The 43,120-nt window shown below is 68.3% G+C and carries 48 protein-coding genes and 3 pseudogenes; 38 read left to right on the top strand and 13 right to left on the bottom strand.

What is annotated here, in order from left to right; translation table 11 throughout:
* The 6 genes and pseudogenes from LE548_RS31660 to LE548_RS31635 all read right to left on the bottom strand — a co-directional run.
* Window positions 1–338: pseudogene (locus LE548_RS31660) on the bottom strand (peptidase); the annotation flags it as partial.
* 51 nt (window positions 339–389) lie between these two features.
* Window positions 390–917, bottom strand: a complete 528-nt coding sequence (locus tag LE548_RS31655) for a Pycsar system effector family protein (RefSeq protein ID WP_225100430.1) — start codon at window positions 915–917, stop codon at window positions 390–392.
* Window positions 914–2,725: a hypothetical protein gene (locus LE548_RS31650; protein ID WP_225100428.1), complete on the bottom strand. Its 1,812-nt coding sequence runs from the start codon at window positions 2,723–2,725 to the stop codon at window positions 914–916. The genes LE548_RS31655 and LE548_RS31650 overlap by 4 nt, the downstream gene beginning before the upstream one ends.
* A gap of 29 nt (window positions 2,726–2,754) precedes the next feature.
* Window positions 2,755–4,953, bottom strand: coding sequence for a hypothetical protein (locus LE548_RS31645; protein ID WP_225100427.1), 2,199 nt, complete (start codon window positions 4,951–4,953; stop codon window positions 2,755–2,757).
* The gene (locus LE548_RS31640) at window positions 4,950–5,783 is read right to left on the bottom strand and encodes a hypothetical protein (RefSeq protein ID WP_225100426.1); all 834 of its coding nucleotides are present in this window, start codon (window positions 5,781–5,783) and stop codon (window positions 4,950–4,952) included. Before LE548_RS31640 ends, LE548_RS31645 begins: the two co-directional genes overlap by 4 nt.
* A gap of 748 nt (window positions 5,784–6,531) precedes the next feature.
* Window positions 6,532–7,308 carry a Crp/Fnr family transcriptional regulator gene (locus LE548_RS31635; protein WP_225100425.1) on the bottom strand — a complete coding sequence of 259 codons (777 nt, stop codon included), beginning with the start codon at window positions 7,306–7,308 and terminating at the stop codon, window positions 6,532–6,534.
* A 456-nt stretch (window positions 7,309–7,764) separates the two neighbouring features.
* Between LE548_RS31635 and rpsL the strand changes: the two genes are divergently transcribed.
* From rpsL to LE548_RS31610, 5 genes are all read left to right on the top strand, one after another.
* The gene (rpsL, locus tag LE548_RS31630; protein ID WP_003948652.1) at window positions 7,765–8,136 is read left to right on the top strand and encodes a 30S ribosomal protein S12; all 372 of its coding nucleotides are present in this window, start codon (window positions 7,765–7,767) and stop codon (window positions 8,134–8,136) included.
* A gap of 2 nt (window positions 8,137–8,138) precedes the next feature.
* Complete coding sequence (rpsG, locus tag LE548_RS31625) at window positions 8,139–8,609, top strand: 30S ribosomal protein S7 (protein ID WP_003998848.1); 471 nt, start codon at window positions 8,139–8,141, stop codon at window positions 8,607–8,609.
* Between the two features lie 39 nt (window positions 8,610–8,648).
* The gene (gene fusA, locus LE548_RS31620; protein ID WP_225100424.1) at window positions 8,649–10,775 is read left to right on the top strand and encodes an elongation factor G; all 2,127 of its coding nucleotides are present in this window, start codon (window positions 8,649–8,651) and stop codon (window positions 10,773–10,775) included.
* A 156-nt stretch (window positions 10,776–10,931) separates the two neighbouring features.
* Window positions 10,932–12,125: an elongation factor Tu gene (tuf, locus tag LE548_RS31615; protein WP_225100422.1), complete on the top strand. Its 1,194-nt coding sequence runs from the start codon at window positions 10,932–10,934 to the stop codon at window positions 12,123–12,125.
* 177 nt (window positions 12,126–12,302) lie between these two features.
* Window positions 12,303–15,341 carry a glycosyl hydrolase 115 family protein gene (locus LE548_RS31610; RefSeq protein WP_225100421.1) on the top strand — a complete coding sequence of 1,013 codons (3,039 nt, stop codon included), beginning with the start codon at window positions 12,303–12,305 and terminating at the stop codon, window positions 15,339–15,341.
* A gap of 30 nt (window positions 15,342–15,371) precedes the next feature.
* Here the strand turns inward: LE548_RS31610 and LE548_RS31605 are convergent, their stop codons facing one another.
* A complete protein-coding gene (locus LE548_RS31605) occupies window positions 15,372–16,256 on the bottom strand; it encodes a hypothetical protein (RefSeq protein WP_225100419.1) in 885 nt (294 codons plus the stop codon).
* 491 nt (window positions 16,257–16,747) lie between these two features.
* On the opposite strand from LE548_RS31605, the pseudogene LE548_RS31595 reads away from it, so the two are divergent.
* The 4 genes and pseudogenes from LE548_RS31595 to LE548_RS31580 all read left to right on the top strand — a co-directional run.
* A pseudogene (locus LE548_RS31595) lies at window positions 16,748–16,948 on the top strand (Scr1 family TA system antitoxin-like transcriptional regulator); the annotation flags it as partial.
* A complete protein-coding gene (locus LE548_RS31590) occupies window positions 16,945–17,139 on the top strand; it encodes a DUF397 domain-containing protein (protein WP_225100418.1) in 195 nt (64 codons plus the stop codon). The pseudogene LE548_RS31595 and the gene LE548_RS31590, both read left to right, overlap by 4 nt.
* 4 nt (window positions 17,140–17,143) lie before the next feature.
* The gene (locus tag LE548_RS31585) at window positions 17,144–18,316 is read left to right on the top strand and encodes a hypothetical protein (RefSeq protein WP_225100417.1); all 1,173 of its coding nucleotides are present in this window, start codon (window positions 17,144–17,146) and stop codon (window positions 18,314–18,316) included.
* 38 nt (window positions 18,317–18,354) lie between these two features.
* Window positions 18,355–19,017, top strand: a complete 663-nt coding sequence (locus tag LE548_RS31580) for a serine/arginine repetitive matrix protein 2 (RefSeq protein WP_225100416.1) — start codon at window positions 18,355–18,357, stop codon at window positions 19,015–19,017.
* 19 nt (window positions 19,018–19,036) lie between these two features.
* Here the strand turns inward: LE548_RS31580 and LE548_RS31575 are convergent, their stop codons facing one another.
* The 6 genes from LE548_RS31575 to LE548_RS31550 form a co-directional block, all read right to left on the bottom strand.
* Window positions 19,037–20,275: an MFS transporter gene (locus LE548_RS31575; RefSeq protein WP_225100415.1), complete on the bottom strand. Its 1,239-nt coding sequence runs from the start codon at window positions 20,273–20,275 to the stop codon at window positions 19,037–19,039.
* A gap of 739 nt (window positions 20,276–21,014) precedes the next feature.
* The gene (locus LE548_RS31570) at window positions 21,015–21,158 is read right to left on the bottom strand and encodes a hypothetical protein (protein ID WP_225100414.1); all 144 of its coding nucleotides are present in this window, start codon (window positions 21,156–21,158) and stop codon (window positions 21,015–21,017) included.
* 35 nt (window positions 21,159–21,193) lie between these two features.
* Window positions 21,194–21,613 (bottom strand): hypothetical protein, encoded by a 420-nt coding sequence (locus LE548_RS31565; RefSeq protein WP_225100413.1) that lies wholly within the window; start codon window positions 21,611–21,613, stop codon window positions 21,194–21,196.
* A 10-nt stretch (window positions 21,614–21,623) separates the two neighbouring features.
* On the bottom strand, window positions 21,624–26,402 hold the full coding sequence (locus LE548_RS31560) for a putative T7SS-secreted protein (protein WP_225100411.1): 4,779 nt from the start codon (window positions 26,400–26,402) through the stop codon (window positions 21,624–21,626).
* Window positions 26,402–27,064: a hypothetical protein gene (locus tag LE548_RS31555; protein WP_225100409.1), complete on the bottom strand. Its 663-nt coding sequence runs from the start codon at window positions 27,062–27,064 to the stop codon at window positions 26,402–26,404. The genes LE548_RS31560 and LE548_RS31555 overlap by 1 nt, the downstream gene beginning before the upstream one ends.
* Complete coding sequence (locus LE548_RS31550; protein WP_225100407.1) at window positions 27,061–27,666, bottom strand: hypothetical protein; 606 nt, start codon at window positions 27,664–27,666, stop codon at window positions 27,061–27,063. Before LE548_RS31550 ends, LE548_RS31555 begins: the two co-directional genes overlap by 4 nt.
* Window positions 27,667–28,155: 489 nt before the next feature.
* Here LE548_RS31550 and rpsJ point away from each other — a divergent pair, with 489 nt between their 5' ends.
* The 29 genes and pseudogenes from rpsJ to LE548_RS31405 form a co-directional block, all read left to right on the top strand.
* On the top strand, window positions 28,156–28,464 hold the full coding sequence (gene rpsJ, locus LE548_RS31545) for a 30S ribosomal protein S10 (RefSeq protein WP_003948644.1): 309 nt from the start codon (window positions 28,156–28,158) through the stop codon (window positions 28,462–28,464).
* Between the two features lie 16 nt (window positions 28,465–28,480).
* Window positions 28,481–29,125, top strand: coding sequence for a 50S ribosomal protein L3 (rplC, locus tag LE548_RS31540; RefSeq protein WP_014674369.1), 645 nt, complete (start codon window positions 28,481–28,483; stop codon window positions 29,123–29,125).
* Window positions 29,126–29,133: 8 nt separating this feature from the next.
* The gene (rplD, locus tag LE548_RS31535; protein WP_225100405.1) at window positions 29,134–29,787 is read left to right on the top strand and encodes a 50S ribosomal protein L4; all 654 of its coding nucleotides are present in this window, start codon (window positions 29,134–29,136) and stop codon (window positions 29,785–29,787) included.
* Window positions 29,787–30,206, top strand: a complete 420-nt coding sequence (rplW, locus tag LE548_RS31530; protein WP_071373347.1) for a 50S ribosomal protein L23 — start codon at window positions 29,787–29,789, stop codon at window positions 30,204–30,206. The genes rplD and rplW overlap by 1 nt, the downstream gene beginning before the upstream one ends.
* A gap of 38 nt (window positions 30,207–30,244) precedes the next feature.
* The gene (rplB, locus tag LE548_RS31525; RefSeq protein ID WP_030601203.1) at window positions 30,245–31,081 is read left to right on the top strand and encodes a 50S ribosomal protein L2; all 837 of its coding nucleotides are present in this window, start codon (window positions 30,245–30,247) and stop codon (window positions 31,079–31,081) included.
* A 12-nt stretch (window positions 31,082–31,093) separates the two neighbouring features.
* Window positions 31,094–31,375, top strand: a complete 282-nt coding sequence (gene rpsS / locus LE548_RS31520; protein ID WP_030601199.1) for a 30S ribosomal protein S19 — start codon at window positions 31,094–31,096, stop codon at window positions 31,373–31,375.
* A gap of 43 nt (window positions 31,376–31,418) precedes the next feature.
* Complete coding sequence (rplV, locus tag LE548_RS31515) at window positions 31,419–31,766, top strand: 50S ribosomal protein L22 (RefSeq protein WP_019329637.1); 348 nt, start codon at window positions 31,419–31,421, stop codon at window positions 31,764–31,766.
* Window positions 31,766–32,584, top strand: coding sequence for a 30S ribosomal protein S3 (rpsC, locus tag LE548_RS31510; protein WP_055706471.1), 819 nt, complete (start codon window positions 31,766–31,768; stop codon window positions 32,582–32,584). Before rplV ends, rpsC begins: the two co-directional genes overlap by 1 nt.
* Window positions 32,585–32,589: 5 nt before the next feature.
* The gene (rplP, locus tag LE548_RS31505; protein ID WP_103837549.1) at window positions 32,590–33,009 is read left to right on the top strand and encodes a 50S ribosomal protein L16; all 420 of its coding nucleotides are present in this window, start codon (window positions 32,590–32,592) and stop codon (window positions 33,007–33,009) included.
* Complete coding sequence (rpmC, locus tag LE548_RS31500; RefSeq protein ID WP_018564811.1) at window positions 33,009–33,233, top strand: 50S ribosomal protein L29; 225 nt, start codon at window positions 33,009–33,011, stop codon at window positions 33,231–33,233. Before rplP ends, rpmC begins: the two co-directional genes overlap by 1 nt.
* Complete coding sequence (gene rpsQ, locus LE548_RS31495; RefSeq protein ID WP_018543912.1) at window positions 33,233–33,517, top strand: 30S ribosomal protein S17; 285 nt, start codon at window positions 33,233–33,235, stop codon at window positions 33,515–33,517. The genes rpmC and rpsQ overlap by 1 nt, the downstream gene beginning before the upstream one ends.
* 101 nt (window positions 33,518–33,618) lie before the next feature.
* Window positions 33,619–33,987: a 50S ribosomal protein L14 gene (gene rplN, locus LE548_RS31490; protein ID WP_003998823.1), complete on the top strand. Its 369-nt coding sequence runs from the start codon at window positions 33,619–33,621 to the stop codon at window positions 33,985–33,987.
* A 2-nt stretch (window positions 33,988–33,989) separates the two neighbouring features.
* Window positions 33,990–34,313, top strand: a complete 324-nt coding sequence (gene rplX, locus LE548_RS31485) for a 50S ribosomal protein L24 (RefSeq protein WP_225100404.1) — start codon at window positions 33,990–33,992, stop codon at window positions 34,311–34,313.
* Entirely contained in the window at window positions 34,313–34,870 is a 558-nt protein-coding gene (gene rplE, locus LE548_RS31480) for a 50S ribosomal protein L5 (RefSeq protein WP_023547375.1), read from the top strand. The genes rplX and rplE overlap by 1 nt, the downstream gene beginning before the upstream one ends.
* Window positions 34,871–34,875: 5 nt before the next feature.
* Entirely contained in the window at window positions 34,876–35,061 is a 186-nt protein-coding gene (locus tag LE548_RS31475) for a type Z 30S ribosomal protein S14 (protein ID WP_003948630.1), read from the top strand.
* Window positions 35,062–35,273: 212 nt separating this feature from the next.
* The gene (gene rpsH / locus LE548_RS31470; protein WP_225100403.1) at window positions 35,274–35,672 is read left to right on the top strand and encodes a 30S ribosomal protein S8; all 399 of its coding nucleotides are present in this window, start codon (window positions 35,274–35,276) and stop codon (window positions 35,670–35,672) included.
* Between the two features lie 24 nt (window positions 35,673–35,696).
* Window positions 35,697–36,236, top strand: coding sequence for a 50S ribosomal protein L6 (gene rplF, locus LE548_RS31465; RefSeq protein WP_225100402.1), 540 nt, complete (start codon window positions 35,697–35,699; stop codon window positions 36,234–36,236).
* A gap of 3 nt (window positions 36,237–36,239) precedes the next feature.
* Window positions 36,240–36,623 (top strand): 50S ribosomal protein L18, encoded by a 384-nt coding sequence (gene rplR, locus LE548_RS31460; RefSeq protein WP_030860987.1) that lies wholly within the window; start codon window positions 36,240–36,242, stop codon window positions 36,621–36,623.
* A 39-nt stretch (window positions 36,624–36,662) separates the two neighbouring features.
* Window positions 36,663–37,268, top strand: coding sequence for a 30S ribosomal protein S5 (gene rpsE, locus LE548_RS31455; RefSeq protein ID WP_009190144.1), 606 nt, complete (start codon window positions 36,663–36,665; stop codon window positions 37,266–37,268).
* Window positions 37,269–37,270: 2 nt separating this feature from the next.
* A complete protein-coding gene (gene rpmD, locus LE548_RS31450; RefSeq protein WP_003998814.1) occupies window positions 37,271–37,453 on the top strand; it encodes a 50S ribosomal protein L30 in 183 nt (60 codons plus the stop codon).
* A 2-nt stretch (window positions 37,454–37,455) separates the two neighbouring features.
* Entirely contained in the window at window positions 37,456–37,911 is a 456-nt protein-coding gene (rplO, locus tag LE548_RS31445; RefSeq protein WP_030745257.1) for a 50S ribosomal protein L15, read from the top strand.
* Window positions 37,912–38,155: 244 nt separating this feature from the next.
* Window positions 38,156–39,469, top strand: coding sequence for a preprotein translocase subunit SecY (gene secY / locus LE548_RS31440; protein ID WP_225100401.1), 1,314 nt, complete (start codon window positions 38,156–38,158; stop codon window positions 39,467–39,469).
* Window positions 39,469–40,131 (top strand): adenylate kinase, encoded by a 663-nt coding sequence (locus LE548_RS31435; RefSeq protein ID WP_225100400.1) that lies wholly within the window; start codon window positions 39,469–39,471, stop codon window positions 40,129–40,131. Before secY ends, LE548_RS31435 begins: the two co-directional genes overlap by 1 nt.
* A 104-nt stretch (window positions 40,132–40,235) precedes the next feature.
* Entirely contained in the window at window positions 40,236–41,072 is an 837-nt protein-coding gene (map, locus tag LE548_RS31430) for a type I methionyl aminopeptidase (RefSeq protein ID WP_225100399.1), read from the top strand.
* Between the two features lie 210 nt (window positions 41,073–41,282).
* On the top strand, window positions 41,283–41,504 hold the full coding sequence (gene infA / locus LE548_RS31425; RefSeq protein ID WP_003948620.1) for a translation initiation factor IF-1: 222 nt from the start codon (window positions 41,283–41,285) through the stop codon (window positions 41,502–41,504).
* A gap of 59 nt (window positions 41,505–41,563) precedes the next feature.
* A complete protein-coding gene (rpmJ, locus tag LE548_RS31420; protein WP_003998809.1) occupies window positions 41,564–41,677 on the top strand; it encodes a 50S ribosomal protein L36 in 114 nt (37 codons plus the stop codon).
* Between the two features lie 196 nt (window positions 41,678–41,873).
* Window positions 41,874–42,254: a 30S ribosomal protein S13 gene (rpsM, locus tag LE548_RS31415; protein WP_023547369.1), complete on the top strand. Its 381-nt coding sequence runs from the start codon at window positions 41,874–41,876 to the stop codon at window positions 42,252–42,254.
* A 65-nt stretch (window positions 42,255–42,319) separates the two neighbouring features.
* A complete protein-coding gene (rpsK, locus tag LE548_RS31410; RefSeq protein WP_003956432.1) occupies window positions 42,320–42,724 on the top strand; it encodes a 30S ribosomal protein S11 in 405 nt (134 codons plus the stop codon).
* A 152-nt stretch (window positions 42,725–42,876) separates the two neighbouring features.
* Window positions 42,877–43,120 (top strand): annotated as a pseudogene (locus LE548_RS31405) (DNA-directed RNA polymerase subunit alpha); the annotation flags it as partial.

Raw genomic sequence — 43,120 nt, 5'->3', positions numbered from 1 at the left:
GGCGCGGAGGAGGTGGTTTGCGGGTGCGAGGGCGTCGCCTGCGGGTACTGGGGAGCCGCCGTCGGGTGCTGGGGTGCCGTCGTCGGGTGCTGCGGTGGTGCGGAGGCGGTGGCCTGGGGGTGCTGGGGTGTGGTGCCGGGGTACTGCGGGGCGGGTCCCGGGGACTGGGGCGGTGCGGAGGCGGTGGCCTGCGGGTACGGCGGTGTGGCCTGGGAGTGCTGCGGTGGCGTCTCGGGATACTGCGGTGGCGTCTCGGGATGCGCCGGTGGGGGAGGCTCGGAGTGGGGGCGGGTGGATGGCTCGGGGTGGTCCGGGGGTGGCGGCGGAGGCTGGGTCATGGCGGTCGTTCGTTCCTTCACGTGCGGTGGGGACGGTTGTCGACGGGCGGTTCAGCCGATCAGCAGGGAGGCCGGCAACAGGACCGTGCCGGCGCAGAAGGCGAGGAGTCCGGTGCGGATCCACTGGTGTTTGCGCGCGGCGATACGGCTGTTCTCGGAGAGGGCGCGGGCCAGGCCGACGGCGGGCCGGAGCACGGTGTCGGCGAGGGCGTCGTCCAACCGGCCCTGCGCGACGGCCTGTTGGATGTCGCCGAAGTACGACAGCGGCTCCCCGGGCGCCCAGGTGCCCAGCTGATAGCGGGGCAGTACGGCGAGCAGCAGGGCGAACAGCGAGACCAGCAGCGACAGGGCCCCGGCCCACCACAGGGCGGTGCCCACGGCGGACAGCTCCGAGGGGCCCCACCTCCGCCCGGCGAGCAGCGCGCTGAACACCCCGGCGGTCATGCCGAGCGCGGCGACCAGGACCGAGGCCTTGTTGTCGGCGTGCGCGATCTCGCTCCGCGTCTCGGCGAGCAGCCGCTCACAGAGCTGGGCGGCGGTGGTGGGGGTGCCGGGAGGAGGCGGGTCCGTGGTGGTCATGGAGCGCTCCCGTCACCGTCGTCGTCGGGCGCCTGCGCACCGTCCGTCTCGGCCGCCGTTCGCGGATCGGGCACCGTCGGCGTCGTGCCGTACCCGGGAGGCGGCTGCCAGGCCGGGGGCGGTGGGGCGTAGGCGGGCGGGGGCGGGAAGCCGGGGACGGCGGTGTAGGGCCCGGGCATCCCCGGTGGGCTGTAGGGCGTGGCCGGGGGAGCGGGGGGTGGCGGTGGGGTGTTCGGCGCAGGTGAGGCAGCCGGGGTGACGGGTGCGGCAGGAGGGGCCGGCGGCACCGGTGGGCTCGCGGACATCGGAGGTGCCGGGGGGGCCGCGGGCCCGAGGGGCTGCGGCGCCGGGGCCGTCTCCGGGGGGATCGCGTCCGCCGGCCCCTTGCCCACCGCTACCGACTGCCCCGCTACCGACTGCCCCGCTACCGACTGTCCGGCTACCGACTGCCCGGCCGGCGGCGCGTCCGACGGCCCCGCCGGCGGTGTCGTGGGCGACGGCTGTGCGGCCGGTACGGCAGCGGCGGGCGACGTGCCGTAGCCGGGTACTGCACCCGTCGGTGTGCCGTAGCCGGGCACCGCACCCGTCGGCGTGGCGTAGCCGGGCACCGCACCCGTCGGCGTGCCGTAGCCAGGCACCGCACCCGTCGGCGTGGCGTAGCCGGGGCTCATGGGCACCTGCGGGGCGTACCCCGGAGCGCCGCCCGCTCCCTCCGGCAGCAGCGGCGGGTGCTGTGGGACGCCCGGGAGGCGCTGGTTGAGGATGTCGCTGACCGTGCGCAGGGCCAGCTGCTTGGGGCCCTCCAGCTCGTAGTTCTCGGCCGTGTCGCCGCTCAGCAGCTGCTTCACCAGGTCCATCTGGGCCTGGATCATGCGGAGTTGGTCCTCGCGCATGCTGGACATCACCAGGTGGGAGTCCTCCGGATGCTGGGCGAGATGCAGGGCCCAGGAGTGCACGCCGCCCTGCTGGAGGTGATGCTGGTAGAACGCGATCTTCTGGGCCTCGATCTGCTGCAGCTCGATCTGCTGACGCCCCTGCTGGAGGGCCAGTTCGTGCTGCTGGCGCTGCTGCTGGAGGAGCAGCTCGTGCTGCTGGGTGCCGTAGGCGACGGCCCGTTCGATCTGCAAGGCGTCCTGCTGGCGCAGCCGACGATCCACCTCGACGTCGACCTCCATGCCGCGCTGGGCCGCGTAGGCCTGCTCGGTGGCGGAGTGGCCGATGGCGCGCAGCCGTTGCTGGTGCTCGATGTCGGCCTGGTCGCGGCGCAGCCGCAGGGTCCAGGTGACCTGGAGGCCGGCCGTCGCCCCGAGCGGGCCCAGCACGGTCACCGCCTGCAGCAGCTCCTGCTCGGCCGACGCGCTCTGCGCGACCGGGAAGCGCCGGGTCACCGGCCGGGCCGCCTGCTGGAGTTCGCCGAGCACCAGCGCGGGCACGTCCCGGTGGCCGCTCGCCACGAACCGGGCCGGGTCCAGCACCTGCCAGGACAGGTCGACCTCGGCGGTGAACTCGAAGGCGTCGTTGTCGCTGGGCAGGTTGAGGGCCGCGGTGTGCGGGTGGACGCCCATGTCCACCTCGTAGACGGCGGAATAGCGCTTGGCCGTGATCTCGGAGCGGGTCGGCCGGTGCGGCGGCAGATAGGCCTCGTAGGAGCCCTTGGGCGTGGAGAAGACGAGGGCGTGGTCGATGCGGACCAGGGAGCGGAAGTTGAACTCGAAGCGTGCCAGCTGCCGCACGGTGAGCACCGGGTCGACCAGCTGGGTGTGCCGGTCGGCGGGCTGCTGCCACTCGGGTTGCCGGAAAGAGGGCATGGTGTCGTGTCCAGGGTTTCAGGGGGCGGTCAGCGGTCGGACAGTACGGTCAGGAGGCGGGCGGCGACCCCGGGCGGGGTCGGGCCGTCCTCGCCGGGCATGGTGCGCAGCAGATGGCTCAGCCGCTGGTGGTCGGCGGTCGTGCTGACGAGCAGGGGCAGCAGAGCGGCCAGGGCCCACTCGACGGACGGTGACCGGTCGGCGATCAGCACCCAGGTGCGCAGGACGTCCAGCGCCTCCCGGGTGGTGCCGAGGTCGGCCAGCGCGGCCCGCCACAGGAACGGCACACCCTCCGCGGCGGGTCCGCCGTCTCCGGCCGCGCGGGCGAACCAGGCGAGGACGAGCGGAGTGCCGTACCGCTCGTCGCCCTCGATACGCCGGCATGCCCCGACGAAACCGCCCAGGGTCAGGTCGCATACGGCCCGGTCGTCGTCGAGGTGGGCGCGCAGCTCGGCCAGGACGCGGTCGCTCGCCGCGGACAGCAGCAACAGCTCGACGGCCTCGGTGAGTTCCGCGCCGAGTTCGCCGTCGATGTCGTCGGGCGCGTCCTCGTACAGCCGTCGTACGGCGCGGCGCAGTGCGGCCATGGCCTGTTCCGGGCGCTCGGCCCCGATCAGTCCGTACGCCCGCACGGCCACCCAGCGCAGCGACGGGGGGCCGTCCTCGCACCAGTTGTCGAGGATGCGCGGGATGTTGGGCGTGCCGACCAGGTGGGCCAGGGCGAGCGCGTTGACCGCGACGAGCCGGTGCCGGTACCGCTTGGAGGTGCCCCACGGCTCGATGACCAGCGCCATCGCGGACGGCAGGTCGGTACGGGCGAGGACGGCGACCGTGGAGGCGGCCCGGGTGCGCACCAACGGCCGCCCGTCGTCGGCGAGTTGACGCAGCCAGCGGATCAGCGCCGGGCGGGCGGAGGGGTGGCCGGTCCACACCTCGCGCAGCAGCACCAGCGAGGCGCGCTCGTCGCGGAACGCGGCCTTCTGCTGGTCGACCGGGCCCCACTCGGTGTGTTCGGGCTCCCAGTAGGTGTGCGCCCGCGCCAGTTGCAGCCGCTTGCCGACGTGTGTGCCGAACACGGGGACCTCGGGGACCTGGGCCGGGTTCTCGGTCTCCTGCAGGAAACGGTAGAGCAGGTCGCTGAGTTCGGCGGTGAGGGCGTACGGTCCCCCGTCGAAGGCGGCGAGGGCGACGAGGAACGCCTTGTCCCGCAGGTGCAGCGCGGCCTCCTCCGCCTCGAACCACTCCTGGACCTGGCTCTCCAGGGACACCAGCGAGAACTGTCCTACGGCGGCCTCGGCGGCGTCTCCGGTCGCGTACCGGGCGAGCAGGCGGGCGAACGCGGCGGCCTCGCGCGGCTGGTGGCTGTGCCTGAGGAACTCGGTGACCTGCGGCAGGCCGAGCAGCTTTCCGGCGGTCTCCTCGTCGGTGCGGGCACGCAGGTGGGCGGCGAGTACGTCGGTGGCGGCCGGCGGGTGCCACTCCTCGGCCGTCACGTCGTCCAGCGCGGCGCCGGGGTCCAGGGTGACGACGAGGTAGGCGTCGCGTTCGGCGAGGCGCTCGCGGACGGCGAGCAGATGGGTCCAGCGCAGTGGTTCGCCGCGGCGCGGGGCGAGGTCGCAGAGCACATGCCCGCGGGCCTTGTCCTTGCCCTGCTCTCCGCTGAACTGGTCGGCGAGGCTGCCGGCGGTGGTGTCGCGGACGAGGGTGCGCACGGGCAGGGCGCCGAGGCGGTGCAGCAGCATCAGCGCGGCCGTGCGCCGGCCGGTGAAGCGGCCGCCGGACAGCACCAGGACCCGGTCCTCGCGCAGCCGGTGCAGCAGGCGCTGCATCAGCGGCTCGTCGGCCGCGAAGTCGTGGGCCAGCTCCTGGAGGGTGGCCTCGGGCACCTCGCCGGAGGCCGGGGCGGCGCCGCCCGGTACGGAGACCTGGTAGACCTCGGTCTTGCTGCCGAGGAAGACGTCGCCGGTGAAGTGGCCGCCGCTGATGCCGCCGTGCTGGTCGCCGCCGAGCAGGCCGCCGCTGAAGCGGGCGCGGGCGCCGACGTTCATGGTGCGCGGGCTGTGGTCGACCAGGTCGCGCCGCGCCGACCAGGAGTCCTGCGGCTGGTCCCGCTCCTCGGCCTCGCCCTGGTCCGCGGTGCCGTCACCGGGCCTGGGCTCGTCCGCGGCCGGCTCGGGCGGGGGCGTGGTGGCGGGGCGGGGCGGGGCCGGCGCCTCCGGCGTGCTCACGCGCCCTCACCCCGCCCGCTGTCCCCGTCACGCTCGCCGAAGGAGACGTTGCCGCTGAAGTGGCCGCCGCTGATGCCGCCGTACTGGTTGCCGCCGATCACTCCGCCGCTGAAGGTGCCGCCGTGGATGGTGACGGAGGGGCCTGCGGACCGGCCGGGGCCGTCCTGGAGGGGGACGGCCGGTGCCGGGCGGTCCCCCGACCCGCCCGGCACCTCCCCCGTCTCACCGTGGCCGTGCTCCCCCTGCCGGTCCCGGCCGACGGGCAGCGGCCCGTGCAGCCAGGCCCGCAGCGGGCCGTTCTTGCTGTCCACCGTCACCGGGCGGAAGTCGGCGGCGGGGACGCCGGGGTGGTCGTGGCGGACCACGCCGGTGTACAGGGCGTCCGAGACGCACAGGGCGAAGTCGTCGGGGCGCTCGCGCAGGGCCTGGCGCAGCAGGCCGGCGTCCAGCAGCCGACAGGCGTGGTTCAGGTCGGAGCCGACCCAGCCGTCGTGCTCGTCCACGGCGACATAGCCGGTGGCGACGACACCGCGCAGCCGCATCTGCGCGGAGCGGGAGGCCATGCGGTTGACGGTGCGCAGCTCGGCCGGGACCTCCGTGAGCAGGACCCGCAGCAGCGCGGTGACCGAGGCGTTCGCGTCGATCAGCTCCATCACCGCGTCCCCGCGGTCGGCCCGCAGCCGCCGCGTCTCGTCGATGCCGGCGCGCTCCAGGGCGCGGTCGGTGAGGTCGTAGAGCATCCGCCGCAGATAGGCCTGCTCCACGTCGTCGCGGTCGCTGAACCGCTCGATGTCCAGCAACAGGATCGTCCGGCTCACGGGGTCGGTCATGGTCGCCTCTCGGGGGGTTCCGCCGTGCAGACCAGCAGAGTGACGGCCCGGTGGCGTCCGGTGTGAGGGCGGATGACGCAGTCGGAGTGTGACCGTGTGCACAGAGTGAACCCGGGGACCGAAGTCACCCTGCGGGCGGCAGGGCCGGGTGGCTGGTCGCGTACGTCGGCCGGTCAGGTTCTCGGCCACCTGAAATCCGGCGACCGCCGCGCCCGGAGGACTGGGTGCGCGGCGGTGGTCGGCCATCGGGCAGGCCCCGATCGGCGGCGGTCGGCGTGTGTGAGGCGGCCGGGCCGGCGGCTGCCGGGCACAGAGTGGCGCCGGTCGTCGGCGGTCCCCTCGGCGTGACGCGTGACGCCGGTTCAGCGGCTTCGCTCGGCCTGGTCGGCACGCCTGGCGGCGGTCGGCGTGTGTGAGGCGGCCGGGCCGGCGGCTGCCGGGCACAGAGTGGCGCCGGTCGTCGGCGGTCCCCTCGGCGTGACGCGTGACGCTGTTCAGCGGCTTCGCTCGGCCGCCGGCACGCCTCGGGCGGGGTGTGGTGGCGGGCGGAGGAACCCCGGAATTCCCGGTGTGCCCGGTGTGCCCGGTGCACCGGGGGCTGCTGTCAGGCTGCGGGCGACCGGGTACGGCGGTGGTTGCCCCTCTGGTCGGCCCTGGCCGGCGGCAGCCCCTGCGCACACCCTCCGCTCGGCGGCTTCGCCTGGCTCCGGCCCGCCCCTGCCACCCCAGCCACGCCTTCCCCCCGCCCTCACCCCTCCGTCGGCCCTGCCGGTGAAGGGATCCCCGGTATCCCCTGGACCTCTGGTGCCGCGGCCGTGGAGGCTATGCGGCGCAGGATGTCGGGGCGGTGGATCAGGAGGGCTCGGCGGCCTGTGGTGACCGCTTGTCTGTCGCGGAGTTCCTTCAGGAGGCGCTGGACCATTTCGCGGGAGGCGCCGACCGAGCCGGCCAGTTCCTGTTTGCTCAGGGGGATCGAGACCTCGATGCCGTCCTCGGTACGGCGGCCGTGGGTGCGGGCCAGGTCCAGGAGGAGGACGGCGAGGCGCTCGCGCACGTTCATGGAGGCGAACTCCAGGCGGCGGCGGTCGGCCGCACGAGTGCGGTCGGCGGTCAGGCCCAGCAGGGCGAAGGACGCGGCGGGGGAGCCCTGCAGGAAGTCGCGGAACTTCTCGTGCTCCACGGCCAGCGACCGCACCGGCTCCAGCGCGGTCACCGTCGCCGAGCGCGGCCGTCCGGTGAGCGCGGCCGACTCGCCGACGATGTCCCCGGGGCCGCGCAGCGCGAGCAGCGCCTCGTAGCCGTTGGCGGCCGCCGCCGTCACCTTGGTCCAGCCCGTGAGCAGGAAGAGCACGTGTGAGGACGGCTCGTGCTGGTGGATGAGGACCGTCCGGGCGGTGTAGGCCAGCTCCCGGCCGAGCGCCAGCAGCGCGGCCCGGTCCTCTGTCTCCAGCCTCGCCAGGAAGGGCACCCGGTCGTCCAGGCCACCGTCGTCCCGTGCATAGGCGCTCGTCCACGTGCTCGTCATGCCGGCCCCCGAATTGTTCACCCGCAGCGGACGGATCAACGTACTGAAAGCGCACCCCGCCCCCGACCCGCAAGAGCGTAAACCGGCCAGCGTCTGTCCCAAGGGCGCCGAAGACCCCTCCGACCTGCTGTGACGCCGTACCGGGGCGGCCGGGGAGAGGTCATCGGACAACTGGGGCGAAAGCTGGCTTACGAGGTGAGAAGTCCGGCGTGTCGGGGGCCGCGCCATTTGTTTTGACCGAAGTCCGTGAGGTAGGTACGCTCAGACCTTGTGCCTGGGGTGTGCCCTGGCTCTCGTGCGTGCCTTCAACCGCATGGCGAGCCGTGATATGGCCACCGTGATCTGCGTCCTTTTCGCCTGGCGGCAAGGGTCCGCGGGATTCGACACACCCGACCGCGTGGGTCGGTGACGTCCCAGGTTAGCTGTACCCATCGGCACACAGAAACCGGAGAAGTAGTGCCTACGATCCAGCAGCTGGTCCGCAAGGGCCGGCAGGACAAGGTCGAGAAGAACAAGACGCCCGCACTTGAGGGTTCCCCTCAGCGTCGCGGCGTCTGCACGCGTGTGTTCACGACCACCCCGAAGAAGCCGAACTCGGCCCTGCGTAAGGTCGCGCGTGTGCGTCTGACCAGCGGCATCGAGGTCACCGCTTACATTCCGGGTGAGGGACACAACCTGCAGGAGCACTCCATCGTGCTCGTGCGCGGCGGCCGTGTGAAGGACCTGCCGGGTGTTCGCTACAAGATCATCCGTGGCTCCCTCGACACCCAGGGTGTCAAGAACCGCAAGCAGGCCCGTTCCCGCTACGGCGCCAAGAAGGAGAAGTAAGAATGCCTCGTAAGGGCCCCGCCCCGAAGCGCCCGGTCATCATCGACCCGGTCTACGGTTCTCCTCTGGTCACGTCGCTCATCAACAAGGTGCTGCTGAACGGCAAGCGCTCCACCGCCGAGCGCATCGTCTACGGCGCCATGGAGGGCCTGCGCGAGAAGACCGGCAACGACCCGGTCATCACGCTGAAGCGCGCTCTGGAGAACATCAAGCCGACCCTTGAGGTCAAGTCCCGCCGTGTCGGTGGCGCCACCTACCAGGTCCCGGTCGAGGTCAAGCCCGGCCGTGCCAACACCCTGGCGCTGCGCTGGCTGGTCGGTTACTCCCGCGCCCGTCGCGAGAAGACCATGACCGAGCGTCTGCTCAACGAGCTTCTCGACGCTTCGAACGGCCTCGGTGCGGCCGTCAAGAAGCGCGAGGACACGCACAAGATGGCCGAGTCCAACAAGGCCTTCGCGCACTACCGCTGGTAGTCGCTACCCACATCGAGACCGAGAGAAGACTGAAGCCTTATGGCTACCACTTCACTTGACCTGGCCAAGGTCCGCAACATCGGGATCATGGCCCACATCGACGCGGGCAAGACGACCACCACCGAGCGGATCCTGTTCTACACCGGTGTGTCTTACAAGATCGGTGAGGTCCACGACGGCGCTGCCACCATGGACTGGATGGAGCAGGAGCAGGAGCGTGGCATCACGATCACCTCTGCTGCCACCACCTGCCACTGGCCGCTGGAAGACGTCGACCACACCATCAACATCATCGACACGCCGGGCCACGTCGACTTCACCGTCGAGGTGGAGCGTTCCCTGCGTGTGCTCGACGGTGCCGTGACGGTGTTCGACGGCGTCGCCGGCGTCGAGCCCCAGTCCGAGACGGTGTGGCGTCAGGCGGACCGCTACGGCGTGCCGCGCATCTGCTTCGTGAACAAGCTCGACCGCACCGGTGCCGAGTTCCACCGCTGCGTCGACATGATCTCGGACCGCCTGGGTGCGCAGCCGCTGGTCATGCAGCTGCCGATCGGTGCTGAGGCCGACTTCAAGGGCGTCGTGGACCTGGTCCGCATGAAGGCGCTCGTGTGGTCCGCCGAGGCGACCAAGGGCGAGATGTACGACGTCGTCGACATCCCGGACACCCACACCGAGGCTGCCGAGGAGTGGCGCGGCAAGCTCGTCGAGGCCGTGGCCGAGAACGACGAAGAGATCATGGAGCTGTACCTGGAGGGCCAGGAGCCCACCGAGGAGCAGCTGTACGCCGCGATCCGTCGCATCACCATCGCGTCCGGCAAGTCCAAGGACACCACGGTGACCCCGGTGTTCTGTGGCACCGCGTTCAAGAACAAGGGTGTCCAGCCCCTGCTCGACGCGGTCGTGCGCTACCTGCCGTCCCCGGTCGACATCGAGGCCATCGAGGGCCACGACGTCAAGGACGCCGAGGTCGTCATCAAGCGCAAGCCGTCCGACGACGAGCCGCTGTCCGCGCTGGCGTTCAAGATCATGAGCGACCCGCACCTCGGCAAGCTCACCTTCGTCCGGGTTTACTCGGGCCGCCTGGAGTCCGGCTCTTCGGTGCTGAACTCCGTCAAGGGCAAGAAGGAGCGCATCGGCAAGATCTACCGCATGCACGCCAACAAGCGTGAGGAGATCGAGTCGGTGGGCGCCGGCGACATCGTCGCCGTCATGGGCCTGAAGCAGACCACCACCGGTGAGACGCTGTCCGACGACAAGAACCCGGTCATCCTGGAGTCCATGGACTTCCCGGCGCCGGTCATCCAGGTCGCCATCGAGCCCAAGTCGAAGGGCGACCAGGAGAAGCTGGGCGTCGCGATCCAGCGCCTGGCCGAGGAGGACCCGTCCTTCCAGGTCCACTCGGACGAGGAGACCGGCCAGACCATCATCGGTGGTATGGGCGAGCTGCACCTTGAGGTGCTGGTCGACCGTATGCGCCGTGAGTTCAAGGTCGAGGCCAACGTCGGCAAGCCGCAGGTGGCGTACCGCGAGACGATCCGCAAGGCCGTCGAGCGCGTCGACTTCACCCACAAGAAGCAGACCGGTGGTACCGGTCAGTTCGCGAAGGTGCAGATCGGCATCGAGCCGCTTGAGGGTGGCGACACCTCGTACGAGTTCGTGAACAAGGTGACCGGTGGTCGTATCCCGAAGGAGTACATCCCTTCGGTCGACGCCGGTGCGCAGGAGGCCATGCAGTTCGGCATCCTCGCCGGTTACGAGATGACCGGTGTCCGCGTGATCCTGCACGACGGTGCCTACCACGAGGTCGACTCCTCCGAGCTCGCCTTCAAGATCGCCGGTTCGCAGGCCTTCAAGGAGGCCGCGCGCAAGGCTTCGCCCGTGCTCCTTGAGCCGATGATGGCCGTCGAGGTCACCACGCCCGAGGACTACATGGGTGAGGTCATCGGCGACATCAACTCCCGCCGTGGCCAGATCCAGGCCATGGAGGAGCGGGCCGGTGCCCGCGTCGTGAAGGGTCTCGTGCCCCTCTCGGAGATGTTCGGTTACGTCGGCGACCTGCGCAGCAAGACGTCCGGCCGCGCCAGCTACTCCATGCAGTTCGACTCCTACGCCGAGGTTCCGCGGAACGTCGCCGAGGAGATCATCGCGAAGGCCAAGGGCGAGTAACGCACCGCGTTCACACGCCGTAGGCTTGACTCCGGAGCCTCAAGGGGCAAACAGCCGTAAACCCGGATGTTTGCCCCCGGTTCCGGGCCTTTACAGCAAAGATCACCTGGCGCCGATGAAGTAAGGCGTACAGAACCACTCCACAGGAGGACCCCAGTGGCGAAGGCGAAGTTCGAGCGGACTAAGCCGCACGTCAACATCGGCACCATCGGTCACATCGACCACGGTAAGACGACCCTCACGGCCGCCATTACCAAGGTGCTGCACGACGCGTACCCGGACCTGAACGAGGCCACCCCGTTCGACAACATCGACAAGGCGCCCGAGGAGCGCCAGCGCGGTATCACCATCTCCATCGCGCACGTCGAGTACCAGACCGAGGCGCGTCACTACGCCCACGTCGACTGCCCGGGTCACGCGGACTACATCAAGAACATGATCACCGGTGCCGCCCAGATGGACGGCGCGATCCTGGTGGTCGCCGCCACCGACGGCCCGATGCCGCAGACCAAGGAGCACGTGCTCCTGGCCCGCCAGGTCGGCGTTCCGTACATCGTTGTCGCCCTGAACAAGGCCGACATGGTGGACGACGAGGAGATCCTGGAGCTCGTCGAGCTTGAGGTCCGTGAGCTCCTCTCCGAGTACGAGTTCCCGGGCGACGACGTCCCGGTCGTCAAGGTCTCCGCTCTGAAGGCCCTTGAGGGCGACTCGGAGTGGGTCGGCTCGGTCCTCAACCTGATGAAGGCTGTCGACGAGTCCATCCCGCAGCCCGAGCGTGACGTCGACAAGCCGTTCCTGATGCCGATCGAGGACGTCTTCACGATCACCGGTCGCGGTACGGTCGTCACCGGCCGTATCGAGCGTGGTGTCCTGAAGGTCAACGAGACCGTCGACATCATCGGCATCAAGACCGAGAAGACCACCACCACGGTCACCGGCATCGAGATGTTCCGCAAGCTGCTCGACGAGGGCCAGGCCGGTGAGAACGTCGGTCTGCTGCTCCGTGGCATCAAGCGCGAGGACGTCGAGCGCGGCCAGGTCATCATCAAGCCGGGCTCGGTCACCCCGCACACGGAGTTCGAGGCCACGGCGTACATCCTGTCCAAGGACGAGGGTGGCCGCCACACGCCGTTCTTCAACAACTACCGCCCGCAGTTCTACTTCCGTACGACGGACGTGACCGGCGTGGTGACCCTCCCCGAGGGCACCGAGATGGTCATGCCGGGTGACAACACCGACATGAAGGTGGAGCTCATCCAGCCCGTCGCCATGGAGGAGGGCCTGAAGTTCGCCATCCGTGAGGGTGGCCGCACCGTGGGCGCCGGCCAGGTCACCAAGATCGTCAAGTAAGTTCCGCTTGCTTGAGGGTCACTGACTGACCAAGGCAAGAGGCCCGTACGACTTCGGTCGTACGGGCCTCTTCCGCGTTGTCGAAAGTATTCGTCGCGTACGACCCGTTCCCCCTACGGGTCACTCCCCTCACTATTTGTCATGCCGCTGAGCAAATAGGGAGCCGGAGGGGGACGTATGTCCGTGGCGCGCAGAACTGTGCTGGGAGCGGGGCTGGCCGCTGTGCCGGTGGTGGCCTCGGGGGTCTCGGGGTCTGCGTTCGCAGCGGGTGACGGGGGCCCTGGTCCTCGGGTCACGCACCCGGGCTCGTACATCTCCTTCACGGGCGGGGACTTCTCGCTCGTCGGTGCGCCCGTGGTGGTCAGCCCGGAGGATCACCCCGGGGTCGTACGGGTGGCAGGGGACCTGCGGGACGACATCGCGCGCGTGACGGGTGTCCGTCCGGGGACGACGACGGGGCGCTTTCCCGTGCTGCTGGGCACGATCGGCCGCAGCCCGCTGATCGACGGCCTGGTGCGGTCCGGGAAGCTGGACGTGACGGGTGTGCGCGGCCGGTGGGAGACCTCGTTGCAGACGGTCGTGGATCACCCGATGCCCGGTGTGGAACGGGCGTTCGTCATCGCGGGCAGCGATCCACGCGGCACGATCTTCGGCGCGTACGACGTCTCGTACGGCATCGGCGTCTCGCCGTGGCACTGGTGGGACGACGTGCCGCCGGTGCGCCGGTCCCGGGTGTGGGTGCGGGCCGGCCGCTACACGCAGGGCACTCCGGTGGTGAAGTACCGGGGTTTCTTCATCAACGACGAGAATCCGGCACTCGGCACGTGGGCACCGGCGTACTTCGGCCCGGGGAAGGCTCCTGGCTATCCCGGCGGCTTCAACTCGGCCTTCTACGAGAAGGTCTTCGAGGTCCTGCTCCGCCTGAAGGGGAACTACCTGTGGCCGGCGGTGTGGGGCAGGGCCTTCGCGGAGGACGACCTGGAGAACCATCGGCGGGCGGCGGAGTATGGGATTGTCATGGGCACATCCCATGAGGCGCCGATGATGCGGGGCATCGAGGAGTGGAACCGTCACGCGAGCCCCGGTCACGACCCCTACGGGGGCACGGGCGAGTGGTCGTACCGGCGCAATGCTCCCGCGATCAGGTCGTACTGGCGAGCCGGCATCCAGCGCATGGTGGACCAGGGCTTCGAGGGCGTCGTCACGCTCGGCATGCGCGGCAACGGCGACACGGGCCTGCCCGACGGCGACGGCGTCGAGCTGATGGAGCAGATCATCGCCGACCAGCGGAAGATCATCGAGGAGGTGACGGGGAAGCCGGCGGCCGAGACCCCCCAGGTGTGGACGTTGTACAAGGAGGTGCAGCGCTACTGGGACCGCGGCCTGCGTGCCCCGGACGACGTCACGGTGGTCCTCACGGACGACAACTGGGGCAACATCCGCAAACACCCGGACGGCGTACGCGGCGGCGGCTTCGGGCTCTACTACCACTTCGACTACGTGGGCGCGGGCCGCAACTACAAGTGGGTCGACACGGCCAACCTCCGCAATGTCTGGGAGCAGCTCCACCAGGCCCACGCCTACGGCAACCACGGGCTGTGGGTGGCGAACGTGGGCGACCTGAAGGGCAACGAACTGCCGACGGAGTTCTTCCTGTCGTACGCCTGGAACCCCGAGGCGTGGCCGCTGGAGCGTGTGGGTGAGTGGGAGGAGCGCTATGCCCGGCAGAACTTCGGGGAGACCTCGGCGCGCGAGATCGCGTCGGTACTGGCGACGTACGGCCGCCTCCAGGCCCGGCGCAAGCCGGAACTCCTGAACCGCCGGATCACGATGGTGGACGGCAAGGTCGTGTACGACGACCAGCAGACCCCGTACTACTTCGCGCACCGGGAGCTGGAGCGGGTGACGGAGGAGTGGCGGGTGCTGGGTGACCGGGCGGAACGTATCGCCCGCCGGCTGCCGGGTGAACTTCAGGACGCGTGGTACGAGCTGGTCGGCTACGAGGTGACGGCGACGGCGAATCTGTACGGCCTGCGGGCGGCGGAGTTCACGAACCTGCTGTACGCCGGCCAGGGCCGGGCGGCGACGAACGACCGCGCGGCGCAGGCGGAAGCGGCCCTGGCGCGGGACTTCGCGCTGGCGGACCGCTTCAATTCGCAGGTGGCGGGCGGCAAATGGAAGGGCTTCCAGACCCAGCCGCACATCGACTACGGCGACGTGGACCGCTATGGCCCGAACGCGGGCTGGCAGCAGCCGGAGAAGGACAACGTGGCGCTGCCGGACGTCCTCTTCCCGGCGGTACGGCGGATCGAGGTGCCGGGCGGGGCTGAGCTGGGGGTGTCGGTCGACGGGGCGGAGGACGCGGGGGAGTGGTGGCCGGGGGGTGCGACGACGGACGTGCCGGTGCTTCCGCCGTTCAGCCGGTACCAGACGCGGCCGCAGCAGTACGTGGAGATCTTCAACAGGGGCGATACGCCGTTCGAGTACGAGGTCCGGTCGTCGGTGCCGTGGCTGGTGGTGGACCGTGTGCGGGGCCGGGTGGAGCAGCAGGTGCGGGTGGAGGTCCGGGTGGACTGGGCCCGGGCTCCTTCCGGTGCGGCCGAGGGGACGCTGACGGTGACGGGCGCCGGGGCGTCGGTGACGGTGAGGTGTGTGACGGAGAGGGCGCCGGCTGCGGGGCTGCGGGGCTTTGCCGAGGCGGGCGGGTATGTGGCGATCGACGCCGAGCACTATGACCGGGCGGTGGGTGAATGGCGTCGGCTGGAGGGCATCGGGCGGACGGGGGCGGGGATGACTCCGTGGCCGGTGACGGCTCCGAGTGTGACCCCGGGCGGCTCTTCGCCGAGGTTGGAGTATGAGGTGAGCCTGCTGTCCGGTCCCGGGGAGGTGACGGTGTGGGCGTACGTCTCGCCTCGTAATCCGGCGTTGCCGGGGGTGACGGGCTTGAGCTACGGGGTGTCCTTGGACGACGGCCCGATCCGGACGGTGGACATCACGGCGGGGGCGGACGACGGCGCGCTGAACGCGGTGTGGGCCCGGAACACGTCGGACAACGTCAACCGGACGGCGACGAGGCACTCCGTGGGGTCGGGGGCCGGGGTGCACCGGCTGAAGTTCTGGATGGTGGACCCGACGGTGGTGGTGCAGCGGTTGGTGGTCGATACGGGTGGGATGCCTGAGCTGTACTTGGGGCCGGGGGAGAGCCGGAGGGTCTGAGGCGCAACGACCGGCCCCTGAGTCAGGCTGTCACTCGGTCTCGGTGAAGACTTCCGAGGCCGAGGTGGCGGTGATCGCTCGGTCGAACCAGGCGTTCAGAAGATCCAGGTCGTCGCACGACGTGACGCGTTCGCGAGCCTCGTCCGGGATCTCGACGCCACGCCTGTCGAGGAGTCGCAGCACATCTTCGGCCTTGGCCCTGGCTCGGCCCTCGTCCCGTAGTCCTTCGGCGAGGGATGACGTGAAGAACGAGAGATCGACAGCCACGAGGCTCCTCCAGAGGTCTGCGGCCGGGCTCCTGTCCAGGCCTTGCTGGGTCAGTTCGATGAAGATTTCTGCGGTGTCTTTGTCGCGTCCCTGCAGCTCACGCAACGCAGGGGCCAGAGCTTCCAGTATGGCCTTGATCTCCGGATCCTGGCGGTGCAATGCGGCGGAGAGAACGGTCATGGGCAGATCGTGGGCCACCTCTTCCGGTGTGGTGACGACCGGGATGTTGTTCGGGCCCAGGACCAGTGGCCTGAGGGTGAGACAGGGCCACTCCGGCGGGCCGATCTCCACGTGTTGGGCGGCCCACCTGGCCGTAGACCGGTCCGGGCACACGACGACGAGGACGGGCGGGATCTTGTACTTCGCGTAGAGATGGGCGAGGTAGTAGCTCCAGCTCGCCCGTTTGGCCGGGTCCTTCTTGCCTTGGGCCTCCACAGCCAGGATGTACTCGCCCGAGTCGGCCGTCTCGATCTTCAACAGGGTGTCGACGCGTCGTTCTACCGGGTGGTTCTCGGTGAGGTCGGTGGGTAACGGAGCGCTGGCCACGGGATCGGCGAACGGGGCGCCGATCGCGCGGGCTGCGCGGGCGAACAGACCAGGATCCTGTTGGAAGATCCGGTGCAACGCCTCGTGGGTGGCACTGACCATATTCGTGTCGGTGACCTTTCTTTGTGTGGGCGGCTCGGTGGTCAGGGGCTGGTTGTACGACGCTGTGTGCGCGACGATCCGGCCGCTGGGGAGGCGTTCGCGGGTGCGCGCCAGGTAGGCCGATCGCCGTTGGGTGATGCCGCGCGGACTCAGTGGCTGGTCGCACGAAGGCGCGGTTCGCTTCCTGAGTGGTCAGGCCCGGGGTCGCCGCATATCTGCGGTTGGTCGCGGCGAGCATATGCCAGTGAACTAGGCGGAAATCCAACTGAGCTGGACAATCTCACTCTTCCGGGTGGTCGACGCCATGGCGCTGTGACTCACGGGGACGGGATCGGCCGCGATCCGGTGGGGCCGGTCTTCACCTCCGCCCAGACGGTCTTGCGCGGGGTGGGCCCGTCGGCCACTCCCCAGCGGTCGGCCAGTGCGGCCACGAGGAGCAGGCCGCGACCGGATTCGTCGTCGGGGGACGTGCGTTGGGCGCGGGGCAGACTGGGACGCAGGGCCCGATCCAGGTGCTGAAGTTCGCTGACGGCACGGCGATCGGACGTTCCGAGGGTGCGTTCAACGGCCGCCCGGTCTCAAACCCCAAGGACCTCCGGATCCTTGAACTGCGCTATGGCATGATCCGGGCGCAGGCTCTCACGCCGAGGGAGTCGCAGGCCCTCATCGAGCAAGCGCTGGGGAAACTATGAGCACTGCCGAACTCCACTGGTTAAAGAGCAGTTACAGCGACAGCAGCAACGGCAATGACTGCGTCGAGGTCGCCGTAGCGGCCCCCACCACCATCCACATCCGCGACTCCAAGAACCCCGCCGGCCCCCGCCTCGGCCTCGCGCCGGAGGCCTGGTCGGAGTTCGTTCGCACGCTCAGACTTGGAAAGTGAACCCGTGAGCACCGTCCCGCCCTCCGATCACCCCGATGAGTCCTCCATACCTGACGAGCAGTGGGAGGCGTTCCTGCGTGAGGCCGTGGAGGACGGTGGCCGGAACGCGCCGAAGGAGCCGTCCGCGCGGGCGCGGATGGTGGCCCGTCGGCTGCGGGAGCAGGATGAGGCGACGCAGCTCCAGGTGATCGAGGGCGGCGGCCGGCGACGGTGGTGGCAGCGGAAGCGGAAACAGGAGCCGCAGGGCTGGCGCACCGGTCCGGCCTGGCGGGAGATGAACGGGCGGAACAGCAGGCGCCGTACCGTGGGCTCGGTGATCGGTGTGGTGCTGGCGGTGGGGCTCGCCGTCATAGCCGTACGGCCGTCGCTGCTGCTGGACCGGCTTCCCGGCCGTCACCACACCTCCTCCGCACCGCGGCCCGGCGGGGTCGGCCAGGCCGGACTGCCCACCCGCAAGGACCCGTTCCGCGGTTCGCCCGCCCAGCGGTGGGCGGACGGGGCGGATGCCATCGAAGTTCCGGCCGCGAAGGCCGTGGGCGGGATGAGCCAGCAGGACGTGGCCCTCGCCCTGCGCCGTACCAAGGAGTTCCTGGTCGGCACCAACCTGGACCCGGCCGTGCTGCGTGGCGGGCAGCCCGACGCGGCGCTGGCCCTGCTCGACCCGCGGCAGCCCCACACACTGTCCGACCTGCGGCGCTCGCTGCGCACCCCGGACCGTGACCACGACCCCCTGCACCTGGTGACCCGCTTCGACCCGTCGGAGGTGGCGCTCGCCGGTGACGTGGTCAAGGTGCGCGGCCATATGACGTTCTCCGCCGGTGCCGCGGGCGAGGTGCGGGTGCACGCGGACTACACCTTCGTCTACCCGCTGGTCCGGGCCGGTGGAAAAGGCGGTGGCGATGTCGTGGCACGGACGATCATCCGCCGCGACCTGACCATGGTCCTGCTCGACCCGAGCAAGTGGATCGCGACCGAGGGCAAGCTCGGGGTCCGGTCGTCCGACAGCGAGTTCTACAACAGCGAGTGCGGCGTCTACGACGGCTACTACCACCCCGTCTTCCCGGACAGCGGCCCCACGGGCGCCCCTGCCACGGGCCCTACCGCGGACCCCTACGACCGCAGCAAGTCCCTGACGGACGACCACCACAAGGGCTGCGGCACGGTCACCCGCACCTGAAGCGGAGCTCAACACTCCGTTGACTACCATGCGCTGTCGTGACCACACCAACTCCCTGGGGACCGCCGTACGGCGGTCCGCCGCCCCTGCCGCCGACCATTCCGGCGAAGGACCTGCGGCCTCGGCGTATCTGGTACGTGGTGGCCGCACTGCTGGGGCTCATGCTGGCCGGTGTCGGTACCGCCTTCATCGTGGTGACGGTGAAGAACACGCTGGACTCGATCGACACCGCCCGGAGCTTCTCCAGCGGTGACTCGCGGACGTTCAGCTTCGTCCAGGGGAAGACCAAGGCGATCTACGTCTCCCAGTCCGGGAAGGGCCGGGTCCAGTGCCGGATCCCGGAGCTGGGGTCAGGGTCGATGACCCAGCCGGACAGCACCTTCCGTATCACCCTGGGTTCCCGCACCTGGGAGCGTGTCTTCGAGGTGAAGCCCGGCAGCAGCGGTGACTACACGCTCACCTGCACCTCGGAGCTTCCGGCCGAGTTCGCGGTGGGAGACCAGCCCCGAATGGGGGCTACGGTCCGCGGTGTCGTCGCGGGCGTCGGCTGCATCCTCGCCGCGGTTGTCTCGTCCCTGGCCATCGTCATCGTCACCGCCGTCCGACGGGGCCGTCACCGCCGTCGGCTCACCCCTGCGCCGCAGTGGGGCCCACCGCCCTACGGGTACGCGCCGTGGCCCCCGTACGGCCCGCAGTCCTAGTGCGGCGGCGTCATCGTCGTCACGTACGCCGCCGAAGGCCCACGGCCCACACCACCAGCGCCACCGCAAGCAGCGCCGCTCCCGTCGCCGGGACGGCTCCCCACCCGCCGAAGCGGTACGCGGTGACGCCGATCGCGGAGCCGGCCGCGCCGCCGAGGTAGTACGACGTCATGTAGACCGAGGCGATCCGGGCCCTGGGGTGGTCCGGAAGGTCGTAGACGACGCTCATGTTCAGCAGATGGACGCCGTGCACCACGACGTCCAGCACCAGGACCCCGGCCACCAGCCAGACCAGACTGCGGCCGCCCGGCCACAGCGCGGCGAACGCGGCCACGCCCAGGGCGAGCAGCACACCGGTGGCCACCGCCTCGCGGCCGGTGTCGACGATGCGGCCCGTCGCCTTGGCCGCGATCGCGCCCGCCGCGCCCACCAGCGCGAACAGCCCGATCGCGGACGTGCTCCAGCCGTAGTGGGGGCCGGCGAGCAGGAACGCCGAGGTGGCCCAGAAGACGCTGAAGGCGGCGAAGCAGCACGCGCCGATCAGTGAGCGGCGGCGCAGGACCGGTTCCGCGGCGGCCAGCCGGAGCGTGGCGGCGAGCTGGGCGCCGTAGCCGAGGGACACGTCCGGCGGGGACGGGGGCAGCAGCCGGACGAGGAGCAGGGCCACGGCCGCCAGCGTTCCGGCCGCGGCCAGGAACACCGTGCGCCAGCCGAAGGCTCCGCCGAGCAGCCCGGCCGCCGTACGGGAGCACAGGATGCCGAGCAGGACGCCGGTGAGCAGGGTGGCCATCGCCCGGCCGCGCTGGTCCGCGGGCACGATGGAGGCCGCGTACGGGATGAGGATCTGGATGACGACCGCCCCGGCGCCCACGGCGAAACCTCCGGCCTGCAGTACCCACAGTGCGGGAGCCGCTCCGGACAGGAGCATTCCGGCGCCGGCCGCGCCGAGCAGGATCGCGATCAGCCGGCGGCGCGCGACGATGTCGCCGAGCGGGACGATCAGCAGCAGGCCCAGGGTGTAGCCGGCCTGGGTGGCGGTCACCAGCGCGCCGGCGGCGGAGGGGGAGGCGCCGTAGGAGTCCGCGATCCGGGGGAGCAGGGGCTGGCAGTAGTAGAGACAGGCGGCGATCAGGCCGCAGGCCGCCGCGAGGAGGGTGATCAGGCGGGGGTGCGGTGGGGGTGAAGTCGTAGGCTGGTCCGCCAGCTCGGGCGCTGTCTCTTCAGGGGCTGTCTTCTCGGTCGGGGCGGGAACTGTCATGTACAGAGACGCTAGACAGCTCCTGGCCCCGCCCCAAGATCCAATTGCCCGCGACGAGAGTGGGCCAATTCAGCGATAGCGGATCACATGCAGGCCGTGGACGCCCGTCGGGTCGAAAGACACCGGCCCGTCCGACGAGCCGTCGATGACCACGACACCGTCCTCCAGGCGCACCGCATTCAAGAGTCAGCCCACGGCCCCGCGGCCGCGGCCGTCCGTCCGGCGGACCAAGACCAGGGCGCGGGCACCGACCGGCAGCGCCGAGAGCGCGTCCAGCATGGCGTCCTGCCACTGCCCGTCATCCAGGAAGCGCCTGCTGTTGCAGGAGGAGACCCAGCCGCGCCGCGTCTTGTCCGGAGCCGATTGCTGCCAGGGAGAACGCCGACCTGCGGATGCCCCGGGCAGGGCCCGCAGGAGGACGATCTCGCGCAGCAGTGGTGCCGTGTCGAGCCGGGCGAGTGAAGAGGTCAGGCCATCCAGCAGGACGAGCTGACCGGATGGGGTGAGGCCGGCTCTACCAGCCCGCCGTAGGTCATGTGCAGCCAGGCCGGGACCCGCTGGTCGGGACCTGGCATCTCAATGGCCTTTCTTCGGCGGTCAGTCACCAGCGGCCCGCCGCTCCATGTACTCCCCTGTCGGCAGGAACGTCGGAGGGAAGTGGGCCGCCGTGCCGTCGTGCGGGGCGACGATCATCGAACTGAACGGTGCCGCCATCGGGTCGCCCGTTTCCAGATGCTCCTTAAAAATCGAAGCGCACTGTCCAGCCGTAGCGGAATTCGATTGCCGTGTCAGGAAATACAACCACAGAATCGGCCCGGTCGGGATAGGCGAGTGTTTTCAGGAGCCGGGCGGCCGCCGCCACCGCCTCCTCTTTCGTTACCATCCAGTGAGTCCCCTTCGGTGACTTTTGCGGCCTCGTCACACGGCGGGCGCGATGCGCTGATTCAGCACGGCATCGATGAAATCCGCTGGAGGCTTGTAGGAGTGGTTCGACACATAGTGAAGGATGAGATCCGGTGCGATCATCCACTCTCCGGACCGGGCGACGACCCGAACCTCGGCCGCACCGAGGGCGACGTCCTGTCCGTCCACGTCGACCCTGATCGGGTAGCCCGCTGTGTAGCCGACGTGCGGGAGCGGGCAACTGTGCCATCCACGCATTTTCATCTGACGGCTGTCCCGCACGATGATGGCCAGGGTTTCGATGAAGCCGTCGGGAACATCCCCCTGCGGGTATTCCTCGCCCGGTTCCAGCCAGCCCACGTTGACCGCGGTCACTGCTGCCGGGATCGACTCCTTGACATATTCATAGGGGGACAGGTCTGCATAGTGAGTCATTTTGGATTTCCTAACCGACGGGGATGATGGATCGACAGGCTGCCCAGTGTACTGACCCCATATTGGGGCGGAGTAGATCTGAAAGCCGGGTTTCCCCCGATACGGTCACATTGCGTGGTGTGCCCAGAATGTTGAGGCCATCTGGTTCGAATAGTGAGTAATTGGGGAGCTTGTCTCCCGGTCCATACACATGGAGGGCTGACGGATTACCGGTTTCGATCTTGTTTCCAAGAGCATCGGAAATCGGTTCTCCGTGGTTGCTGTACATATGGAGACGGGTTCCTTCCGGAACGGTCACAATGGATCCGTCGCCAGCGCGTATTCCGCCGTGTCCGCTCAAGACCAATTCGTTGTCAGGTCGTCCCATACCGCGCACATCCATGATTCCGTCGCTCCCGGCGACGAAACTTGGTGCGGTTCCAGTGGCCGGTTTCTTCGGAGCAAGCCCCAGCGGGTCGACCCAGATGGTGGGATTGTGTACGTATGTGTCCGGATTCGGTGCGGGTGCGAGTCCGAGAGGGTCAGGGGTGAGGTAGCGGGCGGTCTCAGGGTCGTAGTGGCGGAAGTAGTTGTGGTGGAGGCCGGTTTCGGGGTCGTAATACTGCCCGGGAAAGCGCAAGGGCGTGTAGGTGGTGCTCCTGGCGGCCCAGGCCGTGGTGCCCCAGATGGTGCTCCGGCTGTGCCAGGCGATCTCGCCCTGCTCGTCGACCAGTTCACTCGGAGCGCCGACGAGGTCGGTGACGATCGCGAAGAAGCGGGCGTCGATCTCTTTTTGTGAGGCCTCGGCCGATGTGATGCGCTCTGTCTGGGCGATCGGCTGCAACCCCTGATGGTCCCAGGTGAGCGTGACTGGGTTCGGCAGGTCCGAAGACGTGGTGGTCTGCTCGCACAGAGTGGTGCCGTCCCACGTGAAGTCGACCCGCTCGACGATCGTTTCGCCGTCGGCGGCCAGGCGGAGCTTCGCAGTGCGGCGGCCGAGCGGATCGTAGACGTAGCGCCAGCGGGTGCCGTCCGGGGTGACAGTCCCCGTGAGGCGGTCCTCGGCGTCCCATTCGTAGCGCCAGGTGTCGGGCTTCCGGGACAGGCGGGTCTTCTGCCGCAGGGTGACACGGCCGAGGGCGTCGTGTTCGTAGCGCACGCTGCCCGCGCGGGTGATGCGAGTGCCCGTGTACTCGCGCGCGCCGACTGCTTCCCCGCCGGGGTGGTGGGACGGCCAGGACGCCTGAGTCTGATTGCCCGCGGCGTCGTAGGCGTACTGCTCGGTCCACTGGGCCGCATGGACGGCCGTCACCCGGCCTGCCGCGTCCAGGTCGAAGTGGCGGCTGCCGAACAGTTGGTCGGCGATGCCGATGAGGTTTCCGTCGGTGCGGTAGGTGTACGTGCGGGACTGGATGGTGAGGCCCTGGGCCCCCGTCACCTGCTGTGTCGTCAGGCGGCCCAGCGCGTCGAAGCCCTGCTCCAGTGCGACCGTGTCGCCGATGCGGCGGGCCAGTTCACGGCCGACCGCATCGTAAGTGAAGTCGATGACCCGACCCGAGGCCACCATGCCGGAGCAGCGTCCGGCAGCGTCGTACGCCCACCTCGTCGTCGCCCCGGTCGGGGTCGTACGGCCGTTTCGGCGACCCAGTTCGTCGTACGTGTATGTCAGCGTCCGGCCATCGACCGTCTCCTGCCGCACACGGCCCAGATGGTCCCGTTTCAGGGTCAGTTCCGTGCCGTCCGGGCCGGTGGCGCGGGCGAGTTGATCGGTCGCGTCGTATGCGTACGTCGTGACCTGGCCGGCCGCGTCCTTGCGGATCACCCGGCCCATCTCGTCGCGCTCGAAGGTCACGAGCTCGCCGAGTGAGTTGGAACGGGATGCCAGGCGGTTCGCCGCGTCGTACGTGTACGTGAGCCTACGGCTGTCGAAGTCCGTCTCCGTGACCAGACGTCCGGCTGCGTCGTACTCGTAGGTCCACGTCAGGCCCAGCGGGTTGGTGACCCTTCGCAGCCGCAGTTCCAGGTCGTGTTCGAACTCGTAGCGCACCCCGTCCGGGCCGGTGCGAGAGGCCAGCAGGTCGAAGTGGGTGTACTCGAAGGAAGAGACACCACCCATGGGGTCGGTGTAGCTGGTGCAGTTGCCCTCACCGTCGTACGTCCATGACTCTGTCGTGCCGTCCGGTGCCGTGCGGCGGGCCAAGTGGCCCTCGGTCGTCCACTCCAGGCGGGTTGTCCCGCCCAGGGGATCGGTGATGGCGGCGGGGCGGCCGAAGGCATCGCGCTCGTAGTAGGTGACTGCGCCCAGCGGGTCCGTGATCTCCAGGGGGAGGCCCGCGCGGTCGCACACGACCGTTGTCGTATGGCCGAGAGGGTCGGTTACAGAGGTCAGGTGGCCGGCCTCGTTGTAAGCGAACCTTGTCGTCCGGCCCGAGGGCTCGGTCACCGACGTGCGGTTGCCGCGGTCGTCATACGTCTGACGCACGACTGTGCCGTCGGTGTTCACCACCTTCACCGGCAGCCCGAGCTCGTTGTATTCGGAGCTCGCCTCGCGCCCGTCGGGCCGGGTCACGCTGATCAGATTGCCCGCATCGTCATAGCGGAACGTGGTCCGCCGGCCGAGCGGGTCGGTGTGGGAGAGGAGACGGTGGTAGCGGTCGCGTTCGAAGCGCGTGACCGCTCCGAGCGGATCGGCTTCGGCCACCACCTGGAAGGCGTCGTTGACGACGTAGCGACGGGTGTGCCCCTCGGCCGTGGTCGCGGTGGTCACACGCAGACCGGTGTCAGGGTCGGTCTCGTCGTAGGACAGGCGCAGGGCCATGTGGCCGTGCGTACCCCCCTGGGCGACGCAGCGGTCCTGGTCGTCGTACTCGTAGCGGTAGCCGCGGTTGTTGGTGTCTGTCCACGAGGTGACGCGGCCGGCTTCGTCGTAGGTGAAGCGCAGCGGAACCCCCGAGGAGTTGACCACCTCGGTCAGATGGCCGTCCGTGTAGCCGTACCGCATCAGCGTCTGGTCCCCTGCCGACGACAGGCGGAGCGCTGTCACTCTGCCCGCCTCGGCGGAGATACGAACGTCGTAGCCGGCGCTGGAGACGATCCCGAGGGGGGTGGCGTCGGCGTCGTACTCGAAGGTGATCCAGTTGCCGTTGGCGTCGTCGATCTGTTCGAGGATCGCCAGGTCGTCGCCACGGTCGGCGAAGTGCCAGACGCGGCGTGTCTGCGGATCGGTGACCGTGTAGCCGCCGTCCACGCGCTCCAGCGGCCGGCGCGGGCCGTGACTGGGCAGGGCCGGCAGTCCCGGGGCCGGGTGCGGGTACACCAGCAACAGGCCGTCCTCGGAGACGAGGACGACGGCCTCGGAATCGATCTCCAGGCGCTGGTCGATGGTGGAGGACCAGGACGGGCCGAACCAGCGGCCGAAGCGATACCCGGATTCCACACGTCGTGTGAAGACCAGTGGAAGGGCGCCCGGCAACGCCACATCCGTCTGGGAGAGGTACATCTTGCCGGTGGTGAGGTCGATCGGATCCGAAGGGTCGTCCTTGACCTTTTCGCTGGGATTGGGGGTGTCGTACTTCTCCGGGTTGCTCTTGGCAGCGTCCGCGGCGGAATTCTCGGCGACCGACGTCGACTCCTTTACAGCCGTCTGTTCCGCCACGTCCTTTGCGCCCGCGGTCGCTGCGGTCTTCAGCCCGCCCTCCGCCAGCCCGACGCCGTCCGTGCCGATCAGCTGCGGGAGCAGCCGGCCCATGAACTCGGAAGGGTCCTTCTCGAAGCCGTCCACGGCAGCCTTGAGCGCCCGCTCGGGGTGCGCCGCCGTCGAAACCAGACCGGAGAGCGTCATGGATACGCCCTGCAGGTATTCGGCCGGATGAGTCAGGTTGTACGGGTCCATCGGGTCGAGGCCGCGTACGAAGTTGACCAGGCCGGCCGCACCCTTGACGATGCCTCCGGCGACGTGGGTGAGCTCGGTGTTGACCGCCTGGTAGCCGTCGACGAGGTCGTCGCCGAGCCGGTCCAGCGGCGGCGGTTCGGCGGGCGCGTGGGCCAGGGCCGCCTTGATCTTGCCGTTGGCGGCGGAGGCGGCGGTGTTGCGCTGCTTACGCGCTTCACCGAGCTTCTCCCGGGCCGCCTCGATGTCGGCCTTGCCGGGATCGTGGAAGGGCTCGGGCTCGGGGCCCGGGTCCTGGTTCGCCTTGATCTTCGCGTTGTAGGCGTCGATGCGTTTGTTGTACGCGCTGACGGCGTTCTCGGACGCGTGCTTGCCGCGCTGAAACAGCGCGATGGCATCCTTGGCCTGGTCCTGCGCCCACTTCACGGTCTCCGCGTAGGACTGGAGGGCATTCGAGGCGCCCTCGCAGGCGTCTGCCGCATGCAGCCAGTTCGCCGGGTGTACGCCGAACTTCTTGCGGAAGGCGTCGCCGCCCTCGCCCTTCCAGCCCGTGGAGTCAACCCGCTTCAGACCGGCGCTGACCTTTTCGAAGGCGGTGTAGAAGCTCTTCAGGTGCTTGGCGGTCTCCACGATCTTGCCGTGGTCACCGTGGACCAGGTCCTTGGGGTCGTCGCTCTCGCCGAGCTGCCGTTCGCCGGGGGTGGCGCCGAGGTCGGAGGCGATCTCGTCGCCCCAGCCCTCCACCTTGTGCGCCGCGCCGTGGAAGCCGGCTTCATCGAGGCCTTCGCCGAGTTTGTGGGCACCGTAGTCGATGCCCGTGCCGACCACCTTCTTGGTGGTGTCGGCGATCTTCTCGCCTTTGTCGATGGCCCAGTTGGCACCGTCTTCGAGTCCGTGCCCGATGTCCCCGAAGACGCCCATCAGCCGGTACTCCCGTCCTGCTGCATCCGTGCTCGTTCTTCTGGGGAGGGACCAAAGGCGTTGTCAAGGATCTTGCTGTACTGCGAGTCCGACACGCCGAAGGCCCTGTGCATGTCCTCCGGGTTCATTCCCGGCATGCCGGCGATATGGGATGTCATCATGTCCCGGCCGGCGTCCTTCCAACCCTGGAGGCTGTTGTCCCAGGCCCGCTCAAAGGACTGTTTGCTGTAGTCCGGGTGCAGGTCCTGGGTGGCGATCTCGCCCCAGCCCTCCTTGGTGACCTCGTCCTCCGACGCGTGCGGATTGCCGATCAACGAGTTCAGCCCGATCTTCATCGTGCCTTTGACGTACTGATCGGTCTCGTAATACGTCCCGGCCGACATGCCCGTCTTCACGGCCAGCGCGTTGCCCTCGTTGATCAGTGAGCGCACGCCCCATGCCCAGCGCTCGCAGAACGAGTGGAAGGTGCCCGTGAGGGTCTCGTCGCCCAGTTCGAGACCTGACAACTCCAGCATGCTGAAGCCCCGGCCCGCACCCGCCATGCCGACCATGCCGATGTCCTTCAGCTCGCCCAGAGCCAGGGTGAGCCCCTGGGCGATCTCGTCGAGGCCTCCGGTCGTGAGGTCCCCACCGCCTGCCTGCGCTGCCGCGCCCCCGTTCACCGCTGCTCCTCCGTCCGGCCGGTCATGGCCGTCTCACCCACGTATCCCTTGTTCACCGCGTACGCGTCAGGAACGATCCCGGCGACCGGCGGGAACAGCACTGCCTGCTCAGCACCGTCGGCCGCGTCCAGCGCCACACCGCAGGGCACTCCCGCCTCCGGGACCGCCACGTCGAGAAGCCGGGCACCGAGCACCGTCTCGTAGGTCCACTCCTCGTGGCCCTCGCCCTGGGCAAGCGCGTAGCGTGCGAGCGCCGGCTCGTCGGAGAACGCCAGGATCCAGCGGACACCGCCGAAGTCAGCGGTCAGCCAACCGCGGTCCCGGACGGGGACCAGTACGGCATTCTCTCGGAAGGTCGCGAGCGCCTTGGTGAACCGGCGGCTTCGGGCATCGGCCTCTGACCAGGTGCCACCGGGTGAGCCGGGCGGTCCGCCGGACTCGTCGTGCCCGGCTGGTGCCGGGTTGGCCGATGCCTCTGAAGTCGTCTGAGCGGCGGACACCGGTGGAGGATCCGCGTTCTTCGCGGGACCGGCCATCTCCGCGTATTCGGCGAGACGCGAGCGCCGCACCTGCGCCTGCCCACCGCCCCCTGAGTCAGTCATGCGACAAACGCTGGCACAGTTCCGACTACGGTTGCCAACCGTGCGTACCGATTGTCGGCCGGGTCCTGCGAGTGTTGAGAAAACCTTTACCCCCCGCCGCAGCACGCGCGCCCCGGTTTGACCTACGTCACCCCCGGGGTATTCTCTCCCGCTCGATTGGCGAAGCCCCCGCTGCGTATGGCAGACTGTCCGAGTTGCTCGGTCGAGTGTTGATGCTGCGCGCCTCCCGCCGGGAGGACCGGAAGCGAGTCCCACAGTACTCGTCGCCTTAACTGCCTTACGGCAGCGCTGGGGCGGACGTACGGGAATCTTCCGGGAAGTGCGGTGCGGCACCGGCCAGGCGCCCGGTGGACTTCACCCCCTGCAGGGATGTTCGAACAAGGGACATCCGTGTCAGCGAGAGTGCGACACGCCCGACCGCGTGGGTCGGACGAAGTCAATGGAACACCGGGTTCCAGAGCTGTAGAGAGACAGGACTACTGAGTAGCCATGGCGGGACAGAAGATCCGCATCCGGCTCAAGGCCTACGACCACGAGGTCATCGACTCCTCGGCGAAGAAGATCGTCGAGACGGTGACCCGCACTGGTGCGTCGGTCGCGGGCCCGGTGCCGCTGCCCACTGAGAAGAACGTGTACTGCGTCATCAAGTCGCCGCACAAGTACAAGGACTCGCGCGAGCACTTCGAGATGCGCACGCACAAGCGCCTGATCGACATTCTCGACCCGACCCCCAAGACCGTTGACTCTCTGATGCGACTCGACCTCCCGGCCGGTGTCGACATCGAGATCAAGCTCTGAGGCTGGTGGGCTGAGAATGGCTAAGCAGATCAAGGGCATCCTGGGCGAGAAGCTCGGCATGACGCAGGTGTGGGACGAGAACAACCGTGTTGTTCCGGTCACCGTCGTCAAGGCCGGCCCGAACGTCGTCACCCAGGTCCGTACGAACGACGTGGACGGCTACGAGTCCGTTCAGATCGCCTTCGGCGAGATCGACCCGCGCAAGGTGAACAAGCCCCTCAAGGGCCACTTCGCCAAGGCCGACGTCACCCCCCGTCGCCACCTCGTCGAGATCCGCACCGCGGACGCCTCCGAGTACACGCTGGGCCAGGAGATCACCGCTGAGGTGTTCGAGGCCGGCGTGAAGGTGGACGTGACCGGCAAGAGCAAGGGCAAGGGCTTCGCCGGTGTCATGAAGCGCCACAACTTCCGTGGCCTCGGCGCCGGACACGGCACCCAGCGCAAGCACCGCTCGCCCGGTTCCATCGGTGGCTGCGCCACCCCGGGCCGCGTGTTCAAGGGCCTCCGCATGGCGGGTCGCATGGGCAACGAGCGGGTCACCACCCAGAACCTGACCGTCCACGCCGTTGACGCGGAGAAGGGTCTGCTGCTCATCAAGGGCGCGGTTCCCGGTCCGAACGGCGGCCTCGTCCTGGTCCGCACCGCGGCCAAGGGGGCCTGAGGTAACCGATGAGCACTGTTGACATCCTTTCGCCGGCGGGCGAGAAGGCCGGTTCCGTCGAGCTCCCCGCGGAGATCTTCGACGCCAAGGTCAGCGTTCCGCTGATCCACCAGGTCGTCGTCGCGCAGCTGGCCGCGGCCCGTCAGGGCACGCACAAGACCAAGACCCGTGGCGAAGTCCGTGGTGGTGGCAAGAAGCCGTACCGCCAGAAGGGCACCGGTCGCGCCCGTCAGGGTTCGACCCGTGCGCCGCAGTTCGCCGGTGGTGGCGTCGTGCACGGTCCCGTGCCGCGCGACTACTCGCAGCGCACCCCGAAGAAGATGAAGGCCGCCGCCCTGCGCGGTGCCCTCACCGACCGGGCGCGTCACAACCGCATCCACGTCGTCGCCGGCGTGGTCGAGGGCGAGACCCCCAGCACCAAGGCCGCCAAGTCGCTGTTCGGCAAGATCTCGGAGCGCAAGAACCTGCTCCTGGTCGTCGACCGCGCCGACGAGGCCGCGTGGCTGTCCGCCCGCAACCTGCCCCAGGTCCACATCCTGGAGCCGGGCCAGCTGAACACGTACGACGTTCTCGTCTCGGACGACGTGGTCTTCACCCAGGCCGCTTTCGAGTCCTTCGTGTCTGGCCCCAAGGCCGCTGACACCGAAGGGAGCGAGGCCTGATGGCTACGCGTCACCCGAGCATTGCCTCGAAGGCCGCCAAGGCCGCCAAGGCCGCGCGCGTCGCCAAGGCGAAGCGCCACGCCACCGAGGGCAAGAACACCGTCGAGACCCCGCTGAGCAAGTCGTACACGGACCCCCGTGACGTCCTGCTGAAGCCGGTCGTCTCCGAGAAGAGCTACGCGCTCCTCGACGAGAACAAGTACACGTTCATCGTCGACCCGAACGCCAACAAGACCCAGATCAAGCAGGCCGTCCAGGCGGTCTTCTCGGTCAAGGTCACCGGGGTCAACACGATCAACCGCCAGGGCAAGCGCAAGCGCACGAAGACCGGTTTCGGTCAGCGTGCCGGCAGCAAGCGCGCGATCGTGACCCTCGCCGAGGGCGACCGTATCGACATCTTCGGCGGTCCGACCGCGTAAGCGGGTCGGATCGTCCGATATCGGACGAGGACTGAGAAATGGGAATCCGCAAGTACAAGCCGACTACGCCGGGCCGTCGTGGCGCCAGCGTCGCCGACTTCGTCGAGGTCACGCGGTCCACGCCGGAGAAGTCGCTGGTCCGTCCCCTGCACAGCAAGGGCGGCCGTAACAACGCCGGTCGTGTGACCGTTCGCCACCAGGGTGGCGGACACAAGCGCGCCTACCGCGTGATCGACTTCCGTCGTCACGACAAGGACGGCGTGCCGGCGAAGGTCGCGCACATCGAGTACGACCCCAACCGCACCGCGCGCATCGCGCTGCTGCACTACGCCGACGGCGAGAAGCGCTACATCCTCGCCCCGCGCAACCTGCAGCAGGGCGACACCGTGGAGAACGGTCCCGGGGCCGACATCAAGCCGGGCAACAACCTGGCCCTCCGCAACATCCCGGTCGGTACCACGATCCACGCGATCGAGCTCCGTCCCGGTGGCGGTGCCAAGTTCGCCCGCTCCGCCGGTGCCTCCGTGCAGCTGCTCGCGAAGGAGGGCGCCTACGCCCACCTGCGCATGCCGTCCGGCGAGATCCGTCTCGTCGACGTCCGCTGCCGCGCCACCGTCGGTGAGGTCGGCAACGCCGAGCAGAGCAACATCAACTGGGGTAAGGCCGGCCGTAAGCGGTGGCTGGGCGTCCGCCCGACCGTCCGTGGTGTCGTGATGAACCCGGTTGACCACCCGCACGGTGGTGGTGAGGGCCGGACCTCCGGTGGTCGCCACCCTGTGTCCCCGTGGGGCAAGAAGGAAGGCCGTACTCGTTCGCCCAAGAAGGCGTCGAACAAGTACATCGTCCGCCGCCGCAAGACGAACAAGAAGCGCTAAGGACGGGTTGAGATGCCTCGTAGCTTGAAGAAGGGGCCCTTCGTCGACGACCACCTGATCAAGAAGGTGGACGCCCAGAACGATGCCGGCACCAAGAACGTCATCAAGACCTGGTCCCGTCGCTCGATGATCGTCCCGGCCATGCTCGGCCACACGATCGCGGTGCACAACGGCAAGACCCACATCCCGGTGTTCGTCACCGAGTCGATGGTCGGCCACAAGCTCGGCGAGTTCTCGCCGACCCGCACCTTCCGGGGCCACGTCAAGGAAGACCGGAAGTCGAAGCGCCGCTAGTAGCGGATCGCATTCAGACACGTAAGTAACTGAAGGGACAACCATGGAAGCCAGGGCCCAGGCGCGGTACATCCGCGTCACGCCCATGAAGGCCCGCCGCGTGGTGGACCTCATCCGTGGCATGGACGCCACGGAGGCCCAGGCTGTTCTGCGATTCGCTCCGCAGGCAGCCTCCGTGCCGGTCGGCAAGGTGCTCGACAGCGCCATCGCCAACGCCGCGCACAACTACGACCACACCGACGCCGACAGCCTCTACATCTCCGAGGCGTACGTCGACGAGGGTCCGACCCTGAAGCGGTTCCGTCCGCGTGCCCAGGGCCGTGCCTACCGGATCCGCAAGCGGACCAGCCACATCACCGTGGTCGTCAGCAGCAAGGAAGGAACCCGGTAATGGGCCAGAAGGTTAACCCGCATGGGTTCCGGCTCGGTGTCACCACGGACTTCAAGTCCCGGTGGTACGCCGACAAGCTGTACAAGGACTACGTCAAGGAAGACGTCGCCATCCGTCGGATGATGACGTCCGGCATGGAGCGCGCCGGTATCTCGAAGGTGGAGATCGAGCGCACCCGTGACCGCGTGCGTGTGGACATCCACACCGCCCGTCCCGGCATCGTCATCGGCCGCCGTGGCGCCGAGGCCGACCGCATCCGCGGCGACCTTGAGAAGCTCACGGGCAAGCAGGTCCAGCTGAACATTCTTGAGGTCAAGAACCCCGAGACCGACGCTCAGCTGGTTGCTCAGGCCGTTGCCGAGCAGCTCTCCTCCCGCGTCTCCTTCCGCCGTGCCATGCGCAAGAGCATGCAGTCGGCGATGAAGGCCGGCGCCAAGGGCATCAAGATCCAGTGCGGTGGCCGCCTCGGCGGCGCCGAGATGTCCCGCTCGGAGTTCTACCGCGAGGGCCGTGTGCCCCTGCACACGCTCCGTGCGAACGTGGACTACGGCTTCTTCGAGGCCAAGACGACCTTCGGCCGCATCGGTGTGAAGGTCTGGATCTACAAGGGCGACGTCAAGAACATCGCCGAGGTCCGCGCCGAGAACGCTGCGGCCCGTGCGGGTAACCGCCCGGCCCGTGGTGGTGCCGACCGCCCGGCCCGTGGTGGCCGTGGTGGCGAGCGGCGCGGTCGCAAGCCGCAGCAGGCTGCCGGCGCCGAGGCCCCCAAGGCCGAGGCTCCCGCCGCTCCGGCTGAGAGCACCGGAACGGAGGCCTGACCGACATGCTGATCCCCCGTAGGGTCAAGCACCGCAAGCAGCACCACCCCAAGCGCGACGGCGCTGCCAAGGGTGGCACGACGGTTGCGTTCGGCGAGTACGGCATCCAGGCGCTCACCCCGGCGTACGTGACGAACCGTCAGATCGAGGCCGCTCGTATCGCCATGACGCGTCACATCAAGCGTGGTGGCAAGGTCTGGATCAACATCTACCCGGACCGTCCCCTCACCAAGAAGCCTGCCGAGACCCGCATGGGTTCCGGTAAGGGTTCTCCGGAGTGGTGGATCGCCAACGTCAAGCCCGGACGCGTGATGTTCGAGCTGTCGTACCCCAACGAGAAGATCGCCCGTGAGGCGCTGACCCGTGCGGCCCACAAGCTGCCGATGAAGTGCCGGATCGTCAAGCGCGAGGCAGGTGAAGCGTGATGTCGGCCGGTACCAAGGCGTCCGAGCTGCGCGAGCTGGGCAACGAGGAGCTTCTGGGCAAGCTCCGCGAGGCCAAGGAAGAGCTGTTCAACCTCCGCTTCCAGGCGGCCACGGGTCAGCTCGAAAACCACGGCCGTCTGAAGGCGGTCCGCAAGGACATCGCGCGGATCTACACCCTGATGCGCGAGCGTGAGCTGGGCATCGAAACGGTGGAGAACGCCTGATGAGCGAGAAGAACGTGACTGAGAACGCAGAGGCGCGCGGTTTCCGCAAGACCCGTGAGGGTCTCGTCGTCAGCGACAAGATGGACAAGACCGTCGTCGTCGCTGTCGAGGACCGCGTGAAGCACGCGCTGTACGGCAAGGTCATCCGCCGTACGAACAAGCTCAAGGCGCACGACGAGCAGAACGCCGCGGGTGTCGGCGACCGCGTCCTCCTCATGGAGACCCGGCCGCTGTCCGCGACGAAGCGCTGGCGCGTCGTCGAGATCCTCGAAAAGGCCAAGTAAGTCTCCTGCGGGGCAAACCCCGCAGGACAGTTCCGCCAGGCTCCGGGGGCCCGCTCGGGTGAGCGGCCCCCGGGGAACCGGCAGACAAACAGGAGATAGACGTGATCCAGCAGGAGTCGCGACTGCGTGTCGCCGACAACACTGGTGCGAAGGAGATCCTTTGCATCCGTGTGCTCGGTGGCTCCGGTCGCCGCTACGCGGGCATCGGTGACGTCATCGTCGCCACCGTCAAGGACGCGATCCCCGGTGGCAACGTGAAGAAGGGTGACGTCGTCAAGGCGGTCATCGTTCGCACCGTCAAGGAGCGCCGCCGTCCGGACGGCTCGTACATCCGCTTCGACGAGAACGCCGCCGTCATTCTGAAGAACGACGGCGACCCTCGCGGCACCCGCATCTTCGGCCCGGTCGGCCGTGAGCTGCGCGAGAAGAAGTTCATGAAGATCATCTCGCTCGCGCCGGAGGTGCTGTAAGCATGAAGATCAAGAAGGGCGACCTGGTCCAGGTCATCACCGGCAAGGACAAGGGCAAGCAGGGCAAGGTCATTGCCGCTTACCCGCGCGAGGAGCGTGTCCTGGTCGAGGGTGTCAACCGGGTCAAGAAGCACACCAAGGCCGGCCCGACCGCCAGCGGTTCCCAGGCCGGCGGCATCGTGACCACCGAGGCCCCGATCCACGTCTCCAACGTCCAGCTGGTCGTGGAGAAGGACGGCAAGAAGGTCGTCACGCGTGTCGGTTACCGCTTCGACGACGAGGGCAACAAGATCCGCGTTGCCAAGCGGACGGGTGAGGACATCTGATGGCTACCACCACCACTCCGCGTCTGAAGCAGAAGTACCGCGAGGAGATCGCGGGCAAGCTGCGTGACGAGTTCAAGTACGAGAACGTCATGCAGATCCCCGGCCTCGTCAAGATCGTGGTCAACATGGGTGTCGGCGACGCCGCCCGTGACTCGAAGCTGATCGAGGGCGCCATCCGCGACCTCACCACGATCACCGGTCAGAAGCCGGCCGTCACCAAGGCCCGCAAGTCCATCGCGCAGTTCAAGCTGCGTGAGGGCCAGCCGATCGGTGCCCACGTCACGCTCCGTGGCGACCGCATGTGGGAGTTCCTGGACCGCACCCTGTCGCTCGCGCTGCCGCGCATCCGCGACTTCCGCGGCCTGTCCCCCAAGCAGTTCGACGGCCGTGGCAACTACACCTTCGGTCTCACGGAGCAGGTCATGTTCCACGAGATCGACCAGGACAAGATCGACCGCACCCGGGGTATGGACATCACCGTGGTGACCACGGCGACCAACGACGCTGAGGGCCGTGCGCTCCTTCGTCACCTCGGCTTCCCCTTCAAGGAGGCGTGAGCGAGATGGCGAAGAAGGCTCTGATCGCTAAGGCTGCTCGCAAGCCCAAGTTCGGTGTGCGTGGCTACACCCGCTGCCAGCGCTGCGGCCGTCCGCACTCCGTGTACCGCAAGTTCGGCCTCTGCCGCGTGTGCCTCCGTGAGATGGCTCACCGTGGCGAGCTGCCGGGCGTGACCAAGAGCTCCTGGTAATCCCTGTAATAGGGGATTCCTGAAGCTCTCGGTAAGCATCTGGGTCGGCAGAGGCCCTTCTCCGCATGCCGTAGGCTTACGGGGTTGGGCGTCTGCCGCGCCCGTACGACTTACTACGCCGTAGGTCCACCGCGCCGCACCCGTCCCGTCTCGGATCGGGGAGAGGGATGGCGCACCAGGAAACCCCGGCGAGAGAGGCCGAAGGCCAATTCATGACCATGACTGATCCGATCGCAGACATGCTTACGCGTCTGCGGAACGCGAACTCGGCATACCACGACTCCGTGACCATGCCGGCATCGAAGATCAAGTCGCACATCGCGGAGATCCTCCAGCAGGAGGGCTTCATCACGGGCTGGCGGATCGAGGACGCCGAGGTCGGCAAGAACCTCGTCCTGGAGCTGAAGTTCGGCCCCAACCGTGAGCGCTCCATCGCGGGCATCAAGCGGATCTCCAAGCCCGGTCTCCGGGTGTACGCGAAGTCCACCAACCTGCCGAAGGTGCTCGGCGGCCTCGGCGTGGCGATCATCTCCACGTCGCACGGGCTCCTCACCGACAAGCAGGCCGGCAAGAAGGGCGTGGGTGGGGAAGTCCTCGCCTACGTCTGGTAGCAGAAGGGAACGGAGGAAACAGCTATGTCGCGCATCGGCAAGCTCCCCATCGCGGTTCCCGCCGGCGTGGACGTCACCATCGACGGCCGTACGGTTTCGGTCAAGGGCCCCAAGGGCACGCTGACCCACACCGTCGTGGCACCGATCGACATCGCTAAGGGCGAGGACGGCACCCTGCTGGTGACCCGCCCGAACGACGAGCGTCAGAGCAAGGCCCTGCACGGCCTCTCCCGCACGCTGGTGGCGAACATGATCACCGGCGTGACCCAGGGTTACGTGAAGAAGCTCGAAATCAGCGGTGTCGGTTACCGAGTGACCGCCAAGGGTTCGAACCTGGAGTTCGCTCTGGGCTACAGCCACCCGATCGTCGTCGAGGCCCCCGAGGGCATCACCTTCAAGGTGGAGGCCCCCACCCGGTTCTCGGTCGAGGGCATCGACAAGCAGAAGGTCGGCGAGGTTGCGGCCAACATCCGCAAGCTGCGCAAGCCCGACCCGTACAAGGCCAAGGGTGTCAAGTACGAGGGCGAAGTCATCCGCCGCAAGGTCGGAAAGGCGGGTAAGTAAGCCATGGCATACGGGCAGAAGATCCTCAAGGGCGACGCCTACAAGCGCGCCGCGATCAAGCGCCGTCACATCCGGATCCGCAAGCGGATCGCCGGTACGGCGGAGCGTCCCCGTCTGGTCGTGACCCGCTCCAACCGCCACATCGTGGCGCAGGTGATCGACGACCTCAAGGGCCACACCCTGGCCTCCGCGTCCACCCTGGACGCGTCGGTCCGCGGTGGCGAGGGCGACAAGTCCGCGCAGGCCAAGCAGGTCGGCGCCCTGGTCGCCGAGCGTGCCAAGGCCGCCGGTGTCGAGGCTGTCGTGTTCGACCGTGGTGGCAACCAGTACGCCGGGCGCATCGCCGCCCTGGCGGACGCCGCCCGCGAAGCCGGGCTCAAGTTCTGAGCCTGCCGTAGCTAGCGGAAAAAGAGAGAGGTAATTCCAATGGCTGGACCCCAGCGCCGCGGTGGCGGTGCCGGTGGCGGCGAGCGGCGGGACCGGAAGGGCCGTGACGGCGGCGCTGCTGCCGCCGAGAAGACCGCGTACGTTGAGCGCGTCGTCGCGATCAACCGCGTCGCCAAGGTTGTGAAGGGTGGTCGTCGCTTCAGCTTCACCGCGCTGGTCGTGGTGGGCGACGGTGACGGCACCGTGGGTGTCGGTTACGGCAAGGCCAAGGAGGTGCCGGCCGCCATCGCCAAGGGCGTTGAGGAGGCCAAGAAGCACTTCTTCAAGGTCCCCCGTATCCAGGGCACCATCCCGCACCCGATCCAGGGTGAGAAGGCTGCCGGCGTCGTGCTCCTCAAGCCCGCGTCGCCCGGTACCGGTGTTATCGCCGGTGGTCCGGTGCGTGCCGTGCTGGAGTGCGCCGGTATCCACGACGTGCTGTCGAAGTCGCTCGGCTCCGACAACGCCATCAACATCGTGCACGCGACCGTGGAGGCCCTGAAGGGCCTGCAGCGTCCCGAGGAGATCGCGGCCCGCCGTGGTCTGCCCCTGGAGGACGTCGCTCCCGCGGCTCTGCTGCGTGCGCGTGCCGGGGCGGGTGCGTAATCATGGCGCAGCTCAAGATCACGCAGGTCAAGTCCTACATCGGCAGCAAGCAGAACCACCGTGACACTCTGCGGTCGCTTGGTCTCAAGGGGATCAACACCGTGGTCGTCAAGGAGGACCGCCCCGAGTTCCGCGGCATGGTGCACACCGTCCGCCACCTCGTGACGGTCGAGGAGGTCGACTGATCATGGCGGAGCAGAACCCGCTGAAGATCCACAACCTCCGTCCCGCCCCGGGCGCCAAGACCGCCAAGACCCGTGTGGGTCGTGGTGAGGCGTCGAAGGGTAAGACGGCCGGTCGTGGTACCAAGGGCACCAAGGCCCGCTACCAGGTTCCGGAGCGCTTCGAGGGCGGCCAGATGCCGCTGCACATGCGCCTCCCGAAGCTGAAGGGCTTCAAGAACCCGTTCAAGACCGAGTACCAGGTCGTGAACCTCGACAAGCTGGCCGCGCTGTACCCGGAGGGTGGCGAGGTCACCGTCGAGGGTCTCGTCGCCAAGGGTGCCGTTCGCAAGAACAGCCTCGTCAAGGTCCTCGGCCAGGGCGAGGTCTCCGTGGCGCTGCAGGTGACGGTCGACGCCGTCTCCGGCTCCGCCAAGGAGAAGATCACCGCCGCCGGCGGTACGGTCACCGAGCTGGTCTGAGTTCCTCAGGTCATTCGATGACATGAACGATCCCGACCGGGGATACTCCACAAAAGGGGTATCCCCGGTCGGTCGTTCCTAGGGGAGTGCTCTCGCCGGTAAGGTGGCCAGCACTGCCTACTTTCATTGGGTGCGTCTCATGGGGCACCCTGAGCGGCAGTTGACCGTTAGTAATTCGTCTGTATCCGTCGAACCTCAAGACCGTCACCCTTGACGCAGTTGCGCGGGGGTCGCAGGAGGCACCGTGCTCACCGCGTTCGCCCGGGCGTTCAGGACGCCCGACCTGCGCAAGAAGCTGCTCTTCACGCTGGCCATCATCGTGGTCTACCGCGTCGGTACCCACATCCCGATCCCCGGCGTCAACTACAAGGCCGTCCAGCAGTGCGTGAGCGAGGCGGGGGCCAACCAGGGCCTGTTCGGCCTCGTCAACATGTTCAGCGGCGGTGCGCTGCTCCAGATCACGGTCTTCGCGCTCGGCATCATGCCGTACATCACGGCCAGCATCATTCTTCAGCTGCTGACCGTGGTCATCCCGCGCCTGGAAGCCCTGAAGAAGGAGGGCCAGGCCGGCACGGCGAAGATCACGCAGTACACCCGGTACCTGACGGTGGCGCTCGCCATCCTCCAGGGCACCGGCCTGGTGGCCACCGCCCGCAGCGGCGCGCTTTTCAACGGCTGCTCGGTCGCGTCGAGCATCGTCCCCGACCAGGCGATCTTCACGACGATCACGATGGTGATCTGCATGACCGCCGGTACCTGTGTCGTGATGTGGCTCGGCGAGCTGATCACCGACCGCGGCATCGGCAACGGCATGTCGATCCTGATGTTCATCTCGATCGCCGCGACCTTCCCGTCCGCGCTGTGGGCGATCAAGAAGCAGGGCACCCTGGCCGGCGGCTGGATCGAGTTCGGCACGGTGATCCTGATCGGCCTGGTGATGGTCGCGCTCGTCGTCTTCGTCGAGCAGGCCCAGCGCCGCATCCCGGTGCAGTACGCGAAGCGCATGATCGGCCGTCGTTCCTACGGTGGTACGTCCACGTACATCCCGCTCAAGGTGAACCAGGCGGGTGTGATTCCCGTCATCTTCGCCTCCTCGCTGCTCTACATCCCGGCGCTCGTGGCGCAGTTCGCGGGGGGCAATTCGGGCTGGAAGTCGTGGATCCAGCAGAACCTCACCAAGGGTGACCACCCGATTTACATCACTCTGTACTTCTTGCTCATCGTTTTCTTCGCGTTCTTCTACGTCGCTATCTCCTTCAACCCCGAGGAAGTAGCCGACAACATGAAGAAGTATGGTGGCTTCATCCCGGGCATCCGGGCTGGCCGACCGACCGCTGAGTACCTCAGCTACGTGCTCAACCGGATCACCTGGCCGGGTTCGCTGTATCTGGGTCTGATCGCTCTCGTACCGACAATGGCGTTGGTGGGCTTCGGGGCAAGCCAGAACTTCCCGTTCGGTGGCACCAGCATCCTGATCATCGTGGGTGTCGGTCTTGAGACGGTGAAGCAGATCGAGAGCCAGCTCCAGCAGCGCAATTACGAAGGGTTCCTCCGCTGATGCGTATCGTCCTCGTCGGGCCGCCGGGTGCCGGTAAGGGAACGCAAGCCGTCCGTCTCGCCGAGAAGCTGTCCATCCCGCACATCTCCACCGGTGACCTCTTCCGGGCCAACATCAGCCAGGGAACGGAGCTGGGCAAGCTCGCGCAGTCCTACATGGACAAGGGCGAGCTGGTGCCGGACTCGGTCACCATCGGCATGGCCAAGGACCGCATGGAGCAGCCGGACGCGGAGAAGGGCTTCCTGCTCGACGGCTTCCCGCGCAACGTGCAGCAGGCCGAGGCGCTCGACGAGCTCCTGCAGACCGAGGGCATCACGCTGGACGCCGTCCTGGACCTGGAGGTCCCGGAGGACGAGGTCGTGAAGCGGATCGCCGGCCGGCGCATCTGCCGCAACGACTCCTCGCACGTCTTCCACGTGACGTACAGCCCCGCGAAGAAGGAGGGCGTCTGCGACGTCTGCGGCGGTGAGCTGTACCAGCGCGAGGACGACCGCGAGGAGACCGTCCGCACGCGGCTGGAGGTCTACCACACGCAGACCGAGCCGATCATCGACTACTACAAGGCGCAGGGCCTGGTCGTGACGATCTCCTCCCTGGGCCCCGTGGGCGAGATCACGCAGCGGGCCCTGGAGGCCCTGAAGCGCGAGAAGGCCGAGCAGTAGTCCTACGGCCCTTGTCCGGCCGCGGTGCCCCTCCCGGGTGCCGCGGCCGTACTGTTGTACAGGTAACCCCCAGTCGACGCGAGTGACGGAGAGCGCAGGCCCCCATGGTGCAGATCAAGACCCCCGAGCAGATCGCCAAGATGCGTGCGGCGGGCCTGGTCGTAGCCGCCATCCACGCGGCCACTCGGGAGGCCGCGGTGCCGGGTGCCTCCACCAAGGATCTGGACGAGGTCGCCCGCAAGGTCCTCGCCGAGCACGGCGCGAAGTCGAACTTCCTGGGCTACGGCGGCTTCCCCGCGACGATCTGCACCTCGGTCAACGACGTGGTCGTCCACGGCATCCCCTCCGACGACGTCGTCCTGAAGGACGGCGACATCATCTCCATCGACTGCGGCGCGATCGTCGACGGCTGGCACGGCGACGCGGCCTACACGGCCTTCGTGGGCTCCGGTCACGCTCCGGAGCTGATCGAGCTGTCCCGGGTGACGGAAGAGTCGATGTGGGCCGGCATCGCGGCCATGAAGCAGGGCAACCGCCTGGTCGACGTCTCCCGGGCGATCGAGACGTACATCCGCCGCCAGCCGAAGCCGGGCGGCGGCAAGTACGGGATCATCGAGGACTACGGCGGCCACGGCATCGGCACCGAGATGCACATGGACCCGCATCTGCTGAACTACGTCGACCGCCGCCGCGGCAAGGGTCCCAAGCTGGTCCCCGGCTTCTGCCTCGCGATCGAGCCGATGGTCTCCCTCGGCACCCCGCGCACGGAGGTCCTGTCGGACGACTGGACGGTCATCACGACGGACGGCACATGGTCCTCCCACTGGGAGCACTCGGTCGCCCTGACGGAGGAAGGCCCGCTGGTGCTGACCGCTCCCGACGGAGGCAAGGCGAAGCTGGCGGAGCACGGCATCACGGCTGCACCCGACCCGCTGGCCTGACGGCGGGCGCTACGGGTGTCGCCGGTCGCAGGCCGGCGACAGGGATCGGGCCCGCTCGGTTAACGATCTACCCCGTAGGGCAGACTTCCTCGATTCGCCTTTCCAGGTACGCCGACGTAGACTGACTCGTCGGCTCTCGTGCATCCTCATGCCTTCAAGCTTGAAACTGCAACGAAAGCCGATCAAGGTAGTCGATTCGAAGGGCGAAGCGTGGCCAAGAAGCAAGGTGCCATCGAGATCGAGGGCACTGTCGTCGAGTCTCTGCCGAACGCCATGTTCAAGGTCGAGCTCCAGAACGGCCACCAGGTCCTGGCACACATCAGCGGCAAGATGCGTATGCACTACATCCGCATCCTCCCTGACGACCGGGTCGTGGTGGAGCTGTCTCCGTACGACCTGACGCGTGGCCGGATCGTCTACCGCTACAAGTAGATCTTGCCCGCACTCCGCTCCGGCGGGGTGGTGGCACTGACCCGGAGAACCTCAATCCCATGAAGGTCAAGCCGAGCGTCAAGAAGATCTGCGACAAGTGCAGGGTGATCCGCCGTCACGGCCGGGTCATGGTCATCTGCGAGAACCCGCGCCACAAGCAGCGCCAGGGCTGACGCACGACCATCACCCTCTGCACCGCTATCGCAGAGATTCGCGCGACGCGAGCTGAATATGTTCATACGCAGAGCCCGAGCCGCACGTCATGGCTCGACACCCCCGGTTCGGAGGCCGGGGACCCGGTTCGTACCTGATACGGCGACCGGGAACCGGTTCTGTGGAAGACCTCCGAAGATCACCAGGAGCCATTGAATGGCACGCGTTTCCGGTGTTGACATCCCGCGCGAAAAGCGCGTGGAGGTCGCCCTCACCTACGTGTTCGGCATCGGCCGGACCCTCTCGAAGGAGACGCTGGCTGCGACCGGCGTCGACCCGAACACCCGCGTTCGTGACCTGACCGAAGAGCAGCTGGTCGCGATCCGCGAGTACGTCGACAACAACATCAAGACCGAGGGTGACCTCCGTCGCGAGATCCAGGCCGACATCCGCCGCAAGGTCGAGATCGGCTGCTACCAGGGTCTCCGTCACCGTCGCGGTCTGCCCGTCCGCGGTCAGCGCACCAGCACCAACGCTCGCACCCGCAAGGGCCCGCGTCGCGCCATCGCCGGCAAGAAGAAGCCGGGCAAGAAGTAGTCCGCAGCGGACACCTGTCCACGGTCTTCGCTGTAGGACCGACCACCTCCCGTAGGAGTTAGTAGATGCCCCCCAAGGGACGTCAGGGCGCTGCCAAGAAGGTGCGCCGCAAGGAAAAGAAGAACGTCGCTCACGGCCACGCGCACATCAAGAGCACGTTCAACAACACGATCGTGTCGATCACGGACCCGTCCGGCAACGTGATCTCCTGGGCCTCCGCCGGCCACGTCGGCTTCAAGGGCTCCCGGAAGTCCACGCCGTTCGCCGCGCAGATGGCCGCCGAGTCGGCTGCCCGCCGCGCCCAGGAGCACGGCATGCGCAAGGTCGACGTGTTCGTGAAGGGTCCGGGTTCCGGTCGCGAGACCGCCATCCGTTCGCTTCAGGCGACCGGTCTTGAGGTCGGCTCCATCCAGGACGTCACCCCGACCCCGCACAACGGCTGCCGTCCGCCGAAGCGCCGCCGCGTCTGACGCCACGGCCTTCGTCTGGCTCAGGGTCCGGGCGGTACGGCTCCGTACGGGGCGTACCGCCCGTACCCTTGCAGTACCCGCACTTTTCACGGGTGCGGTTTCCGTCGGACGTCAAATAGCGGGCGTCCACGAAAGAAGGATCTGATCCACACATGCTGATCGCTCAGCGACCCTCGTTGACCGAAGAGGTCGTCGACGAGTTCCGCTCCCGGTTCGTGATCGAGCCGCTGGAGCCGGGCTTCGGCTACACCCTCGGCAACTCCCTGCGCCGCACGCTCCTCTCCTCGATCCCGGGTGCCGCCGTCACCTCGATCCGGATCGACGGTGTCCTGCACGAGTTCACCACCGTGCCGGGCGTCAAGGAGGACGTCACCGACCTGATCCTCAACATCAAGC

This window comes from Streptomyces sp. CoH27 (genome assembly GCF_020181035.1).
Classification (GTDB): domain Bacteria; phylum Actinomycetota; class Actinomycetes; order Streptomycetales; family Streptomycetaceae; genus Streptomyces; species Streptomyces camelliae.
The sequence above is the reverse complement of the archived record's forward strand: the minus strand, read 5'-3'. Positions and strand labels throughout refer to the sequence as shown.

What these genes read in the sequence shown, in the direction of transcription:
- LE548_RS31655 (WP_225100430.1), bottom strand. Translation starts at nt 917, where the DNA reads ATGACCACCACGGACCCGCCTCCTCCCGGCACCCCCACCACCGCCGCC.
- LE548_RS31650 (WP_225100428.1), bottom strand. Translation starts at nt 2,725, where the DNA reads ATGCCCTCTTTCCGGCAACCCGAGTGGCAGCAGCCCGCCGACCGGCAC.
- LE548_RS31640 (WP_225100426.1), bottom strand. Translation starts at nt 5,783, where the DNA reads ATGACCGACCCCGTGAGCCGGACGATCCTGTTGCTGGACATCGAGCGG.
- LE548_RS31635 (WP_225100425.1), bottom strand. Translation starts at nt 7,308, where the DNA reads ATGACGAGCACGTGGACGAGCGCCTATGCACGGGACGACGGTGGCCTG.
- rpsG (WP_003998848.1), top strand. Translation starts at nt 8,139, where the DNA reads ATGCCTCGTAAGGGCCCCGCCCCGAAGCGCCCGGTCATCATCGACCCG.
- fusA (WP_225100424.1), top strand. Translation starts at nt 8,649, where the DNA reads ATGGCTACCACTTCACTTGACCTGGCCAAGGTCCGCAACATCGGGATC.
- LE548_RS31610 (WP_225100421.1), top strand. Translation starts at nt 12,303, where the DNA reads ATGTCCGTGGCGCGCAGAACTGTGCTGGGAGCGGGGCTGGCCGCTGTG.
- LE548_RS31605 (WP_225100419.1), bottom strand. Translation starts at nt 16,256, where the DNA reads ATGGTCAGTGCCACCCACGAGGCGTTGCACCGGATCTTCCAACAGGAT.
- LE548_RS31590 (WP_225100418.1), top strand. Translation starts at nt 16,945, where the DNA reads ATGAGCACTGCCGAACTCCACTGGTTAAAGAGCAGTTACAGCGACAGC.
- LE548_RS31575 (WP_225100415.1), bottom strand. Translation starts at nt 20,275, where the DNA reads ATGACAGTTCCCGCCCCGACCGAGAAGACAGCCCCTGAAGAGACAGCG.
- LE548_RS31570 (WP_225100414.1), bottom strand. Translation starts at nt 21,158, where the DNA reads ATGGTAACGAAAGAGGAGGCGGTGGCGGCGGCCGCCCGGCTCCTGAAA.
- LE548_RS31565 (WP_225100413.1), bottom strand. Translation starts at nt 21,613, where the DNA reads ATGACTCACTATGCAGACCTGTCCCCCTATGAATATGTCAAGGAGTCG.
- LE548_RS31560 (WP_225100411.1), bottom strand. Translation starts at nt 26,402, where the DNA reads ATGGGCGTCTTCGGGGACATCGGGCACGGACTCGAAGACGGTGCCAAC.
- LE548_RS31550 (WP_225100407.1), bottom strand. Translation starts at nt 27,666, where the DNA reads ATGACTGACTCAGGGGGCGGTGGGCAGGCGCAGGTGCGGCGCTCGCGT.
- rpsJ (WP_003948644.1), top strand. Translation starts at nt 28,156, where the DNA reads ATGGCGGGACAGAAGATCCGCATCCGGCTCAAGGCCTACGACCACGAG.
- rplC (WP_014674369.1), top strand. Translation starts at nt 28,481, where the DNA reads ATGGCTAAGCAGATCAAGGGCATCCTGGGCGAGAAGCTCGGCATGACG.
- rplD (WP_225100405.1), top strand. Translation starts at nt 29,134, where the DNA reads ATGAGCACTGTTGACATCCTTTCGCCGGCGGGCGAGAAGGCCGGTTCC.
- rplW (WP_071373347.1), top strand. Translation starts at nt 29,787, where the DNA reads ATGGCTACGCGTCACCCGAGCATTGCCTCGAAGGCCGCCAAGGCCGCC.
- rplB (WP_030601203.1), top strand. Translation starts at nt 30,245, where the DNA reads ATGGGAATCCGCAAGTACAAGCCGACTACGCCGGGCCGTCGTGGCGCC.
- rpsS (WP_030601199.1), top strand. Translation starts at nt 31,094, where the DNA reads ATGCCTCGTAGCTTGAAGAAGGGGCCCTTCGTCGACGACCACCTGATC.
- rplV (WP_019329637.1), top strand. Translation starts at nt 31,419, where the DNA reads ATGGAAGCCAGGGCCCAGGCGCGGTACATCCGCGTCACGCCCATGAAG.
- rpsC (WP_055706471.1), top strand. Translation starts at nt 31,766, where the DNA reads ATGGGCCAGAAGGTTAACCCGCATGGGTTCCGGCTCGGTGTCACCACG.
- rplP (WP_103837549.1), top strand. Translation starts at nt 32,590, where the DNA reads ATGCTGATCCCCCGTAGGGTCAAGCACCGCAAGCAGCACCACCCCAAG.
- rpmC (WP_018564811.1), top strand. Translation starts at nt 33,009, where the DNA reads ATGTCGGCCGGTACCAAGGCGTCCGAGCTGCGCGAGCTGGGCAACGAG.
- rpsQ (WP_018543912.1), top strand. Translation starts at nt 33,233, where the DNA reads ATGAGCGAGAAGAACGTGACTGAGAACGCAGAGGCGCGCGGTTTCCGC.
- rplX (WP_225100404.1), top strand. Translation starts at nt 33,990, where the DNA reads ATGAAGATCAAGAAGGGCGACCTGGTCCAGGTCATCACCGGCAAGGAC.
- rplE (WP_023547375.1), top strand. Translation starts at nt 34,313, where the DNA reads ATGGCTACCACCACCACTCCGCGTCTGAAGCAGAAGTACCGCGAGGAG.
- LE548_RS31475 (WP_003948630.1), top strand. Translation starts at nt 34,876, where the DNA reads ATGGCGAAGAAGGCTCTGATCGCTAAGGCTGCTCGCAAGCCCAAGTTC.
- rpsH (WP_225100403.1), top strand. Translation starts at nt 35,274, where the DNA reads ATGACCATGACTGATCCGATCGCAGACATGCTTACGCGTCTGCGGAAC.
- rplF (WP_225100402.1), top strand. Translation starts at nt 35,697, where the DNA reads ATGTCGCGCATCGGCAAGCTCCCCATCGCGGTTCCCGCCGGCGTGGAC.
- rplR (WP_030860987.1), top strand. Translation starts at nt 36,240, where the DNA reads ATGGCATACGGGCAGAAGATCCTCAAGGGCGACGCCTACAAGCGCGCC.
- rpsE (WP_009190144.1), top strand. Translation starts at nt 36,663, where the DNA reads ATGGCTGGACCCCAGCGCCGCGGTGGCGGTGCCGGTGGCGGCGAGCGG.
- rpmD (WP_003998814.1), top strand. Translation starts at nt 37,271, where the DNA reads ATGGCGCAGCTCAAGATCACGCAGGTCAAGTCCTACATCGGCAGCAAG.
- rplO (WP_030745257.1), top strand. Translation starts at nt 37,456, where the DNA reads ATGGCGGAGCAGAACCCGCTGAAGATCCACAACCTCCGTCCCGCCCCG.
- LE548_RS31435 (WP_225100400.1), top strand. Translation starts at nt 39,469, where the DNA reads ATGCGTATCGTCCTCGTCGGGCCGCCGGGTGCCGGTAAGGGAACGCAA.
- map (WP_225100399.1), top strand. Translation starts at nt 40,236, where the DNA reads ATGGTGCAGATCAAGACCCCCGAGCAGATCGCCAAGATGCGTGCGGCG.
- rpmJ (WP_003998809.1), top strand. Translation starts at nt 41,564, where the DNA reads ATGAAGGTCAAGCCGAGCGTCAAGAAGATCTGCGACAAGTGCAGGGTG.
- rpsM (WP_023547369.1), top strand. Translation starts at nt 41,874, where the DNA reads ATGGCACGCGTTTCCGGTGTTGACATCCCGCGCGAAAAGCGCGTGGAG.
- rpsK (WP_003956432.1), top strand. Translation starts at nt 42,320, where the DNA reads ATGCCCCCCAAGGGACGTCAGGGCGCTGCCAAGAAGGTGCGCCGCAAG.